This window comes from Pseudomonas sp. I2, assembly GCF_040984075.1.
GTDB lineage: Bacteria > Pseudomonadota > Gammaproteobacteria > Pseudomonadales > Pseudomonadaceae > Aquipseudomonas > Aquipseudomonas guariconensis_B.
Map to the genome: position 1 here is coordinate 1 of NZ_JBCGFQ010000010.1, position 57671 is coordinate 57671.

Consider the following 57671-nt stretch of genomic DNA (forward strand, 5'->3'; position numbering starts at 1 on the left):
CGGTTCTGCCAACGCTTTCAGCTAGCGCAACGGCCTGAGCCTTGAACTCATCGGTGTAGTTACGGCGAGTGCTCGGGTACATGGCAACCTCCAAGATAGCGATCTAAGTATCGCTTCTTGGCGTCCGCTGTCACGGGACAGGTCCAGCAAAAACCGCCTGCTCCATCATCCGGCCCCTGCCCCTTAACGAGACCTACACCGCTTCCTGCACCCCGACCTGCCGCTCGGCGGCTTCGCGCGCCTGGGCCTCGGCGAAGCGGTACAGCTCGATGCTGCCATCCCAGTGTTCGATCAGGGCGGTGCAGGATTCCACCCAGTCGCCGCAGTTGAGGTATTCCACCGCGCCAACCTGGCGGATCTCGGCATGGTGGATGTGCCCGCAGACCACGCCATGGAAGCCACGCCGGGTGCACTCGTGGGCGATGGCGTCCTCGAAATCGCTGATGAAGTTCACCGCGCCCTTGACCTTGTGCTTGAGGTACGCCGACAACGACCAGTAACCATAGCCATAACGGGCCCGCCAGTGGTTGAGCCAGCGGTTGAGCACCAGGGTGAACTCGTAGGCGCGGTCGCCGAGGAAGGCCAACCAGCGGTGGTAGCGGGTGATCACGTCGAACTGGTCGCCATGGATCACCAGCAGGCGCCGGCCATCGGCGGTCAGGTGTTCCGCCTCGTCCACCAGTTGGATGTTGCCCAGGACCAGCTTCGAGTAGCGGCGCAGGAATTCGTCATGGTTGCCAGTGACGTAGATCACCTCGGTACCGCGCTTGCTCATGGTCAACAGGCGGCGGATGACGTTGGTGTGTGCCTGGGGCCAGTAGATGCCGCCGCGCAGCTTCCAGCCATCGATGATATCGCCGACCAGGTAGAGGCGGTCGGCCTGGTAACGCTTGAGGAAATGCGACAGGTGCTCGGCCTGGCAATCCCGGGTGCCCAGGTGCACGTCGGAGATCCACAGGGTGCGCACGCGCTGCTTGCGTGACGGGCGGGCGAGTTCGACGTGGGTCATGGGGTGGCCTCCGGCGCTGTTTGCTGGAGACTGGCAGGTCCAGGTGACAGGCTGGTGGCAGTCGCGTGACGGCTGGTCGCTTGTGCGTTGGCAAAAGCGCTGTGGAAACCGGCTTGCCAATGATCAGGCCCCACCCGCTGTGTACAATGGTGCCCTGCCCAGGAGGCCCCCCATGCACACAGGCCCGCTCCTTTCCCTGCGCCATTACCGCGATGATCTGATCGCCCACAGCCACGAGCACCCACAACTGGTGTTCGGCCTGCGCGGGCGCCTGGACTTCGAGGTGCAAGGCCGCGGCGCACGGATCGACCGCCAGGACCTGATGGTGGTGCCGGCCGGCACCCACCATACCTGTGGCAGTACGGCCGGCAGCCATTGCCTGGTGCTGGACATCCCGGGCGAACACTGGTTACGCGAACAACTGGGCGAGCACGCCGACACCAGCCGCCGCCTGCTCGATCGCCCCGTCACCCTGGGCCTGGACAGCCGCCAACAGCAGTTGGTGGACTGGCTCGCCGCCAGCCCCGTGGACGACCCGCTGATCGCCCGCCAGGGCGCGGCCCTGCTGCTGGCCAGCCTCAACGCCCATGCCGCGCCCGGCGTGCCGCAACGGCGCCTGCCCTATGCGGCGTTCGATACCCATATCGAGCAGCATGCCGCCTACCCCCTGCAAGTGGCCGACCTGGCCCGCCTGGCCGGCCTCTCCACGGCACGCCTGCATGCGCGCTTCACCGCCGAATGCGGCCTGACACCCATGGACTACATCCGCCAGCGCCGCCTGCTCAAGGCTCGTCGCCTGCTCAAGGAAACCCAGCTGCCGGTCGGCGAGATCGCCGCCCAGGTCGGTTATAGCTCGCAGAGCGCCTTCAGTGCCGCCATGCTCCGAGACTTCGGTCACTCACCCATGGCCTTGCGCCGCGAGCCTGACGACAACTGACGCGAGGATGGCGACAGACACCCGCTGGCCATGCTCGTAGACTGACGCCCCACCGCGAGAGCCCCTCGAACCTGAAGATGGACACACAGGGTCAACGACCGTTGTCACAAAGGATGACCATGAACCACCGCACCGCCCTCGGCGCCCTGCACATCGGCGCGCTGTTCTTCGGCCTCACTGGCGTCTTCGGCAAACTGGCCGCCAGCGCCAGCCCCGCGATCATCGTCTTCGGCCGCGCCGCCTTCGCGGTGCTCGCCCTGGGCCTGTTCGCCAGCCTGGCGCGCCAGAGCTGGCAGCCACTCAAGCGTCACGACCTGCGCCGCCTGTCGCTTGGCGGCGTGCTGCTGGCCGGGCACTGGGTGAGCTTCTTCGTCGCCGTCAAGGTCGGCGGCGTGGCCATCGCCACCCTGGGCTTCGCCAGTTTCCCGGCCTTCACGGTGATCCTCGAGGGCCTGCTGTTCCGCGAGCGAATCCGCCGCAACGAGGCGCTGCTGGTGCTGCTGGTCAGCATCGGCCTGGTGCTGGTCACGCCCGAGTTCGACCTGGCCAGCGAGGCCACCGGCGGGCTGCTCTGGGCGCTGCTGTCCGGCCTGCTGTTCTCGCTGCTGTCGCTGGTCAACCGTGCAGGCTCCGGGCGCCTGCCGGCGGTACAGGCGGCGCTGTGGCAGAACCTCGTGGTGGCCCTGTGCCTGCTGCCGGTGGCCGCCCCCGGCCTGGGTGTCGTCACGCCGATGGACTGGCTGTGGATCGCCCTGCTCGGCATCTTCTGCACCGGCGTCGCCCACAGCCTGTTCGTCGCCAGCCTGGCGGTGATCAAGGCGCGTACCGCCGCGGTGGTGTTCGGCATGGAGCCGGTCTACGGTATCGCCATGGCCTGGGTGGTGTTCGCCGAAACGCCGACCCTGCGCATGCTCGCCGGCGGCGTGCTGATCATCGTCGCCATCGTGCTGTCCAGCCGCCTGGCCGCCGAGCAGCCGCCCCGGCAACGGCCCATGGCCGAAGGCGCCTGATCAACGATCGTTGTGGCCCAGGTCACGCTGCGGATCGATATGGTCGCGCAGCCGCTGCTTGAGCACCTTGGCTTCGGGGAAACCGCCATCGGCCTTGCGCTCCCAGAGCTGCACACCATCGCAGGTGATGCGGAACACCCCGCCGGTGCCCGGCTCCAGGGCCACCCGGCCGAGGTCGTCGGCGAACGTGCTCAACAACTCCTGGGCCAGCCAGGCAGCGCGCAGCAGCCACTGGCACTGGGTGCAATACGTGATAACGATTTCTGGCTTGGTATTGGCCATGGGTGGACCTCTCCTGGTGGGTGGCCGCTTATACTAGCGGTCTTTGCCCACCGCTTTGAGACCCACGATGCGCCGCCTGCTGTTCTGCCTCCTGCTGACGCTCACCTCCTTCACCGCCCTGGCTGCGGAACCCGCCCGGCCCAAGGTCGGCCTGGTGCTGTCCGGCGGCGCTGCCCGCGGCCTGGCGCATATCGGTGTGCTCAAGGCCCTGGAGGAACAGGGGGTGCGCATCGATGCCATCGCCGGCACCAGCATGGGCGCGGTGATCGGCGGGCTGTACGCCTCCGGCTATAGCGTCGAGGAGCTGGAGAAACTGGCCAGGACCCTCGACTGGCAACAGGCCCTGTCCGACGCACCGCCGCGCAAGGACGTACCGTTCCGGCGCAAGCAGGACGACCGTGACTTCCTGGTCAAGCAGAAGCTGAGCTTTCGCGACGATGGCAGCCTCGGCCTGCCCCTGGGCGTGATCCAGGGCCAGAACCTGTCCCTGCTGCTGGAGAGCAAGCTGGCCCACACCGCCGACACCCGCGACTTCGACAAGCTGCCGATCCCCTTCCGCGCCGTGGCCACCGACATCGCCAGCGGCGAGAAGGTGGTGTTCAGCCGCGGCCACCTGCCCCAGGTGATCCGCGCCAGCATGTCGATCCCGGCGGTGTTCGCCCCGGTGGAGCTGGACGGCCGCCTGCTGGTGGACGGCGGCATGGTCGACAACATCCCGCTGGACGTGGCCCGCGACATGGGTGTCGACCTGGCCATCGTGGTCGATATCGGCACACCCCTGCGCGACCGCAAGCAACTGGCCACGGTGGTCGATGTGCTCAACCAGTCGATCACCCTGATGACCCGGCGTAACTCCGAGGAGCAATTGGCCAGCCTGCGCAGCGAAGACATCCTCATCGAACCGCCCCTGGCGGCGTTCGGCGTGACCGATTTCGGCCGTGCCCAGGACATGATCGACGCCGGCTACCGCGCCACCCGCGCGCTCGATGCACGCCTGGCCGCGCTGCGCCAGGAGGGCGACAGCGGCTTGGCGATCGCCCGTTCGCCGCGCCAACGCACCCCCGTCATCACCGCGATCAAGGTGGAGAACGACTCCAAGGTCAGCGACGACGTGATCCGCTACTACATCCGCCAGCCCCTGGGCGAGCCGCTGGAGCTCGACCGCCTGCAGACCGACATGGGCACGCTCTACGGCCTGGATTACTTCGACCGGGTGCAGTACCGGGTGGTGCACAAGGGTGACGACAACACGCTGGTGATCAACGCCCGAGGCAAGCGTGGCGGCACCGACTACCTGCGCCTGGGGCTGAACCTGTCGGACGACATGCGCGGCGACAGCGCCTTCAACCTGGGCGCCAGCTACCGGGTCAACGGCATCAACCGGCTGGGCGCGGAATGGTTGACCCGCGCCCAGATCGGCGACCAGCAGGAGCTCTACAGCGAGTTCTACCAGCCCCTGGACGTGGGCTCGCGTTACTTCATCGCGCCCTACCTGGACCTGGGTTCGCAGAACATCGAGGCGACCCTGGACAACGACCCGATCGCCGAGTACCGCCTGGAGCGCTACGGCTTCGGCCTGAACCTCGGTCGGCAGATCGGCACCTACGGCGAGGTGCGCTTGGGCGTGGGCAAGGCCTGGGGCGAGGCCGAGGTGCGCATCGGCGACCAGGACCTGCCCAAGGTCAGTTTCAACGAGGGCTTCTACGAGCTGAAGTACTCGTTCGACACCCTCGACAACCTGTACTTCCCCCACAGCGGCGAAGAGATCGGCCTGAGCCTGCGCAAGTACGACACCTCCCTGGATTCGGACGAGAACTACCGGCAATGGATCTTCAACCTGGACAAGGCCTTGAGCATCGGCCCGAACACCTGGGTACTGGGCGGGCAATACGGCCGTACCCTGGACAAGACGGAGGTGGTGACCTCGAGCTTCGTGTTTGGCGGCGCCCGGCAGTTGTCGGGCTTTCGCCAGGACTCGGTATCCGGCCAGAACATGAGCCTGGTGCGCATGGTCTACTACCGCCGCCTCACCCCTCGGGCCTACCTGCCGCTGGACTTCCCGCTGTACCTGGGCGGATCACTGGAACGCGGACGGGCGTGGAACAACGACAACGAATTCGACAGTGGCTACATCAATGCGGCGAGCATCTTCCTCGGCCTGGAGACACCGCTGGGCCCGCTGAACCTCAGCTACGGCGCCAACAGCGAGCACGAAAAGGCGGTATACCTCAACCTCGGGCACACGTTCTGAGCGGCAAGCGGCAAGCCACAAGAAAAAACGGATCGCGTGGGCAACATCGATCCGCTTGTTCTTGTGGCTTGCCGCTTGAAGCTTGTAGCTCAGGACTTCTCGAGATTGGCGAGGATCTTGGCATGCACCCGCATGCAGACCTCCAGGTCGGCCTCGTCGACCCCGGTGAACAGCTCCACCCGCAAGGCATTGGCGATGGTCTCGATCTGCTCGATCAACGGCTTGGCCGGCGGGCACAGCAGGATCTTCTTGGCCCGCCGATCCTCCATCACCGCCTGGCGACGTACCAGCCCCTGGCTCTCCAGGCTGTCGAGCAGGCGTGCCAGTGTCGGGCCTTCGACGCCCACGCTCTGGGCCAACTCGCGTTGGGTCGGCGCCTCCTCGAAACGGGCCAGGTGCAGGAGCACCAGCCAGCGGGCCTGGGACAGATTGAGCCCAGCCAGGCGGCGGTCCAGCTCGGCGCGCCAGCCGCGAGACATCTGCGCCAGCTGCATGCCGAAGCGGTGTTGGTTGTCGGTCAGGGGCATAAGCAACTCTATGGATAGAACTAATTGTTAGTCAGCTAACCATGCCCCGGGCCAACAGGCAAGGCTCGCCAGCCCGGAAACGTCCGATAATCGTCAAAAAGGATGACAAAGGTCAGCGGATGGCCGAAATGCCGGCGATCAGAGTTCGAACTCCGCCGCCAGCGCCGCCCGTACGCAATGCAGTACCCCTTCCGGCACCCGCGACCCGAACTGCGGGATCACCGCAGACACCGGCGGCAACTCGCCTTCGCCATCGAGGAAGGTGTCCTGCACCTCCATCAACAGGTCCTCAGGCAGATCCAGGGCCTGCTCCAGGCTCAGTTCCTGGCGGCCGATGGCCTCGGCCAGCAAGTTGTAGACATTCTTCTCGGTGCAGTCGAGCTGGCCGGCGATCTGTGCCGGGGTCATGCCGGCGCGAGCCAGGCTGACCAGTTCGTGACGCAGGTCGAGCACCACCTTCGGCGCCGCTTCGCCGCTGCCGCCGTTGAGCACCTCGAGGAAGGCCTGGCCGTAGCGCTCCAGCTTGCGCGCACCGACCCCACTGACCTGGGCCATCTCGCTGAGGCTGGTCGGCTGGCTGCGCAGCATCTCCAGCAGCGTCGAGTCGGGGAAGATGACATACGGCGGCACGCTGTGTTCCTCGGCCAGCTTGCGCCGCAGGGCACGCAGGGCCTCCCACAGCTCGCGCTCCTCGCCACGCACCAATTGGCTGGCCGGGCTGCCGCCGGAGGCCTTGGCCACGGCCTGCGGCTTGAGATCGCGGCGCAGTTGCAGGTTCACTTCGCCACGCAGCAGCGGCCGGCAACTGTCGGACAGCCGCAGGCCGCCGTAGCCCTCCAGGTCGATGTCCACCAAGCCACGGGCCACCAGTTGACGGAACAGCGAACGCCATTCGACCTCCGCCATGGCCTTGCCGACACCGAACACCGAAAGCTTCTCATGGCCGAAGTTGCGCACCTTCTCGGTGTCCTTGCCCAGCAGCACGTCGACCAGGTGGCCGACGCCGTAGCGCTGGCCCGTGCGGTACACCGCCGACAATGCCTGGCGGGCCGGCTCGGTGGCGTCCCAGGTCTGGATCTGGTCGACGCAGTTGTCGCAATGGCCGCAAGGTTGCTCGAGGACCTCGTCGAAATACGCCAGCAGGGCCTGGCGGCGGCAGCGGGTTTCCTCGCAGAGGGCGAGCATGGCGTCGAGCTTGTGCTGCTCGATGCGCTTGTGGCGCTCGTCGCCGTCGGAGTTCTGCAGCATCTGCTTGAGCATCACCATGTCCTGCAGGCCGTAGGCCATCCAGGCGTCGGACGGCAGGCCATCACGGCCGGCACGGCCGGTTTCCTGGTAGTAGGCTTCCAGCGACTTGGGCAGGTCCAGGTGGGCGACGAAGCGCACGTTGGGCTTGTCGATGCCCATGCCGAAGGCGATGGTGGCGACCATGATCAGCCCTTCCTCGTTGAGGAAGCGGTGCTGGTTGGCCGAACGAGTCTCGGCGGCAAGGCCTGCATGGTAGGGCAAGGCCGGGAAGCCCTGCTCGCAGAGGAAGGCGGCGGTTTCGTCGACCTTCTTGCGTGACAGGCAGTAGACGATACCGGCGTTGCCCCGCCGCTCGCCGAGAAACGCCATCAACTGCTTGCGCGGCGACTCCTTGGGCACGATGCGGTAGAAGATGTTCGGCCGGTCGAAACTCGACAGGAAACGCTCGGCCCCCTGCAGGTGCAGGCGCTGGACGATCTCTTCGCGGGTGCGCATGTCGGCCGTGGCGGTCAGGGCGATGCGCGGCACATGGGGGAACAGCTCGGCCAATTGGCCCAACTGCAGGTACTCGGGACGGAAGTCGTGGCCCCATTGCGAGACACAGTGGGCCTCGTCGATGGCGAACAGGGCGATGTCCAGGGTGCGCAGGAACTCCAGCATGCGCGGCTGCACCAAGCGCTCCGGCGCCAGGTACAAAAGCTTCACCTCGCCGCGGCGCAGGCGCCCGGCCAGCTCGCGTTGCTGCTCGGGGCTCAGGGTCGAGTTCAGCGACGCAGCGGCTACGCCCAGCTCGTCGAGGGTAGCGACCTGGTCATCCATCAGCGCGATCAGCGGCGAGACCACGACCGCCAGGCCTGGGCGCAACAGCGCCGGCACCTGGAAGCACAGGGACTTGCCACCACCGGTGGGCATCAGCACCAGCGCATCGCCGCCACTGGCCACGCATTCGATGATCGCTGCCTGGCGCCCCCGGAAACTGTCGTAGCCGAAGATATCCTTGAGGACACGCTGAGCCTGTTCGAGCATTGCACACTCCAAAATCGCCATACCATCCTGGACACAGGCTGGACGAAAAACCCGCTGCCCACACTCGTGAATGCGTAAGCGGCTTTTGCCGGAGGACCGGGAAACGGCGCCCCTGGATGAAAAATCGCGGATTATACCCCACTGCCCGGCTGCACAGGGTGCCCCGGGATCTTCCCGCGACAGACGTTCCCTTTGCCCCGCATCCGCCGCAAGGTGCTAGAATTCACTATCGTTTATTCCCCCAAGGTAGCCCTGTAATGTCCTTCGCCGAGCAATTGACCCGCCTGCAAGCCTTCCTCGACGCCGACGATCTGCACGAGGAAGCGCTGGACTACGTCGCCGCCCATGGCTACCTGACCGCGCTGTCGATCTGCTCGGAAGACGTCCCCGAGCGCGAGTGGATCGACGCGCTGTTCGCCGAAGAGCCCCACTACGCCAGCGAAGCCCAGCGCACCGAGATCGAGGCCACGCTGGTGGCGCTCAAGGCGCATATCGGCCGCCAGCTGGCCAGCGACGACGAATTCGAGCTGCCTTGCGACCTGGACCTGACCGACGAGCCGGACGATTCCGACCTGCGCGGCTGGTGCATCGGCTTCATGGAAGGCGTTTTCCTGCGGGAGGAAGCCTGGTTCGAGAACGCCGAGGAGGAAGTCAGCGAGATGCTGCTGCCGATCATGGTCGGCTCGGGCCTGTTCGACGAACAACCCGAGTTCGCCGACATCGCCAGCAATGCCAGCCTGCAGGACGACATGATCGTGCAGATCCCCGAGGCACTGACCGCGCTGTTCCTGCTGCTGCACGCCCCTGACGAGAAACCGGCCCTGCTCAAGCCGCGCCATCACTGAGCCAGCTGTGCGCTACCTGCTGCTGGCCATTGGCTGGCTCAGCGTTGCGCTGGGGGTGCTGGGAATCTTCTTGCCGGTGTTGCCCACCACGCCCTTCCTGCTGCTCGCGGCGGCCTGTTTCGCCCGCAGCTCGCCGCGTTTCCACCATTGGCTGGTCCATCACCCCAAGCTGGGCCCGTGGATCCGCGACTACCTGAGCGGCGCCGGCATCCCGCTCAGGGGCAAGGTCTACGCCATCGGCCTGATGTGGGCCAGCATCAGCCTGTCGTGCTACCTGGTACCGCTGTTCTGGGCGCGCGCCTTCATGCTCGCCAGCGCGGTGCTGGTGAGCTTGTATATTCTCAAACAGAAGACCTTGCGCCGGCCTGGTTGAAACTCAGTTGCAGAGCCTCGAAGGCACCGACTCGATCACCAGTAGCAGGCAGCCCTGTGGCGAATACAGCCAGTGTTCGGAGTCGGGACCGTAGACCAGGCTGTCGCCGGCGTGGAACACCTGGCCGTCGGCATCCATTACCTCCCCTTCCAGTATCTGCAACAGCTCTGTGGCTGTATGCCGGTGCGGCAGCGAGCGGCTGCCGGGGCTCATTTTCATCCAATAGCCCTGCCAGGGGCCGGTATCAGCCAGGGTCGTCCAGGCGACGCCATCCAGCAAGCGATCGCCGAGGCGCATGGGTTGCCAACAGACTTCGGTGGGGCGATGTATATGGCGCTTGGGTTTGGCATTCGACGGGGTCATGGCGGTGCTCACGGAAGGTCCGCGTGGGAGTCTAGCCTGCAGGAGCGATGCAGGTACCATGGTTGCGACCATCGTTTGCACCGCAACGCCAGCCTGGCCTGGGGTAGATGGCAAGGGCAAACCCCGATGCCTGTTGGGGCTGCTTCGCAGCCTATAGCCGACAAGCCGGCTTCCACAGATATCCCTGCATGGCACATGATTCGCGAGCACCGCCGGACCCTGGGCGCCGGCTTGCCGGCGATGGGGCACGAAGCGGCCCCAAATTCCGCAGAATCTGGGGCGCCGCAAGTGAAGTGGCGTGCAGGATCATGTGAGCGGGCTTGCCCGCGAATATGCCCGAAATCTCACCCCACCACCCGTTGGAAAAACTGCGCCAGTGGGACCAACAGGAATACCGCCCCCCTCACACCGTATCCACCTTCAACGAATGATCGTTGAGCATGCCATTGATGATGGTCGCCGTATCCTGCCCCGCCGCGATCATCCCTCCCGCACCCGCCGCGACGCCATAGTGCTGGGCAAGGTCGACCCCGGCCAGGTCGATGGTCTGGGTCGGCGCGGCGCCTGCCACGCTGCTGACCTCGATGGTCGAGACCACCTCGGTACCGGTGCCGTTGACCTTGAAGTGCAGGTAGTCGTCCAGCGACGCGGCGCTGGCGCTCTCCCCCTGGAGCAACTGCGACAGATCGAGACTGTCGCTGCCCGGCGTGAAGTCGGTGACCGTGTCATGGCCGGTGTCGCCCTTCTGCCAGACGAAGGTGTCGTTGCCGCTGCCACCGCTCAGGGTATCGTTGCCCGGCCCACCGATGAGAATATCGTTGCCCGCACCGCCCTTGAGCACGTCGTTGCCCAGCCCTGCGATGAGCAGGTTATCGGCGCCATTGCCGATCAAGGTGTCGTCATGGTCCGAGCCGATCAGGTTTTCGATGCCCACCAGGGTGTCGATACCGGCACCACCGGTGTCCTGCGGCCCGCCCGCGCTGAGGTCGACGACCACCCCAGCGTCGGCCGAGGCATAGCTGGCCGTGTCGATGCCAGCCCCACCGATCAGCAGGTCGTCGCCATCACCGCCCTGGAGGGTGTCGTTGCCCTCGCCGCCCACCAGCACATCGTCGCCTGGCGTGCCGTCGAGGGTATGCTCGCCCGGGTAGACGATGCTCGCCGTGGCGGAGGCGCTGCCGCCTGGGTGGTCGTTGTGGGTATCGCTGCCGCTGAAGGCCCCGCGCTCGGCGTGGCTATAGTCGATCAGCATGTTGAGGTTGTATTTCTCTGCGGCCTTGTCGTTACCTGAAGCATCTGCCGCACGAGCCAGGTGGATGCTGTACACCCCGTCATGGCTGGCCGTGAAACTGTCGCCATTGGCAATGGCCTGGTAACCGCCGCTGGCCGCCTTCCATTCCATCATCAGGTTGCCCATGGGGTGGTCGTGGTCGAGCTTGAGGGTCTCGCCCTTGCGTAGGGTAACGTTGATCACATCCCCCTCGTTGGCGTTGCCATTGCTGATCGCCCCCAGGTAGCCCGCGATCACCAGGGCGGCGGTCATCGAGCCGAACGAGCCGGAGAAGGCGCTGCGGTGCAAGTCGAGAATCTTCTGGTAGGCGTTGGTGTCGCTGTCCCAGCAACTGACCATCTTGCTGTCGCGCACGTTGATGGTGATGGTCGTGGTGCTTTCATCGCCGTCTGCGTCGCGGATGGTGTAGACGAAGGTGTCGGTGGCGCCGGACGGCGGCACGCTGTTGGGTTTGGCGTGGTAGACCGCGTTGCCCTTCGCATCCAGCGTCAGGTAGCCGTACTGGCCCATCACCTGGGTATTGAGCTGGCCCGTCGCCGAGGATGAGGTGTCCGACCCGGCGCGCACGCCGACCACATACTTCCCGTCATTGACCACATCCGCGCCGACTATGTCGTTGTCCAGCACGTTGCCAGTCACCGTGCGGCCTTCGATCACCGAGGTTTCATCGCAATGTGCCCTGGGCACGTCGTCGACGATGGTGATGACGATGCTGTTGGTCGTCGTGTTGCCCAGGGAGTCCTTGACCTGGTAGGTGAAGGATTCGGTGACGGTATTGGGCCCATCGTTGCCAGGGGTCGGCGACTTTGGCGCCGAGGTCAGGGTATAAGTGTAGGTGCCGTTGCTGTTGAGGTGGATCTGCCCATACTGCCCCACGGCGTGGTCCATCAGGCTGTAGGTCAGCGCGCCCACGCCACCGATGACCGAGCCGGCCAGCGAGCCAGACGCCGTCTCGCCAGTCGAGTGCGGATCGCTGCCGGTCACGGTCCCGGCGGCCAGATCGTGGCCATCCTTGCACAGGTCCAGGGCCTTCTCGTAGACGGTGACGTCGCGGTCCTCGCAGGCGACCATCTTGCTGTCGCGCACGTTGATGGTGATGGTCGTGGTGCTTTCATCGCCGTCTGCGTCGCGGATGGTGTAGACGAAGGTGTCGGTGGCGCCGGACGGCGGCACGCTGTTGGGGTTGGCGTGGTAGATCGCGTTGCCCTTCGCATCCAGCGTCAGGTAGCCGTACTGGCCCATCACCTGGGTATTGAGCTGGCCCGTCGCCGAGGACGATGTGTCCGACCCGGCGCGTACACCGACCACGTACTTCCCATCACTGACCACGTCCGCGCCGACCACGTCGTTGTCGAGCACGTTGCCGGATACGGTCCCGCCCTCGATTACCGAGGTTTCATCGCAATGTGCCCTGGGCACGTCGTCGACGATGGTGATGACGATGCTGTTGGTCGTCGTGTTGCCCAGGGAGTCCTTGACCTGGTAGGTGAAGGATTCGGTGACGGTATTGGGCCCATCGTTGCCAGGGTTCGGCGACTGAGGCGCCGAGGTCAGCGTATAGGTGTAGGTGCCATCGCTGTTCAGTTGAATCTGGCCGTACTGGCCGGCAGCATTACCCACCAGGCTGTAGGTCAGTGCACCGACACCGCCGATGACCGAGCCGACCAGGGAGCCGGACGCCGTCTCGCCAGTCGAGTGCGGATCGCTGCCGATCACGGTCCCGGCGGCCAGGTCGTGGCCATCCTTGCACAGGTCCAGGGCCTTCTCGTAGACGGTGACGTCGCGGTCCTCGCAGGCGACCATCTTGCTGTCGCGCACGTTGATGGTGATGGTCGTGGTGCTTTCATCGCCGTCTGCGTCGCGGATGGTGTAGACGAAGGTGTCGGTGGCACCAGCCGGGGCCACGCTGTTGGGGTTGGCGTGGTAGACCGCATTGCCCTGGGCATCCAGGGTGAGGTAGCCGTACTGACCCATCACCTGGGTATTGAGCTGGCCCGTGGCGGAGGTCGAAGCATCGTTGCCAGCACGCACGCCGACCACGTATTTCCCGTCACTGACCACATCCGCACCGACTATGTCGTTGTCGAGCACGTTGCCGGATACGGTCCCGCCCTCGATCACCGAGGTTTCATCGCAATGTGCCCTGGGCACGTCATCGACGATGGTGATGACGATAGTGCTGGTAGTCGAATTGCCCTGTGAATCCTTGACCTGGTAAGTGAAGGATTCGGTGACGGTATTGGGCCCATCGTTGCCAGGGTTCGGCGACTGCGGCGCCGAGGTCAGCGTATAGGTGTAGGTGCCATCGCTGTTCAGCTGAATCTGGCCGTATTGACCGACGGCGTTACCCACCAAGCTGAATGTCAGTGTTCCCACACCACCGCTGACCGAACTCGCCAAAGACCCGGAAGCAGTCTCGCCCGTCGAATGCGGATCACTGCCCTCGACAGTACCCGCCGCCAGGTCGTTACCGTCCTTGAGCAAATCAAGCGATTTCTCGTAGACCGTCACACCAGTGTCGTCGCCCACTACCAACGAGCAATCATCAATCCTGATGGTGATGGTCGTAGTGCTCTCGTCACCGTCCGCATCGCGGATGGTATAGACGAAGGTGTCGGTGGCACCAGCCGGGGCCACGCTGTTGGGGTTGGCGTGGTAGACCGCGTTGCCCTGGGCATCCAGGGTCAGGTAACCATACTGGCCCATCACCTGGGTATTGAGCTGGCCCGTGGCGGAGGTCGAAGTGTCGTTGCCAGCACGCACGCCGACCACGTATTTCCCATCACTGACCACGTCCGCACCGACCACATCGTTGTCCAGCACGTTACCGGCCACCGTACCGCCTTCGGTGACACTGGCGAAGTCGCTGTGAGCCGTCGGTACGTCATCGACGATGGTGATGACGATGGTGTTGGTGGTCGTGTTGCCCAACGAATCCTTGACCTGGTAGGTGAAGGATTCGGTGACGGTATTCGGACCGTCGTTGCCAGGGTTCGGCGACTGCGGCGCCGAGGTCAGGGTATAGGTGTAGGTGCCGTCGCTGTTCAGCTGAATCTGGCCGTATTGGCCAACGGCATTACCCACCAGACTGAACGTCAGCGCACCCACGCCGCCACTGACCGAGCCAGCCAGGGACCCGGAAGCGGTTTCATCCGTCGAATTCGGATCGCTACCCTCGACAGTACCGGCCGCCAGGTCATTGCCGTCTTTGAGCAGATCAAGGGCTTTCTCATAAACGGTCACTTCGCTATCCGAAGCGGCGATCAGTGAACAGTCGTTCACGTTGATGGTGATGGTCGCGGTGCTCTCATCGCCATCCGTATCGCGAATGGTATAGACGAACACATCGCTGGCGCCGGGCGGGGCAACTGCGTTCGGGTTGGCCTGGTACACCGCGTTGCCCGCCGCATCGATGGTCAACGTGCCGTACTGGCCGACGATGGCAGTGTTCAGGTTGCCGATCGCCGACGTCGAGGTGTCGGCGCCGGCCCGTGCCCCCACCACCACATTGCCGGTGCCTGCCTGGTCGGCCCCCAACTGATCGTTGTGCAGGACATTGCCGCTGACGGTGCCGCCCTCGACCACGCTGGCGGTGTCGGCTTCGGCCGTAGGCACGTCATCGACGATGTTCACGTCCAGGCTGCCGGTGGCGGTACTGCCATCGGTATCCTTGGCTATGACGGTGAACTGCTCCTGCAGGCTGTTGTTGCCGCCGCCGTTGGGATGCCCCTCGTTGTCGAGCAGGGTATAGCTGTAGCTCACCACCCCGGTGGCGGGGTCGTAGCCGGTGATGGTCAGGGTATTGCCCAAGGGCGTGGTGATCGACTGCGGGAAGCCCGCCACGGTGCCGCCGCTGACCACGCTGATGCCGCCGACGTTCAGGCTCTGCAGGCCGTCCGGCGCACTCACGGTGAAGGTGCTGGCCTGGGTCAGGGCGCTCGGGTTCGGTGCGCTGCCATCGGCCAGGTGCTTCTCGTGCACGGTCAGTTCGCCACCTTTCACGTCCAGGCCGCCCAAGGTCACTGGGTCGTCCAGGTTGCTGACGTTCAGGGTCAGGGTCGCGGTGCTGGTATCGCCATCGGCATCGCGAAGGGTGTAGGTGAAGGTTTCCACCCCCTTGCCGCCACCGGGCAGGTTCTTGAAGTCCGGATCGTTGGTGTTGAGCGTGTAGGTGTAGGAACCATCGGCAGCCAGCACCAGGGTGCCGTAGGTACCGGTGAAGGTACCGGCCACCACCGGGCCGCTCGGCACACGGTCGGCGCCCTGCAGGTCGTTGGCCAGGACATTGCCGGTCAGTTCGGTGTGCTGCTCGGTGGCGGTGACGGCGTTGGTGTCATCCCGTGCCTTGGGCACGTCGTCGCGGATGATCACATCCAGCGAACCAGTGGCGACATCGCCATCGCTGTCGCTGACCAGCACCGGGAAGTGCTCGCCCAGCGTGTTGCTCCCCGCCCCGTTCGGGTGCTGCTCGGCACCGCTGAGGGTGTAGCTGTAGCTCACCACGCCAGTGGCCGAGTCGTAGCCGGTGATGGTGAGCACATTGCCCAAGGGCGTGGTGATGGATTGGCCGACACCCATCACCACCCCACCGGTGACCACACTGATACCACCGACACTGAGGTTGAACACACCATCGGGCGCCACCACCGTGAAACTGCCATGCTGGATCAGCGCCGACGGGGCGGCGGCCGAGCCGTCGGGCAGGTGGGCCTCGTCCAACAGCAACTCGCCAGGCTTGACGTCCAGCCCCTCCAGGCTCACCGGGTGATCCTCCGGCGGGTTCACCGGCGGTGGCTGCAGCGGTGCACCCCGGTTGCCGTCGCCGTCCACGCTACGCTCGCCCAGGTAGCGGTTGGCAAGCTCCGGAATGCCATTGAAGCCCGCCGTGGGGAAGCCGATCTGCGGATCGACCCGCCCGGCGACCTCGGTCAGCATCACGAATGTGTGACCGCCGCCCAGGGCGCCTGGGGCACCATTGGCATTGTTGCCCGCGGCGGGGGCCTCGGCTTCTTCGGTCGGGTCGGCGCCCGCGGCGATGGCCTGTTGCAAGCGCTCGACATCGCTGAGCTGGGCCTGGCTGGGCGGCGTGTCGTGGGTCTGTACAGGAGGGGCGCGGTTGGCCAGCAGGTCCGTGGTCATCTCCAGGCTACTGTCGCGGCCCAAGGTGAGCTCGGCGCCGTTGTGCAAACGCACCGCCACGGCACCGGCGGCGCCGGTTACCAGCTGTTCGCCGGCGAACAGGCGGTCGCCCTCCACCAGCAGGCGACGGCCACCGTCGCTACCTACCGCCAATACCTGGCCGACTACCTTGCTGACCACACCGACTGACTTAGCCATGCGCATGCCTCCCCTGCCGATAGGCTTTTCGCAGCGACGGATAGGCCTGCCCAAGCGGCCAGCGGCCCGTCTCGTACACCTCGGGCCACTGTGGTCACGAGGACGACGAACGCCCCCTGCCGGGACGGATCCGACGATAGACTGATGGAAAATGGCCACTATTTAATGACAATTTTTTGTCGCCAAATTCCATCTTTGCCGTTGTCGCCTGTGTCCTTAGCTGCAAAAGATCTGGAACTTTTTCTGACGCCCGAAAAACGCCGAATGCAGTGGGTTTTACCGGCCCATGACTAGAACAATGTCCGGTATTTCCTGGACCGCATAAGTTTTTTTTCGCATAGCGTTTATGAAAAATTCTTCTTAGCTGGCCCGATAAATGTTCTTAGCTCTGTTGTTACAAACCTGAAACGGTTTCACCCTGCTTTTTCGTCATTTTTTTGGCGATCGCAGGACCTCATTCGAGACCAGGGAGATGTACCCCATGCGCGTTCTGACCCCCATCACCAGTGCAATTCTGTTGGCCATGGCGTGTGCCAACGTTCAGGCGATGTCGATCACGGAGGCCGTCCAGAGCGCCGTGGACCAGCATCCGGAGATCAGTGCCAGCCGCAACAGCCGGCTTTCCGCCGACGAGGATGTGAAGTTCGCCCGCGGGGGTTACTACCCAAGCGTCGACCTGGTCGGCGGCTACGGCCGCCAGCGCTCGGACAACACCAATACCCGCGGCTTCAACCCAGACGGGACGCGCAACCACAACAAGGAAACCCTCAGCTACACCCAGTCGGAACTGCGCCTGCGGCAGATGCTGTTCGACGGCTTCAACACCGCCAACGAAGTGGGCCGCACCGAGGCGGTGGCCAACTCGCGTGCCTACTTCACCCAGGCCACGGCCGAGACCGTGGCCCTGCGCGCCGTCGAGGTCTACCTCGAAGTGCTCAAGCGCCGTGAACTGGTGACCCTGGCCAAGAACAACCTGCAGGCCCACCTGCGGGTCAACGACCAGATCGGCCTGCGCAGCGAACGTGGCGTGGGCAGCACCGCCGACCTCGACCAGTCCCGCGCCCGCCGGGCCCTGGCAGAGAACAACCTGGACACCGCCGAAGTCGACCTGGCCGACGCCGAAGCCAACTTCTACAGCGTGGTCGGGCGCCTGCCCGACGAGCTGGAAACGCCGGTGACCATCAAGGGCGAGGTGCCCTCCTCCCTGGAGCAGGCGCGCCAGGGCATGCTGGAGAACAACCCCTACCTGAAATCGGCCCAGGCCGACGTGAACGCTGCCGAGCAGCAGTACGAAGTGGCCAAGTCGCCGTTCTACCCACGCCTGGACGCCGTGCTGGCCACCGGTGCCAACAACAACATCGCCGGCCAGCGCGGCCACGACAACAACGACTGGCAGGCTGGCGTCGAGCTCAGCTACAACCTGTTCCGTGGCGGCAGCGACAAGGCGCGCCTGCAATCGGACGCGCACAAGATCAACCAGGCCATGGACATTCGCAACAATGCCCTGCGCGAGCTCAACGAGAACCTGAGCCTGGCCTGGAACGCCATGAACAACGCCCGCAAGCAGACCCCGACCGCCCGCGAGTACGCCGAGACCACCCAACGGGTACGCGCGGCCTACCAGGACCAGTTCGGCCTCGGCCAGCGCACCTTGCTCGACCTGCTCGACAGCGAGAACGAGCTGTACAACGCCAACCGTCGCTACACCGAGGTGCGCTACACCGAGGAGTTCTCCATGTACCGGGTCCTGGCGACCATGGGCCAGTTGCTGGGCAAGCAGCGTATCTCGCTGCCACCGGAAGCCATCGCCAAGAGCGAAGTACGCAACCAGGCCAGGTTGCCCGAGATGCGTTGAGCCGGCACGAAACAGGATCGTTCGGATCGGGCCCCCACCGCGGCAGGAGTAGGCCATCGTGACCAGTATGCAAAGCGCGCAGCCGCGCCTGGATGTTGATGATCCGCTGCTCGATGGCCTGCTGATCCTGTGCCGGCTGCACGGCTGCACGGCCAGCCGCGCCAGCCTGTGCAGCGGGCTGCCCCTGGCCGAGCAACGGCTGGCCCAGGACCTGCTGCCCCGCGCCGCCGCCCGTGCCGGCCTGCAGGCCCGGCTGTTGCGCCGGGAGCTGGCCGCCATCTCGCCGCTCAACCTGCCGGTGCTGCTACTGCTCGACGAGGGCCGCAGCGCCGTGCTGCAGCGCTGGGGCGATGACGGCCGGGCGCTGATCCTGCCGTGCGAGGCCGAAGGCGGCGAGCAGTGGGTCGAGCGCCAGGCACTGGAACAGGCCTACGCTGGCCAAGCCCTGTTCGCCCGCCCCCGGCATACCCTGGAGAACCTGCGCAGCCCCCTGCTGCCGAGGGTCGAGGCCTGGTTCCGCGACACCTTGAAGCACTCCCGCTGGCTGTATGGCGACGCCCTGCTGGCCAGCCTGCTGATCAACCTGCTGGGCTTGATGGTGCCGCTGTTCGTCATGCAGACCTACGATCGGGTGGTCCCCAACCAGGCTCTGTCGACCCTCTGGGTACTGGTCGCTGGCCTGTTCATCGGCACCGCCTTCGAGCTGGTGTTGCGCACGGTGCGCGCCCACTTGTTGGACCAGGCCGGCAAGAAGACCGACCTGATCCTCTCCGCCACCCTTTTCGAACGCATCACCGGCATGGCGATGAAAGCCCGGCCCGCCACCATCGGGGGGTTCGCCCAAAGCATCCACGACTTCCAGGGCCTGCGCGAATTCCTCACTGCGGTGACCCTGACCAGCATCATCGACCTGCCCTTCGTGGCCTTGATGCTGCTGGTGATCGGCCTGCTCGGCGGCTGGCTGGTGCTGATCCCGCTGGTGGCCTTCCCCGTGGCCGTGGGCTTTGCCTTGTTCATCCAGGTGCGCCTGCGCGACACGGTGCAAAAGAGCCTGAGCCTGGGCGCGGTCCGCCAGGCCCTGCTGATCGAGACCCTGGGCGGGCTGGAAACCCTCAAGGCCTGCGGCGCCGAGAGCGAGCGCCAGTACCAGTGGGAGCACACCAACGGCGCCATGGCCCGGCTCGATGCCCATGCCCGCAACCTGTCGTCCCTGGCCAGCAATGGCACGCTGTTCATCCAGCAGTTCTGCGGCATGGCGACCATCGTCGCCGGGGTCTACAGCATCATTGCCGGCAACCTCAGCGTCGGCGCCCTGGTCGCCACCTACATGCTCGGCAGTCGGGTGCTGGCGCCGCTGGGCCAGATCGCCGGGCTGATCACCCGCTACCAGCAGGCCCAATTGACCATGCGCAGCACCGATGCGCTGATGGCCCTGCCCCAGGAACGTCAGCCCGAACAGCAGGCCCTGGCCCATACCACGCTCAAGGGCGGCCTGGCCCTGAGCCATGTCACCTTCCGCTACCCGGGCCAGGCCGCCCCTGCCCTGCAGGACGTGAGGCTGAGCGTCCAACCTGGCGAGCGCATCGGCATCATCGGCCGCAGCGGCTCGGGCAAGAGCACCCTGGCCCGCCTGCTGATGGGCTTTCACCACCCGGACGAAGGCCAGGTCCTGCTGGACAACCTGGACCTGCGCCAGCTGGATGTCGCCGACCTGCGCGCCCAGTTGGGCTATGTCGCCCATGACCTGCCGCTGCTGGCTGGCAGCCTGCGCGACAACCTCACCCTCGGCGCCCGCCACGTCAGCGACGCACGCATGCTCGAGGTGGCCGAGCTGACCGGCGTCAGCGAACTGGCCCGCCAGCACCCGCAAGGTTTCGACCGACCAGTGGGTGAGCGCGGCCAGTTGCTTTCCGGCGGCCAGCGCCAGGCCGTGCTGCTGGCTCGGGCACTGCTGCTGGAGCCACCGATCCTGATCCTCGACGAACCCACCAGCCACATGGACAACAGCAGCGAGGAGCAACTGCGCCAGCGCCTGCAAGCCTGGGTACCGGGCAAGACGGTGTTGCTGGTCACCCACCGCACCTCGATGCTCAGCCTGGTGGACCGGCTGCTGGTGCTGGACAACGGCAAGATCGTCGCCGACGGGCCGAAGGACGCGGTCATCGACGCCCTGCGCAAGGGCCGCATCGGCACGGCCCTCTAGGAGGTATGTCCATGTCCCTCGGCCACAACGTACGCAGCGCCCTGCCGGGCTCGTCCAAGGCTGCCGAACGCGACTACATGCCGGAACTGGCCGGCGCCACCTTGCAGGATTCGCCGCGCCTGTCGCGCCTGACCGTGTGGCTGGCCGCCCTGCTGTTGCTGGTGGCCCTGGCCTGGGCCCACTTCGCCGTGCTCGACGAAGTGACCGTGGGCGAAGGCAAGGCCATCCCGTCGAGCAAGGTGCAGGTGGTGCAGAACCTCGAAGGCGGGATCGTCACCGAGATCTTCGCCCGCGAGGGGCAGATGGTCGACAAGGGCGCCACCCTGCTGCGCCTGGACGACACGCGCTTTTTGTCCAACAAGGGCGAGAGCGAGGCCGACCGCTATGCCCTGACCGCGCAGGTCGAGCGTCTGTCGGCCGAGTCCGAAGGGCGTCCACTCGAGCTCTCGGAAGAGGTTCGCAGCAAGGCCCCGCAGGTGGCCGAGGACGAGATGGCCCTGTACACGTCGCGCCAGCGCCGCCTGGCCAGCGAGAAGCAGACCCTCAACGAGCAACTGCGGCAGAAGACCCAGGAGCTGGCCGAGTTCCGCTCCAAGGTCGAGCAGTACCGCTCGGCACTGTCGTTGCTGCAGCAGGAGTTGAACATGTCGACGCCGCTGGTGGGGACCGGCGCCATCTCGCCGGTGGAGATCCTGCGCCTGAAGCAGCGCACGGTCGAGGCCCGCGGCCAGCTCAACGCCACCAACCTGGCGATCCCCCGGGCCGAAGCGGCGGTGGCGGAGATCAAGAGCAAGATCCAGGAGTCCGAGGCCACCTTCCGCTCCGAGGCGGCCAAGGAACTCAACGACAAACGCACGGAGCTGTCGAAGATCACCGCCTCCAGCATCGCCATCGACGACCGGGTCAAGCGCACCACCGTGGTGTCGCCGGTGCGCGGCATCGTCAAGCTGCTCAAGGTCAACACCATCGGCGGCGTGGTGCAGCCGGGCAGCGACCTGGTGGAGATCGTGCCGATCGAGGACAACCTGCTGATCGAGGCCAAGGTCCGGCCACAGGACGTGGCCTTCCTGCATCCGGGGCAGACGGCGATGGTCAAGTTCAGCGCCTACGACTACACCATCTACGGCGGGTTGAAGGCCACGCTGGAGTTGATCGGTGCCGATACCGTCACCGATGACAAGGGCAATGCGTTCTACCTGATCCAGGTGCGGACCGAGAAGAACCACCTCGGCGGGGATGACAAGCCACTGCTGATCATTCCGGGGATGGTGGCCACGGTGGATATCATCACCGGGCGCAAGAGCGTGCTCGACTACCTGTTGAAGCCGGTGCTCAAGGCCCGGACCGAGGCGTTGCGTGAGCGGTGATCGCGGTTTGGAGCAGTGCGCCTATTGGGGCTGCTTCGCAGCCCCATGATTGCGCCCGAACGTCTCGTCGCCCATGGCCCTGATCTGCCCCTCGATCAACGCATCGAACGGCCGCAGCAACGCATCGAAGCGCCCCTCCCCCTCCAGCACGTTCAACGCCTGCACCAGCGCCTCGATGGTCGACAACGCCCCCGGCCCAGGCGCCTTGCGCAGCCGGTAGCGTGAAGGCTCGGCCTGCTCCAAGGTCACGCGCGGCAGGGCCTCCAGCAGCGGGTTCAGGTACAGCAGCTTGCGTGCCTTGCGCCAGGTGCCATCGGGTACGACCAGCAGCAACGGCCTGTCGTCGGCGTCGGTGCAGGCCGTCAGCCCCTGCGCCGATTCTCCGGGGAACAGCAATACCGGCCGATACCCCGAAGCGGCCAGCAGCGCGTCCAGGTCGTCGAACACCTCACCCACGCGCAACTCGGCATTGACCAGGCCAAGGGCAGCCAATCGGGCGGTATTCAAGGCATGCGAACGTTCACTCGGGTGCTGCAACAAAAGCACACGGGTGCGGCTGTCGAGGCGGGGAATCAGCGGGCAAAGGCAGTGGTCGAGCGGACGCAGGCAGCGTTCGCAGCGGGGTCTGGACATCGGCTTCTCCTTACCGAGCGCAGTGTGCCACAGCCCAGCGCAAAAGCCCCACTTCCCTGTGGGGGAGACGAAACCTCAACGGTTGAAACGTTCGGCCAGGCTGTGCAGGTACTCGGCCATGCGCTCGAGGTCCTGGCTGATCTCGGCCCCCTGCTTGGCCTGCCCCGCGCTCTCGTCGCACAGATGAGCGATCCGCACGATCTGCTGGTTGATGTCCTCGGCGACATGGCTCTGCTGTTCCGAAGCCGTGGCCATCTGCTGGCTCATGCCGGTGATGCGGCTGACCGCCTGGACGATACCGGCCAATGCCTGCTGCACCGCCTCGACGCTGTGCACACTATCGCGGGAGATCTGCTCGCCACGGCTGGCCGTGGTCACCGCCCGCTCGGCACCGCTGCGCAGGGACGCGATGATCTGGTGGATTTCCTCGGTGGAGGCGCGGGTCCGCTGGGCCAGGGAACGCACCTCATCGGCCACCACGGCGAACCCCCGCCCCTGCTCGCCGGCACGCGCCGCCTCGATCGCGGCATTGAGCGCCAGCAGGTTGGTCTGCTCGGCGATGGAGGTGATCACGTCCACCACGCTGCCGATCGACTGGGTCTGCTCGGCCAGGGCATTGACCGCCTGGCCGATGTCGTTGACCGCATCGCTCATGCTGCCCATCGCCTGCAGGCTCTGCTGCGCCAGTTCGCTGCCCTGCTGGGCCAGCTGGTCGGCGTCGCTCGCGGCATGGGCGGTGTTCTGCACGTTGTGGGTGACCTCCTGGATCGTCGCCGCCATCTGTGCGATGGCGGTGGCCGACTGGTCGGTCTCGCTGCGCTGGCGATCGAGCATCTGCGCCTGCGCATCGGACAGATCGGCCGACTGCGCGGCCCGCGACTTGACCCCCACGCCCGCATCCACCAGACGGGTGAGCGCCGTCTGCAACCGGGCCTCCTCGCTGATGATGGCCAGGTCCAACTGCCCCTGCAGCCCCGGGTTATCGCTGTAGGTCAGGGCCACCAGCGGGCTGGTGAAGGCCTTGGGATGCTCGTCGAGGGTGCGCCGGATAGCCTGGTTCTGCCGATGCTCGACCCAGTACCAGGCGCCCAGCAGGCTGGCCATCAGCAGCGCCAGCGCCGCGTACTGCGGCAGCCAGAGGTAGCCGGCGGCCGACACCAGTCCCGCGCCGATCAGCGGCAGGCCATGCCTCAACCCGTGTCCCAGACGTGCGGCCCAGGGCACCGGCGAGCGCCCGGCCCGCAGGCGGGCATAGAGCGCCTCGGCCCGGCGAATCTGCTCGCGGGTCGGCACCGAGCGCACCGACTCGTAGCCACTGATGCGGCCATTCTCGTAGATCGCCGTGACATAGGCGCTGACCCAGTAGAAATCACCGTTCTTGGCGCGGTTCTTGATCACCCCCATCCACGGTTTGCCCTGCTTGATGGTCTCCCACATGTGGCCAAATACCGCGGGCGGCATGTCGGGATGGCGCACCAGGTTGTGCGTCTGGCCGACCAGCTCGTCGTAGGTAAAGCCGCTGATCGCCACGAATGCATCGTTGCAGTAGGTGATGCGGCTGTTCAGGTCGGTGGTGGAGATCAGCCGCTGGTCGGTGGGGAAGGTTCTTTCGTGCTCAGTGACGGGCAAGTTCATGCGCATCTGGGCGGTCCTTGCTTCATTGGAGGTGGGAAATTTTATCAGGACACCTAGATGTTTAGCAGAATGCCACTACCCCTGGGGCCGAGTTTGTAGGAAATTTTTACGGCATGACGAAGTGTCTTGAACACGACCTGCGTCAGTTGACGTTCAACTGCGACTTGAGCAGGTCGCGGAATGTCTGGATCAAGGGTTCCCGGCTGCGTCCACGGCGGATGATGAGGGAAAACGGTGCCTGGTAACCGAAGGTGGCCGGGGACAATACCCGCAAGTCGCCCTTGTCGACCCAGGCCTGGGCATAGTGCTCGGGCAGGTAGCCGATGTAGGCGCCGGACAGGATCAGGATCAACTGTGCCTCCATGCTCTCCACCGTCGCCGCGCTGTGCTTGAAGCCATGCCGGGCCAGCTCCGCCTGGCTCCAGTAGCCTCGGCCGACCATGCGCTGCTGGGTGATCACCTGCTCGGGGATGCGCCGCTCGCCGAACAACGGGTGGCGGCTGCTGCAATACAGCCAGTGCTGTTCACGGTAAAGGGGTTGGTAGACCAGCCCGCTCATGCGCGAAGAGAAGGCGCCGATGGCCAGGTCCAGGCGATTGTCCTGCACCCCCAGTTGCAGCTCGTAGGGGCTGGAGACCGACAGGTGCAAATGCACCGCCGGGTGCTCCTGGCTGTAGGCGCCGATGGCCTCGGCCAGGGGCAAGGCGCGGTCACCGACGGTGGAGTCGATGACCCCGAGATTGAGGGTGCCGCGCAGCTCGCCCTTGAGCGCTGCGGCGTACTGCTCGAAGCCGTCCAGCTCCGCCAGCAGGCGCAGGGTCTCCTGGTGGAACAGCTCGCCTTTGCTGGTCAGGCTGAAACCACCGCGGCCACGGTGACAGAGGACGATGCCCAGGGTGCTTTCCAGCTGGCTCATGTAGGTACTGATGGCCGAGGTGGACAGGTTCAGCTCGCGCTGGGCGTTGGCGAAGCCCTGATGGCGCACCACGCTGACGAAGATACGCAGCAGTTTCAGATCGGGCAGGGTCGAGGCCATGGTGCAACGGTTCCGCAGGGTGGAAATGGCCAGAGTCTAACCCGGCCCAGCGCCGTTAGTTCAGAAATTCCTGAAGTAAGTTTTTGCCTGTAGCGATTCTTCTCGCCCACTACCTTGCGCAGACTTGGCCGCAATGTCCCTGCCCGTCGGCCCCAAGCGCCAGCCAGGCGTGCCACGGCACAGGTTCGAACAAACAGAACAATCGACCGACTGATGAGGCCCATCGTGGAAAAGATTCTCCACCAACCACTGGGCGGCAACGAAATGCCGCGTTTCGGCGGCATCGCCACCATGCTCCGTCTTCCCCACCTGCAAAGCGCCGAAGGCCTGGACGCCGCGTTCATCGGCGTGCCTCTGGACATCGGCACCTCGCTGCGCTCGGGTACCCGTTTCGGCCCGCGGCAGATCCGCGCCGAGTCGGTGATGATCCGCCCGTACAACATGGCCACCGGTGCCGCACCGTTCGATTCGCTGTCGGTAGCCGACATCGGCGACGTGGCGATCAACACCTTCAACCTGCTCGATGCGGTGCGCATCATCGAGCAGGCCTACGATGAGATCCTCGAACACAACATCATCCCCCTCACCCTGGGTGGCGACCACACCATCACCCTGCCGATCCTGCGCGCCCTGCACAAGAAGCACGGCAAGATCGGCCTGGTGCACATCGACGCCCACGCCGACGTCAACGACCACATGTTCGGCGAGAAGATCGCCCACGGCACCACCTTCCGCCGCGCCGTGGAAGAAGGCCTGCTCGATTGCCAGCGCGTGGTGCAGATCGGCCTGCGTGCCCAGGGCTACACCGCCGACGACTTCAACTGGAGCCGCCGCCAGGGTTTCCGCGTGGTCCAGGCCGAAGAGTGCTGGCACAAATCGCTGGAGCCGCTGATGGCCGAGGTGCGCGAGAAAGTCGGCGGCGGCCCGGTGTACCTGTCGTTCGACATCGACGGTATCGACCCGGCCTGGGCGCCGGGCACCGGCACCCCGGAAATCGGCGGCTTGACCACCATCCAGGCGATGGAGATCATTCGCGGCTGCCACGGCCTGGACCTGATCGGCTGTGACCTGGTCGAAGTCTCCCCGCCCTACGACACCACCGGCAACACCTCGCTGCTGGGGGCCAACCTGCTGTTCGAGATGCTCTGCGTGCTGCCGGGCGTCGTACGTCGCTGATCCAGGCCGCCCCTGCACAAGGGCGCGGTGCTGGCTTGCTGGACCCCGGCAGGAGCCATCCGGGAGGGCCATAGAGGCCCGCCAACACAAGACGAGACCTCCGGGCGCCGTGAACCCGCCCGGTTGGTCGATCTCGCCATAATAAAGATAATCGGGAGACCCCCAATGGCCTTGGACATCATCGTTGTACTGATCTATGCCGCCGGCATGCTCGGGCTTGGCTGGTACGGCATGCGGCGGGCGAAGACCCACGAAGACTACCTGGTGGCCGGGCGCAACCTCGGCCCGACCCTGTACATGGGCACCATGGCCACCACCGTGCTGGGCGGCGCCTCCACCGTCGGCACCGTGCGCCTGGGCTACGTCCACGGCATCTCCGGCTTCTGGCTGTGCGCCGCGCTGGGCCTGGGGATCATCGCCCTCAACCTGTTCCTGGCCAAGCCCTTGCTGCGCCTGCGCATCTTCACCGTGACCCAGGTCCTGGAGCGGCGCTACAACCCCATGGCACGCCAGGCCAGCGCCGCGATCATGCTGGCCTACGCGCTGATGATCGCCGTGACCTCGACCCTGGCCATGGGCACCGTGCTGCAAGTGCTGCTCGACGTACCGTTCTGGATGGCGCTGCTGTTCGGCGGTGGCGTGGTGGTGGTCTACTCGACCATCGGCGGCATGTGGTCACTGACCTTGACCGACATCGTGCAATTCGTCATCAAGACCGTCGGCCTGATGTTCATCCTGCTGCCGGTGTGCCTGTACAAGGTCGGCGGCTGGGACCAACTGGTCGCGCAGTTGCCGGCGGCCAGCTTCAACTGGACCACCATCGGCTGGGACACCATCGTCACCTACTTCCTGATCTACTTCTTCGGCATTCTCATCGGCCAGGACATCTGGCAGCGGGTGTTCACCGCCCGTGACGAGAAGGTCTGCCAGCGCGCCGGCACCACCGCCGGCATCTATTGCGTGCTGTACGGCCTGGCCTGCGCCCTGATCGGCATGGCCGCCCACGTGTTGATGCCGGACCTGGCCAACCCCAACAACGCCTTCGCGGCGATGATCAAGACCACCCTGCCCGATGGTATCCGTGGCCTGCTGATGGCGGCGGCCCTGGCGGCCATGATGTCGACCGCCAGCGCCGGCCTGCTCGCCGCCTCGACCACGCTGACCGAGGACCTGCTGCCCCGCCTGCGCGGCGGCAAGCAGTCGAGCCTGGGCGTGAACCGCCTGTTCACCCTGATCACCGGCCTGGTGGTACTGGGTATCGCCCTGGCGGTGAACGACGTGATCAGCGCCCTGACCCTGGCCTACAACCTGCTGGTGGGCGGCATGCTGATCCCGCTGATCGGCGCGATCTTCTGGAAACGCGCGACCACCGCGGGGGCTATCGCCAGCATGTCGCTGGGTTTCACCACCGCGCTGTTCTTCATGTTCAAGGATGGGTTGGATGCCAACTCGCCGATCTACTACAGCCTGGCGATCGGCCTGGTGAGCTTCGTGCTGATCAGCCTGCTGTCGCGTCGCCCGGTGGCGACGGCGAACCTGGCGTAACCCCTCGCAGGAGCCGGTTCGCCGGCGATGGGCTGCAAAGCAGCCCCACTGCCGCTTGACCGACATGCGGGCTTGCCTCACACAGGCCCATGAAACCCAAAGGCCGCCGCATCGAAGGATGCGGCGGCCTTTTTATTTCAGCGGCGGCGCGGCTGGCGCTTGCGCTGTTCCTCATCAGTGGGGATCGGTACCGGCTGCAGCGGTGGTGGGAGCAAGCCCAGGGCGACTGCGAGGTCGTGGAGCCAGTTATACATTCGATTGTTCATAACGCCCCCTTCACGGGTCAGCCTCAGGTAAATCAATCCTGCGATGCTTCATACAGATCATAGCCCGATGTCCTGCATTACGCATGTCTCTAATCCCATAGATAGGGGTGAGTTTGACGCGGATCAAGCGGAAACGGCAGGCCTCGACGGCCGGTCAAGTGTTTCTCCTTATTGCAGGTGGATCCAGTCCTGCGCAATTGTGCTGACAGCACAGGCCCTTTAGCGGGCCAGCACTCCCCCTGCTACCCGACAAGCCTGCGCAACTGCTGCCGTACCCAGGGCTCCGCACTGACCAATATGACCCCAAGCAGCACCATCACCGCCCCCAGCACGAAGTTCACGCTCAACGGCTCGCCCAGCAACAGCACGCCAAAGGTCACCCCGAACAGCGGCGTGATGAACGAAAACACAGCCAGGTTCGAGGCCAGGTACTTGCGCAACAGCCAGAACCAGGTGAGGTAGCTGACGAACGACACCACCACCGCCTGGAACAGCACGCTACCCACGGCCACCGGAGTCAGCGCGACCATGCCGACCTGTCCGCTGACCAGGGCGATCAGCAGCAACCCGACGAACCCCACCAGCAACTGGTAGAACAGGGTCAGGTCGGCCGGTGCCTCCGACAACCGCGAGCCACGCACCACCACGGTGGTAGCGCCCCAGGCCAGGCCGGCCAGAACCCCCAGGGCATCGCCGAGCAAGACCCGGCCATCGAGCTCATCCAGCGAAAGCCCGCCGGCGAATGCCGTGGCGATCCCGGCGAAGGACAGCAGGATACCCAGCCACTGCAGCGACCGCAGGCGCTCGCTCGGCAACATGAAATGCAGGCCCAGGGCGGTGAATACCGGTGCGGTATAGAGGAACACCGACATGTGCGCCGCCGAGGTCAGCTTCAGCCCCTCGGCGATGAACAAAAACTCCAGGCCGAACAGCGCACCGGCCAGCAACCCGGCGCGCCAGGTGCTGCCCACCTGTCCCCAGCCGCCCCGCCAGCAGACCAGCAGGCCGACCAGCACCGCGGCGATCCCGGAACGAAAGGCCGCCTGCATCACCGGGGCGATGTCGCTGGCGGCCCACTTGATCATCACCTGCTGGCTGCCCCAGATCAGGCAAAGCCCCAGCATCACTTGCAGGGCGAAGGCGTCGGTGGTCTTGCGGGCCGCACTCATGGGCGGCCCCCGTGGCGGTTCGGTGACATGGCAAGGGCTCGGCAGTAGCGAAATGGATCCCGATTATCGGGTTTCCACCACGGCCCTTGCCAGTCTCAAAACGACCTCAAGCGATCTGCGCCTTCGCCGACACCTGCTCGAAGGTGATCTCGTCCAGCGGGTCGTCCTGCTCGTCGAGTACCTGGCGCGGGTGCTCGAAACCCGGGATGCTGCTGTCGATCAGGCTGAGCAGGCGCGATCCACGCTCGGTGAGCACGAAATTCTCGCCATTGCCCCCATCCTCCTCCGGCCGACTCTCGATGAAACCACGCTCGAAGAGGATCTTCTCGTACTCGCAGGCACGGGTCTTCAACTGATCCAGGTCGCCCACCGGCTGGCCTTTGGCAGCCAGCGCCGCGGCGTGCTGCTCGGCATAGGGGCGAGGAGTGAAACTGTGACCGGCGCCGTTTTGCACCTCGTGCAGCAAGCGTTCGATCAGGTCCCAGTCGTAGGTGCTCATGGAGGTGGCCTCCTGCTGTGGACGGTGGGTATACAGCATGGGACCGGAAAGGCGCCGGGGGCGTTCCGCGGGATGCTCAGCGCTGGCGCTGAGCCAGCACGTCGGAATCGAGAGCAGTGCTCATGGCTTGCTTGGCAGGCACGCGCGGTCCGGCCTGAGGGAGGAACTCGTCGCCCAGTCCGGATCATTGCCCGTATCAACCGGCTGATGGAAGGCCTGCCTGGCGACGTTTCCCGGTTGGCCATGGTGTAAGTGAACTCAGAGTTCATTATGGCCCCGGTTACCGGGTGTATTTTCACCAAACCGGCGATACCTTGGTGATCCTGCTCTGCGGTGGTGACAAGAACAGCCAACGTCGCGACATCAAGGCAGCCCATCAAATCCTGCGTTGGTGGAGGATGCAAAATGACTGAAACGTTCTTTGAATTCGATGCGGCCGATTACCTGACGACACCGGAAGCCATTGCGCAATTCATGAGCGACGCGTTGGAAACCGGGGATGCCAGCTATGTTGCCAAGGCCGTTGGCGTTGTGGCGCGGGCGAAGGGGATGAGCGAACTGGCTAAAGAGACCGGCTTGTCTCGCGAACAGCTCTACCGCTCCTTCAGCGAACACGGCAATCCAACGCTGAAGTCGTTCCTGGCCGTGATGAAGGCATTGGGAATAGACATGACCGCCAAACCTCACCTTGGTCACTGAACAGGTCAACTGTTCTTGACCAGATAGTTGATGAACAACCTGAACAGCTCCGCATTACCGGCGATCCCCAGACGCTGCCAGATGTGGCGCAGCTCATGTCGAAGTCGACCACGGCCCCGAGCGCCACATCGACGGCCGCGCCCGAAACAGCGCTCCGCTGGTCGCTGGGGCTGAACTTCCTCGTATCCACGCGCCTCCACCGGGCATAGCCAACGCCGGAGGTAAGAGGGATGAAACCACTGCTGCGCATCCTGTGTGCGACCACCCTGCTCTGCGCCCTGCCCGCCTGGGCCTGTACGCCGGAAGAGGCGACGGAAAAGCGCGAGGAGCTGGCCAAGCTCGTCACCCAACTGACCGAACAAGACCCGCAGAAAGCCAAGGACATCAACGACGAGTTGCAGGGCATGGACCTGGATACGCAGAGCAAGGACCTGCCAGGCAAGTGCCAACTGATCGACAGGCGGATCCAGGAACTGAAGGAAGCCGAGCAGAAGGCTGGCTGAAAGAACGTGGGAAGCCGGCTTGCCCGCGAATGGGCTGCCAGGCCCTAGACTACGAAGCGCCGCTTAACCGACTGGCATTGGGGCTGCTTCGCAGCCCCGGGACGCTCAAGTGAACGGCATTACCTGCAAAAGCCGAGGCTTTTATTCAGCCGCTGGCTTGCGCTTCTTCAGCGGCGCCATGCCATCGGCGCTGGCCAGCGGTGCCTTGGCCTTCGGCTTCGCCGCAGGCTTGCGCTTGGCCGCGCCCTTCTTCTCGGCGGCTTTCTTCTCGACCTTTTTCTTCTTGCTGCCCGCGGCCTTGCCCGAGGCCTTGACCTTCTTCGGCCCGCTGTAGGTGCCCTTGACCTCCTTGATGACCCGCCGCTCGAACTGCTGCTTGAGGTAGCGCTCGATGCTCGACATCAGGTTCCAGTCGTTATGGCAGATCAGCGAGATCGCCAGCCCCTCGCCCCCTGCCCGGCCGGTACGGCCGACGCGGTGCACGTACTCATCGCCACTGCGCGGCATGTCGAAGTTGATCACCAGGTCCAGGCCGTCGATGTCCAGGCCGCGGGCCGCCACGTCGGTGGCCACCAGCACCTTGGAGCCGCCCTGCTTGAAGCGTTCCATGGCCAGCTTGCGGTCCTTCTGGTCCTTCTCGCCATGCAGCACGAACGCCTTGACGTCCTTGGCCACCAGGTGCCCATACAGGCGGTCGGCCCAGGCCCGGGTATTGGTGAAGACGATCGCCTTCTGGTAGCTCTCGTTCTCCAGCAGCCACTGGACGATCTGTTCCTTGTGCTGGTCGTGGTCGGCCGTGATGATCTGCTGGCGGGTGCCCTCGGCCAGTTGCGAGACGCTGTTGAGCATCAGGTGCTCAGGGTCCTTGAGGACCTTGCCGATGATGTCGCGCAGGGCCGCACCGCCGGTGGTGGCGGAGAACAGCAGGGTCTGCTCGCGATTGGCGCATTCCTGGCACAGGCGCTCCATGTCTTCGGCGAAGCCCATGTCGAGCATGCGGTCGGCCTCGTCCAGCACCAGCACCTGGACGTGGGACAGGTCGAGGTTGCCGGCATTGAGGTGCTCGAGCAGGCGGCCGGGGGTGCCGATCAGCACGTCCGGCACCTTGCGCAGCAACGCGGCCTGCTCCTTGAAGTCCTCGCCCCCGGTGACCAGGCCCGACTTGACGTAGGTGAACTGGGAGAAGCGCTGCACTTGCTTGAGGGTCTGCTGGGCCAACTCGCGGGTCGGCAGTAGGATCAGCGCACGGATCTCCACACGGCGCTCGCGCAGGTCGACCAGGCGATCGAGCACCGGCAGGACGAAGGCTGCGGTCTTGCCGCTGCCGGTCTGCGCGGTCACCCGCAGGTCACGCCCTTGCAGGGCCAGGGGAATGGCCGCCGCCTGCACCGGGGTCGGCTCGACAAAGTTCAGCTCGGCCACGGCTTTGAGCAGGCGTTCGTGCAGGGCGAATTGGGAAAACACGGGTGTACCTCGGGCAGATGCGGACAATTCGGTTGCATAGGGTAACGTTTTCCGCGGTCGGAGCCGAATTTCTTTTGGCACCTTTGCATCGGTCCGCGTTCTAATAATGCTTCGTTTCGCAACTATGGACTGTCTAGATCCTCATGGATATCCAACGACTCTGGCACGACACCCTGGATCTCTGGGGCACCCTCGACCAACACCCCATGCTACATGCCGCCCTCGGCCTCGCGGTACTGCTGCTGATCTCCATACTGATCGGCCGCCTGGCACGTTTCCTGGTGTTGCACGCCAGCCGCCTACTGGCCCGCCAGCCGGCCCTCAAGTGGCTCGACGACCTGCGCCATAACAAGGTGCTCCATCGCCTGGCCCAGACCACGCCATCGCTGGTGGTGCAGTTCGGCCTGAAGCTGGTGCCGGAACTCAACGACACTGCCCAGCACTTCCTCGGCAACCTCGCCCTGGCCTTCACCCTGCTGTTCCTGAGCCTGGCCCTGTCGTGCCTGCTCGATGCCCTGCTGGACATCTACGCGCGCACCGAACACGCCCGTACCCGCTCGATCAAGGGCTACGTGCAACTGGCCAAGCTCATGCTGTGGGTGTTCGCCTCCATCGTCATCGTCGCCACCCTGATCGACCGCTCGCCGCTGTTGCTGCTGTCCGGCCTTGGCGCCATGTCGGCGGTGCTGCTGTTGGTGTACAAGGACACCCTGCTGTCGTTCGTCGCCAGCGTGCAGTTGACCAGCAACGACATGCTCCATGTCGGCGACTGGATCGAGATGCCCCAGGTCGGCGCCGACGGCGACGTGGTGGACATCACCCTGCACACGGTCAAGGTGCAGAACTTCGACAAGACCATCGTCTCGATCCCCACCTGGCGCCTGATGTCCGAGTCGTTCCGGAATTACCGCGGCATGCAGCAGTCCGGCGGGCGCCGCATCAAGCGCAGCCTGTTCATCGACGCCGCGGGCGTGCGCTTCCTGACCGGCGAGGAAGAACAGCGCCTGACCCAGGTACGCCTGCTGGGCGACTACCTGGCCGGCAAGCGCGAGGAACTGCAGAGCTGGAACGAGGCCCTGGGGCCGGTGGCCGAGCTCGCCGCCAACCGCCGCAAGCTGACCAACATCGGCACCTTCCGCGCCTTTGCCCTGGCCTACCTGAAGAACCACCCCGACGTGCACCCGAACATGACCTGCATGGTCCGCCAGATGCAGGCCACCGCCGAAGGCGTGCCGCTGGAGATCTACTGCTTTACCAGGACCACGGTGTGGGCCGAGTACGAGCGTATCCAGGGGGATATCTTCGACTACCTGCTGGCGGTGTTGCCGGAATTCGGCTTGAGCCTGTACCAGCAGCCGAGCGGCAACGACATGCGCGTCGGATTGGCCACCAGGCCGCAGGCGAGCGCGCAGGCGCAGCGGCTGGACGAGCTGGCCGAGGCCTAATGGCCTGTAGGGCTGATACTCATGCTCGTATTCGAGCGACCAGCCCCGCTCAACCGAAGGTCATCTCGAAGGGCTCCGCGCTCTTGCTGATGGCCTTGGCAATCAAAGGCGCCCGCTCCACCAGCTCCCGCTGGTGGAGCAACGTGCCCTCCAGCGCCTGCAAAATTTCGCGTATCCGCTCCCGCGGATCCTCGACACGGCAACGCCTGCCAAACTCGAGCAGGTACAGCCGCGATGCGAAAATCGACTTCTGGTTGCTCAAGGCAAGCGCCAACCCAATTCATCCAGCGTAGGCATTCGCCTTGGTACCACCTCGAGTTCACACCCCAAGGCACTCAGCGCTCGACAGTAGTAGGACATCGCCACGGTCAGCGACCCCCTTTCGATCTCGCTCAGTTTCTGCCGGGTGATACCAATACGCTGGGCAAGCTGGATTTTGGTCAGGCCGCGATGTTTTCGATCGGTACGTTGCCCCCGGCAAGGCCGCTCAAACCTTACCGCCCAACGGTAACGATACGCGGCTCCCCAACCGGCTCATCCACACCGACGCCAGGATCACCGCACCGCCAATGAACAACCGCCCCAGCGGTTCGTCCTGGTTCCAGATCAACAGGTTCAGCAGCAACCCCACCGGTACGTGCAGGTTGTTCATCACCGCCAGCGTCGCCCCGGAAACCAGGCAGGCGCCCTTGTTCCACCAGTACAGGCCCAGAGCGGTCGGGCACAGGCCGAGGAACAACAGCACCAGCCACTGCACGTCGGTACTCGGCAACTGCTGGGCGTTGCCGAACAGCAGGAAAGCCGGCAGCACGACGGCCAGCGCTCCCAGGTAGAAGTAACCGAAACGCTTGTAGTGCGGCAGGTCGCTGGGGTGACGGGCCACCAGATGCCGGTACAGCACCTGCCCGGCGGCATAGGTGAAGTTGGCCAGTTGCAGCAGCAGGAAGCCCATGAAGAAGTCGCCGCTGATGCTGTCCATGCGGATCACGCCCGCACCGGCCACGGCCACCAGGGCGGCGAGCAGTGCCCACGGGTTGAAACGGCGGTTCAGGGCGTCCTCGATCAGGGTCACGTGCAACGGTGTGAGGATGGTGAACAGCAACACCTCCGGCACCGTCAGCACACGGAAGCTCAGGTACAGGCAGACGTAGGTGATGCCGTACTGCAACGCGCCGATCAGCAGCATCCCGCGCATGAAACCTGGCTCCACCCGGCGCCAGCGGGTCAGCGGCAGGAACACCAGCCCAGCCAGCACCACCCGGGCCAGCACGGCGAAGTAGCTGTCCACATGCCCGGCCAGGTATTCGCCGATCAGGCTGAAGGAAAACGCTTGGATCAGCGCGACGATAATCAGGTAGCCCATGGTTGCCTCTTCCCCATCAAGGCGGCGACCTTAGCGGGTCGAGATACCTTACGGCAACACGGAGCCCTGGAATCGGCAGTATTCGCGCTGTCCCATTCGTGGACAAGCCCGCCAATGGGCCCGAACAGGCGACATGAGTTCCGCTCATAAAAAAGCCCGGCCATGTCATGGCCGGGCAGGCACACCCAAGGAGCAACGGGTGTCAGGGGGTTGGGAATTCGTCGCGGCTCAGGCCACCGCCGCCAGCCTGGCCTTGGCCTGGTTCAGGCCCTTCTCGTGGAAGTCGCCGCTCATGTTCAGGCCTTCGGCATGGATGAAGGTCACGTCGTGGATGCCGATGAAGGCCATGACCTGGCGCAGGTAGGGTTCCTGGTGATCGCTGGCGGCACCGGCATGCAGGCCGCCACGGGCGGTCAGGACGATGGCGCGCTTGCCGACCAGCAGCCCCTGCGGGCCGGTGGGGGTGTACTTGAAGGTGATGCCGGCGCGCAGCACATGGTCCAGCCAGGCCTTGAGGGTACTGGGGATGGTGAAGTTGTACATCGGCGCGGCCATCACCAGCACGTCGGCGGCCAGCAGCTCGTCGGTGAGCGCGTTGGAACGCGCCAGGGCCTCCAGTTCAGCAGCGCTGCGCTGCTCCTCGGGCTTCGTCCAGCCACCGAGCAGGTCGGCATCCAGGTGCGGCACCGGCGTCACCGCCAGGTCACGCACGGTGATCTCGTCGCCCGGGTGGGCCGCCTGCCACTGCTGGATGAAATCACGGGTCAGTTGACGGGAAACGGAATCCTGCTGGCGGGCGCTGCTTTCGATGATCAATACGCGGGACATGGAAGCCTCCATCGGCGAACAAAGGGTTGCGATTCGATGGAGGTGAGATTAAGGCTTGACCTATCGATAAAAAAGCGTAAAAAGTGGGTTCAATCTATCGACTAATCCGTTTATTCCGCTTTGCAGTTCACTGCGATCCGCAGCCTGATGATCTGCCGGTTGAACTTGGCGGTAACGTCCACGCTTTTGCCGGCGGGCACGTTCACCCGCCGCACCCGCGGCGCCTCTGGGCCGTTGCGCAAGATCACCCGGCATGCCGCAGGCACCTGACCATAGTTGTTCAGGGTGATCGCACCGATGTCGTAGGCGGTGTCGTAGGCCGTGTAGTCGAGCTTGACCCCGTCCAGTTGCTTCTCCACGTCGATGGGGTAAGCCATGGCCCCGAGGGGCAGGCACATCAGCAATGCCGCACAACATTTCTTCATGGGCGCTCTCCTTGAAAGAGCGCAGCTTAGGACAACAGGAGCCGAAGATGAAAGCGCCGCGCGTAACCCTGGATCAGTGGCGAACCCTGCAGGCAGTGGTCGATCACGGTGGGTTCGCCCAGGCCGCCGAGGCCCTGCACCGCTCGCAATCCTCGGTGAGCTACACCGTGGCGCGCATGCAGGAGCAACTGGGCGTGCCGTTGCTACGGATAGACGGGCGCAAGGCGGTACTGACCGAAGCCGGCAACGTGCTGCTGCGCCGCTCGCGCCATCTGGTCAAGCAAGCCAGCCAACTCGAGGACCTGGCCCACCACATGGAACAAGGCTGGGAGGCCGAAGTGCGCGTGGTGGTCGATGCCGCCTACCCCAGCACCCGCCTGGTGCGCGCCCTGAGCGCCTTCATGCCGCAGAGCCGCGGGTGCCGGGTACGCCTGCGCGAGGAGGTGTTGTCCGGGGTCGAGGAGGTGCTGCACGAAGGCATCGCCGACCTGGCCATCAGCAGCTACAACATCGGCGGCTACCTGGGCGCCGAGCTCAGTGCCGTGGAGTTCATCGCCGTCGCCCACCCCGAGCACAGCCTGCACCGCCTGGGCCGGGAAATCACCTTCCAGGACCTGGAAAGCCAGTTGCAGGTGGTGATCCGCGACTCCGGCCGTGCCCAGCCGCGCGACGTCGGCTGGCTCGGCGCCGAACAGCGCTGGACGGTCGGCAGCCTGGGCACCGCCGCCACCTTCGTCAGCAGCGGCCTGGGGTTCGCCTGGCTGCCTCGGCACATGATCGAGCGCGAGCTGCGCGACGGCGTGCTCAAGCCCTTGCCGCTGGACCAGGGTGGCAGCCGCCATCCGCTGTTCTACCTTTACTCGAACAAGGACAAGACCTTGGGTCCGGCCACGCAGATCCTCATCGAACTGCTGCGCAATTTCGACACCGCGCCACTGGACGTGCCCTTCGCAGCCCCCCCGCAAGCCTGAGAGGACCGCGCCCATGGCCTATTTCGAACACGAAGGATGCACGCTGCACTACGAGGAATATGGCCAGGGCGAACCCCTGGTACTGCTGCACGGCCTGGGTTCCAGCTGCCAGGACTGGGAACTGCAGGTCCCCGTGCTGAGCCAGCACTACCGCCTCATCCTCATGGACATCCGTGGCCACGGCCGCTCCGACAAGCCCCGCGACGGCTATGAGATCGCCACCTTCAGCGAAGACCTGCTGGCCCTGCTGGAACACCTGCAGACAGGCCCGGTGCATCTCGTCGGCCTGTCCATGGGGGGCATGGTGGGCTTCCAGTTCGCCGTCGACCACCCCGGCTGGCTACGCAGCCTGTGCATCGTCAACAGCGCCCCGGAGGTCAAGCGACGCACCCGCGCCGACTGGATCTGGTGGGCCAAGCGCTGGGGCCTGGCACGCCTGCTGAGCGTCGAGACCATCGGCAAGGGTCTGGCCGAACGCCTGTTCCCCAAGCCCGAGCAGGGCGAACTGCGGCAGAAGATGGCGCAGCGCTGGGCGCGCAACGACAAGCGGGCCTACCTCAAGAGCTTCGATGCCATCGTCGACTGGGGCGTGGTGGAACGCATCGGCCAGATCCACTGTCCCACCCTGGTGATCAGCGCCGACCACGATTACACGCCGATACAACTGAAGGAGCGCTACGTCGCCTTGATGCCCCTGGCAAGGCTGGCGGTCATCGACGATTCCCGGCACGCTACGCCCCTGGACCAACCCGAGGTCTTCAACCAGACCCTGCTGCAATTCCTTGCAGCCGCTTCCACCTCTCAAGGATCTTTGAGCCCATGCTGAAAAAACTCCTGCTCGCCGCCTGCTCGGTTGCCTTCGCCACCAGCGTCATGGCTTCCGACAAGACCCCGCACGTAGTGCTGGATACCAGTTTCGGCCAGGTCGAAATCGAGCTGAATGCCGAAAAGGCCCCGATCAGCACGAAGAACTTCCTCGAATACGTCGACAGCGGCTTCTACAACAACACCATCTTCCACCGCGTGATCCCAGGCTTCATGGCCCAGGGTGGCGGCTTCACCGACGCCATGGTGCAAAAGCCCACCCGCGATCCGATCCGCAACGAGGCCAGCAACGGTCTGGAGAACACCCGCGGCACCATCGCCATGGCCCGCACCTCCGACCCGAACTCGGCCACCAGCCAGTTCTTCATCAACGTCGCCGACAACGCCTTCCTCAATCCGGGGCGCGACCGTGGCTACGCGGTGTTCGGCAAGGTGACCAAGGGCATGGAAGTGGTCGACCAGATCGTCAATTCGCCGACCACCATCAAGAAGGGCATGCGCGATGTACCGGCCGACCCGGTGTACATCAAGTCCGCCAAACGCATCGACTGACCGAGCGGTTCACAGGGACGTGACACCGCCTGACGGCCGAGGGAACAGGAGCCATTTCATCCATGCTGTACCGCCGCTTCGAGCAACTGATCGATATCTTCCGCGAAGCGCCAAGCGAAGCGCCGCCGAGCAAGGTGCTGCCGTTCTACCTGTACTACCTGCGCCAGGTCTGGCCGAGCTTCGTCGCCCTGCTGGTGGTCGGCCTGGTCGCCGCGTTGATCGAGGTGGCCATGTTCGGCTACCTGAGCCGGATCATCGACCTGGCCCAGGTCACCCCGGGCGCCGAGTTCTTCAGCCGGCACGGCGGCGAGCTGATCTGGATGCTGGTGGTGATCCTCGTGCTGCGCCCGCTGTTCTTCGGCCTGCACGACCTGCTGGTACACCAGACCATCAGCCCGGGCATGACCAGCCTGATCCGCTGGCAGAACCACACCTACGTGCTCAAGCAGAGCCTGAACTTCTTCCAGAGCGACTTCGCCGGGCGCATCGCCCAGCGCATCATGCAGACCGGCAACTCCCTGCGCGATTCGGCAGTGCAGGCGGTGGATGCCCTGTGGCACGTGCTGATCTACGCGATCAGCTCGCTGGTGCTGTTCGCCGAGGCCGACTGGCGCCTGATGCTGCCGCTGCTGGCCTGGATCGCCTGCTACATCGGTGCGCTCTGCTACTTCGTGCCACGGGTCAAGGAGCGCTCGGTGATCAGCTCTGACGCCCGCTCCAAGCTGATGGGGCGGATCGTCGACGGCTATACCAACATCGCCACCCTCAAGCTGTTCGCCCATACCGACTTCGAACAACAGTACGCCCGCGAGGCGATCAGCGAACAGACCGAGAAGACCCAGCTGGCCTCACGGGTCATCACCAGCATGGATGTGGTCATCACCAGCCTCAACGGCCTGCTGGTGGCCGGCACCACGGCACTGGCCCTGTGGTTGTGGAGCCAGTCGCTGATCACCGTCGGTGCCATCGCCCTGGCCACCGGCCTGGTGATCCGCATCGTCAACATGTCCGGCTGGATCATGTGGGTGGTCAACGGCATCTTCGAGAACATCGGCATGGTCCAGGACGGCCTGCAGACCATCGCCCAGCCGGTCAGCGTCACCGACAGGCCCGATGCCCCCGCGCTCAAGGTCAGCCGCGGCGCCGTGCGCTTCGACGACGTGGGCTTCCACTACGGCAAGGGCGGCAAGGTCATCGACGGGTTGAACCTGGATATCCGCCCGGGCGAGAAGATCGGCCTGATAGGCCCCTCCGGGGCCGGCAAGTCGACCCTGGTCAACTTGCTGCTGCGCCTGTACGACGTGGAAAGCGGGCGTATCCTCATCGACGGCCAGGACATCGCCGAGGTCAACCAGGCCAGCCTGCGCGCGCAGATCGGCATGATCACCCAGGACACCTCGCTGCTGCACCGCTCGATCCGCGACAACCTGCTGTACGGCCGGCCGGACGCCAGCGAGGCAGAGGTCTGGGAAGCGGTACGCCGGGCCCGGGCCGACGAGTTCATTCCACAGTTGTCCGACGCCCAGGGGCGCACGGGCTTCGATGCCCACGTGGGCGAGCGCGGGGTCAAGCTCTCGGGTGGCCAGCGCCAACGCATCGCCATTGCCCGGGTGCTGCTGAAGAATGCGCCGATCCTGATCATGGACGAGGCCACTTCGGCACTGGACTCGGAAGTCGAGGCGGCGATCCAGGAGAGCCTGGAAACCCTGATGCAGGGCAAGACGGTGATCGCCATCGCTCACCGCCTGTCCACCATCGCCCGCATGGACCGCCTGGTGGTACTGGACAAGGGGCACATCGTCGAAAGCGGCAGCCATGCCGAGCTGCTGGCCCAGCAGGGGCTCTATGCACGCCTATGGCACCACCAGACCGGCGGGTTCGTTGGCGTGGACTGACGGTGGCTGCAAGCTTGCAGCTCGAATCCCGTCATCCCCCACGGCGATAGGGCAACAGCCGCCGGGCCTCCTCGGCGTAGGCCTTCACCCCCACCCGCTCCTGGGCGAGGAAGTCCTCCACCGCCCGGCGCAACCCCGGGTGGCGCAGGTAATGCCATGACCGCGTGAGCACCGGCTCGAAACCACGGATCAGCTTGTGCTCCCCCTGGGCGCCAGCGTCGAAACGCTGCAGCCCCTCGCCAATGGCGAAATCCATGCCCTGGTAGAAGCAGGTCTCGAAGTGCAGCCGGTCGAATTCGTCCAGGCAGCCCCAATAGCGCCCATACAGGCTGTCGCCACCGACCAGGCTCAAGGCCATGGCCACGTCACGCCCGCCCTGGCGGGCCATCACCACGCGGACCGCCTCGGGCATGCGCTCGGCCAGCAGGCTGAAGAAGCTCCGGGTCAGGTACGGCGTGCGACGGCGCACCGCATAGGTGTTGGCGTAGCACAGGTAGACGAAGTCCCACTGCACCTGCGTCAACTCATCGCCACGGTACCCGTGGAAGTCGATGCCCTGCCCGGCCACCTGCTCGCGCTCCTTGCGCAACTGCTTGCGCTTGCGCGAGCTGAGGGTGTCGAGGAAATCCTGAAAGTCCCGGTAACCGCGATTGCGCCAGTGAAACTGGCAACCCAGGCGCTCCAGCCAGCCCGGCAGGCCAGCGAGCTGATCGTCCACGGCCTTGTCGGTGAAATTGATATGCGCGCCACTCAACTCGCCCTTGCCCAGGTACTCGGGTATCGCCTGCAGCAGAAGCAGGCCATCGGCCGCGTCGGCGGCCAGCAGGCGCGGCCCGCTCACCGGGCTGAACGGCACCGCGCCGAGCAGCTTCGGGTAGTAGGCGATCCCGGCCCGCTCGCAGGCATCGGCCCAGCCATGGTCGAACACGTACTCCCCGAACGAATGCCACTTGCGATAGGCCGGCAGCAACGCCCGGACCTGCCCCTCGCGCTCCAGCACCAGGTGTTCGGCCGCCCAACCGGTCGACGGCGCGACACTGGCGCTGTCTTCCAGCGCACTGAGGAATGCATGGCGCAGGAACGGCTGGCCATCAGGCACCAGGGCATCCCAGGTCGCCGCCGGAAGATCGCGCAGATGGGCAAGGCTGTACAGGCTGGTCACGATTTCGACTCGCTGCGAAAGAGCCGCCAGTATCCCGGAAGAGTGCCATGACACTCAAATCATGACGTGCTCACTTAACCGCAGCGCCATCAAATAGACATCATTCTGTCACTCCCCCTCGCAATACTTGCGCCTGTTTTTCGAAGCCCCGGCAACCCGTCTAGCCAGGGCTTTTCCGAAGACATGCCAACTCGGGGCGGGCGCCAAGAGCCTCCCCACTTTTTTTCAACAGGGAGAACCTTATGCGTCTTGTTTCTACACTTACCGGAGCAAGCCTCACCGGCATGATGCTGGCCCTGAGCGCTCCGGCCAGTGCTGCAGTTGACGCCAAGCTGCTCGAGATGCTCCGCGCCAATGGCTCGATCAACGAGGCGCAGTACAACGAACTGCAGGCCGATCTGGCTCAGGAAACCAAGGAAAAGGCAGACCAGAAGGCACAGGCCGATCGCCTGAGCTCCTTTGAGCAGAAAGTGGCCTGGGCCGCCAAGACCCAGATCAAGGGTGACGTGCGCCTGCGCTACGAAGACGTCAACGTCGACAACCCCAACAGCCGCAGCAACAACCAGGACCGTGAACGGGTCCGCGCCCGGGTCGGCTTCTACAGCGAGATCAACCCGCAGGTGGACGCCGGTGTGCGCGTGGCCACCGGCAGCAGTTCCGATGCCCGATCCACCAACCAGAGCCTGGACAACTACTTCGACAAGAAATCGCTGTGGGTCGACCTGGCCTACCTCGACTGGCACCCGACCGCCCTGCCGGGCCTGCACCTGATCGGCGGCAAGATGAACCAGCCCTGGGTGAGCATGGGCGACATCATCTGGGACAGCGACATCAACCCGGAAGGTATCGCCGTCACCTACAAGACCGACCTGGGCGGTGCCGAGCTGTTCGCGAGCGCCGGCCACTACAACCTGAAGGATAACGTCGACGGCGACGGCGTGCAGTTCAAGCACGACGCGCAGCTCTACCACGGCCAGTTGGGCACGCGCTTCGGTCTTGCCGACACCGTCAAGGTCACCGTGGGCGGCAGCATCTACGGCTATGACAACGACAAGAGCTCGACCGCCCTGCAGAACTTCGGCAACACCACCAACGAGTTCAACCTGGTGGAAGGTTTCGGGCAACTGGACTTCACCGGCTTCGCCATCCCGTTGTCGGCCTATGGCCAGTTCGTCAAGAACACAGACAGCACCGATGGTGCGGACAAGGCCTGGCTGGCGGGCCTGAAGACCAAGGTCGGTTCCTGGAGCCTCGACTACAACTACCGCGACGTACAGCGCAATGCCGTGGTCAGCCTGTTCACCGACTCCGACTTCGGTGCCGGCTTCACCGGTTCGCGTGGGCACAAGTTCAAGGTCGGCTACGAGATCGACAAGAACTTCTCCTTGGGCGCGGCCTACCTGATGGCCAAGACCGACCTGTCGCAATTGCCCAACAGCAATGCTGATGTCGACACCCTGCAGGTCGACCTGGAAGCCAAGTTCTAAGCGCGGGCTACCTGCGTCACCCAAGCGGGAAGTACCGACCCCATCCGGTACTTCCCGCTTTTTTGTCTAATGCCGAGGCCGCTTCGCGCCCAAAGCGACTGAGCGTTTCAATTGACCGGCAAGCCGGTACCGATCAGCGCTTGCGCAGAATCACGCTGCCAATCGAATACCCCGCGCCAAACGAACTCAGCACCCCCAGCGAACCTTTCGCCAAGTCATCCTGGTACAGGTGGAAGGCAATCACCGACCCCGCCGAGCTGGTATTGGCATAACGGTCGAGGATCACCGGCGCATCTTCCTCAGCCACGTCGCGGCCAACCAGTTTCTTGACGATCAGGTGGTTCATGCTCAGGTTCGCCTGGTGCAGCCAGAATCGCTTGACATCGCCAGGTTGCAGGTCGTTCTCCGCCAGGTGCTGGCCAATCAACTCGGCGACCATCGGGCAGACCTCGCGGAACACCTTGCGGCCTTCCTGGACGAACAACTTGTCCGGCGCGCCGATGCCCTCCTCCGCCGCGCGGTTGAGGAAGCCGAAGTTGTTGCGGATGTTGTTGGAGAACTGGGTCAGCAACTTGCTGCTGACGATCTCGAACTGGTGGGCCGAAGTGGCCCGGTCGGCACGCTCGATCAGCACCGCGGTGGCGGCATCGCCGAAGATGAAGTGGCTGTCGCGGTCACGGAAGTTCAGGTGGCCGGTGCAGATCTCCGGGTTGACCATCAGCACCGCGCGGGCCTGCCCCAACTGCACGCTGTTGGCGGCGGTCTGGATGCCGAAGGTAGCCGAGGAACAGGCCACGTTCATGTCGAAGGCGAACCCCTGGATGCCCAGCGCCTGCTGCACCTCGATGGCGATGGCCGGGTACGGGCGCTGCAGGTTGGAGCAGGCGACGATCACCCCATCGACGTCGGCGGCGCTGCGGCCGGCGCGCTCCAGGGCCTGGCGGGCGGCAGCGACGGCCATCTCGCAGAGGATCGACGGCTCGTCGTTGGAGCGCTCCGGCAGGCGTGGCTTCATGCGTTGCGGATCGAGGATGCCGGCCTTGTCCATGACGAAGCGGCTCTTGATCCCCGAGGCTTTCTCGATGAAGGCGGCGCTGGACTCGGCCAGGGCTTCGAGCTCGCCACGCTCGATGGCGGCGGCGTTGTCGTGGTTGTACTGGTGCACCCAGGTATTGAAGGAATCCACCAGCTCTTCGTTGGAAATGCTCTGGGCCGGGGTATACAGGCCGGTGCCGCTGATCACGACGTTATGCACGGTCGTTCCTCTGGTCAAAGGCCATCGCCATGTGGCGCTGGCTGGAATAATGGCACCTTAGTGCCAACTTTAAGACAAGCGCTTCGCGTTCGTTCGTCGGCAAGCCCGCCTCCACAGCGCGAGAGCGCATGACCTGTGGCAGCGGGCTTGCCCGCCAAGGGCCGCACCGCGGCCCCAAATTGCACCAATAGTGCCACAAGTGTGGAAGTTTATCCCTCCACCTGGCTCCACTGCTTGCCCAAACGTTTGTCGGAAACCGGCACCTTGGTACCCAGTTGCTGGGCGAACAACGACACCCGGTATTCCTCCAGCAACCAGCGGTACAGGGTCAGTTGCTCGTCACGCTTGCCTTCCTGGGCATGCTTGTCGGCGCGGGCCTTGTACTGGGCCCACAGGTTGCTCAGCTCGCCACTCCAGACCCGGTCCTTCTGCACCTGGGCGCCGAGCTTCTCCAGGCGCAGTTCCACCGCCTTGAGGTAACGCGGCAGCTCCTTGAACCAGGCCGCCGGCGTCTCGCGGACGAAGCCCGGGTAGACCAGGTTGGCAAGTTGCTGCTTGATGTCGTTGAGCGCCACCGCCTGGCTCAGGTCGATCTTGCCCTTGAAGCGCTTCTGCAGGCCGTGCCACAGCTTGAGCACCTCCAGCGTCTGGCGGGCCAGGCGTTCGGCGTGCTCGGCCCAACTGCCACGCTTGCGCTCGGCAAGCCCGGCCAGCGCCGCACCGTCCCGTGGCAGTTGCGCCTCGCCTTCGAGGATGCAACTGTCGAGGCTGGCCAGCAGGATGTCCTCCACCAACGCCTCGACCCGCCCCAGTTCGCGGTACAGCAGGCCCAGCTCGGTCAGCCCCGGCAGCTTGCCGCGCAGGAACTTGGCAGGCTCGGCCAGTTGCTGCAGCAACAGGCGCTGCAGGGCACGACGGTGCTGGAACTCGGCCTCGGCCTGGGTCGAGAAGCGCCCCTCGCGCACCGTGCCGTTTTCTTCCACCAGCGCCGGGTAGACCGTCAGCGACAGGCCGGCGATCTTCTGCTGGGCGGTCTGCGCCACCTCGGCGAAGGCCTTGGCTTGCACCGGCTGCTCGGCCTTCTCGTTGCGCGGCAGGGCCAGCGCGGCCTGGCTGGCGGCGGCGAAGCGCGCGGTCAGCTCGGCCAGGTCGCGGCCTTCGCCGAGGAACTTGCCCTGGCCGTCGACCACCTCGATGTTCATGCGCAGGTGCCCTTCCACCAGGCTTGCCGCTTCCGCCCAGGCCTCATCGGACACCCGTGCGCCCGTCATGCGCAGCAACTCCTGGCCCAGCGATTGCGCCAGGGCGCCCTGGCCGAAGGCCATGCGCGACAACGCAGCCTTGACGAAGTCCGGCACCGGCACGAAGTTCTTGCGCAGGGCCTTGGGCAGGTTGCGCACCAGGGCCACGCACTTGGCTTCCAGCAGGCCCGGCACCAACCACTCCAGGCGCTCGCCCGGCAGGTTCGGCAACAATGGCGCCGGTACCCGCACGGTCACGCCGTCACGCGGGTGGCCCGGCTCGAAGTGATAGGTCAGCGGCAGGCGCAGTTCGCCGATCTGCAGATGGTCTGGATACTGCGCCGCGGTGACTTCGCTGGCCTCGCGGGCCAGCACGTCTTCCTCGCGCATGATCAGAAGGTTCGGGTCCTTCTGACTGTTGATCCGGTACCAGCTGTCGAAAGTCGCGGTCTGGTGGATCTCCGCCGGCAGGCGTGCCTCGTAGAAGGCGTAGAGGGTTTCTTCATCGGCAAGGATGTCGCGACGACGGGCCTTGGCCTCCAGCTCGTCAAGTTGCTCGAGCAGGCGCTTGTTGGCCGACAGGCACTTGGCCCGCGACTGGATCTGGCCGCCGACCAACCCCTCGCGGATGAACAGCTCACGCGACACCACCGGGTCGATCGGGCCGAAGTGCACCGGCCGGCGCCCGACCAGGATCAACCCGTACAAGGTGATCTGCTCGTAGGCCACCACCTGCCCCCGCTTCTTCTCCCAGTGCGGCTCGAAGTGGTTCTTCTTCACCAGGTGGGTCGCCAGCGGCTCGATCCAGTCCGGCTCGATCCTGGCCACCATGCGCGCGTACAGCTTGGTCGTCTCCACCAGTTCGGCGGCCATCACCCACTGTGGGCGCTTGCGGCCCAGGCCCGAGGACGGGTGAACCCAGAAGCGACGCTGGCGGGCCCCCTGGTAGTCGCCCTCCTCGGTCTTGTGGCCGACCTGGCTGAGCAGGCCGCTGAGGATCGCCTTGTGCACCTTCTGGTAGTCGGACGGCTCCTTGTTCACCGCCAACTGCAGGTCACGGCAGATCAGCGCCAACTGGCGATGGGCATCCCGCCACTCGCGAAGGCGAAGGTAGTTGAGGAACTGCTTGCGGCACCAGTTGCGCAGCGGGTTGGCGGTCAGCGCCTGACGCTGCTCCTCGAAGCCGCGCCACAGGTTGACCAGCGCGGCGAAGTCGGAGTCGACATCCTTCCACTGGGCATGCGCCTGGTCGGCGGCCTGCTGGCGCTCCGGCGGGCGTTCGCGTGGGTCCTGCACCGACAGGGCACTGGCGACGATCAGCACCTCCTGCAGGCTGCCCAGGCGCGCGCCTTCGAGCAGCATGCGGCCCAACCGAGGGTCGATCGGCAGGCGCGCCAGCTGGCGACCCAGTGGCGTCAGCTGATTCTCGCGGTTGACTGCCGACAGCTCCTGCAACAGGTTGAAGCCGTCGCTGATGGCCTTGCCATCCGGCGGTTCGATGAACGGGAAGGCATCGATCGCGCCGAGGCGCAGGTGCAGCATCTGCAGGATCACCGCCGCCAGGTTGGTGCGCAGGATCTCCGGGTCGGTGAAGGCCGGCCGGCTGTTGAAATCCTCTTCGCTGTACAGGCGCACGCAGATGCCCGGTTCGACCCGGCCGCAGCGGCCCTTGCGCTGGTTGGCGCTGGCCTGGGACACCGCCTCGATCGGCAGGCGCTGGACCTTGGCACGGTAGCTGTAGCGGCTGATGCGCGCGGTGCCGGTGTCGATCACGTAGCGAATGCCCGGCACGGTCAGCGAGGTCTCGGCGACGTTGGTGGCCAGCACCACGCGGCGCCCGGCATGGGGCTGGAAGATCCGCTGTTGCTCGGCCGGTGACAGGCGCGCATACAGCGGCAGGATCTCGGTGTGACGCAACTGGGCCTTGCGCAGGATCTCCGCGGCATCGCGGATCTCCCGCTCGCCCGGCAGGAACACCAGCACGTCGCCCGGCCCCTTGCCTTCGCTGCGCTCGTGCTGTGCCAGCTCATCCAGGGTGGCGAGGATCGCCTGGTCGACGGTGAGGTCGTCCTCGACCGGGTTGCCTTCTTCGTCCTGCTCGCTGGTCAGCGGGCGGTACCAGGTTTCGACCGGGTAGGTTCGCCCGGACACCTCGATGATCGGTGCACCATCGAAATGCTTGGAGAAACGCTCCAGGTCGATGGTCGCCGAGGTGATGATCAGCTTGAGCTCCGGACGGCGGTGCAGCAGGGTCTTGAGGTAGCCGAGCAGGAAGTCGATGTTCAGGCTGCGCTCGTGGGCCTCGTCGACGATGATCGTATCGTAGCGCTCGAGGAAGCGGTCGTGCTGGGTCTCGGCCAGCAGGATGCCGTCGGTCATCAGCTTGACCAAGGTATTGGCATCGCTCTGGTCCTCGAAACGCACCTGGTAGCCGACCAACCCACCCAACGGCGTGCCCAGCTCCTCGGCCACCCGCGCCGCCACGCTGCGCGCGGCGATCCGGCGCGGCTGGGTGTGGGCGATCAGGCCGTGGCGGCCACGGCCCATCTCCAGGCAGATCTTCGGCAACTGGGTGGTCTTGCCCGAGCCGGTCTCGCCGGCGATCACCAGCACCTGGTGCTCGGCCAGGGCCTTCTTGATCTCGTCGCGCTTGGCGGCGATCGGCAGGCTGTCGTCGTAGCGGATGTGTGGCACGCGCTGCTGGCGCGCGGTGACCTGGGCGCAGGACGCCTGGACCTTCTCCACCCACTGGGCCAGGCGCGCCTCGTCGGGACGCTTGCGCAGCTCGTGCAGTTGCCGCCGCAGGCGATGGCGGTCGGCGATCATGGCGTGGTCGAGGTTCTTCAGCAGTTGGTCGATGGCGTGGTGGTCTGTCATGGGGCTTTCTAATGAGGCAGGCGGCCCTGCTTTTTTCATGATCGGCTTTCGAAGAGGCGGGATTGTCGCAGATTTCCGGGCCGTCTGTACCGGCGCATTCCCGTTGCCATCGAGGCCGCTTCGCCGGCAAGCCGGCTCCCACGGGCTCCAATGGTGTTACCGAATCACGTGCCAGGCAGAGAAATCTACAGGCGCGAGCGTTGCCAGGGCGCCCACAATGTTTAGCCATCCCTGGACTGAAGGTTGCCATTCACTGCTTTAATCAACCTTACGCCTCGTGTGAGTATCGATCCATGACCCGCCTCCCGATCATCGCGCGCTCGCTGTCACGCCCTTCCCTGCCGAAGGCCCGGGCCCGCGCCGGCGAAAACCCGCTGGTACATGTCATCCTCGCCTTCTGGGCCCTCTGGCACTGCCGCCACGCTCGCCCACCGGATACGTCGCCCCGGCTTGCCTGACCCACCCCGGCCGCCCTTGGCCGGCGTCTTCAGCCCGACCGACCGTATGCATACGGTGGTCCCGTGCGCCTGCGGGCGCGAGCGACAGCATCATGCACTTTGACAACCCGGAACACGCCAGGCGCTTTCTGGCCGACAACCCCGATATCGACCTGTTCGAACTGTTCATCCTCGACGCCAACGGCGTACCGCGCGGCAAGCTGCTGCACCGCGAGGAACTGCTGGCGGTCTACGAGACCGGCCGGCCACTGCCCAGCACCATCCTCGGCCTGACCCTCAACGGCGACGACGTGGAGGACTCCGGCCTGGTCTGGGATGTAGGCGATATCGATTGTCGCGCCTACCCCGTGGACGGCAGCCTGGTGCGCCTGCCCTGGCGCCGTGTACCGACCGCCGCGCTGCAGGTCAGCATGCACCCCAGCGAAGGGCTGCCAGCCAGCGTGGCCGACCCACGCCATGTGCTGCTGCGCACCATCGAGGCACTCGAGGCCGACGGCTATCACCCGGTGATGGCCTGCGAGCTGGAGTTCTACCTGCTCGACCAGCAGCGCGACGCCCAGGGGCGTCCGCAGCCGGCACTGGACCAGGACGGCGGCCGGCCGCGCACCACCCAGGTCTATGGCCTGCGCGAGTTGGAGCAGATCGAGCCGTTCCTCGCCGACCTCTATGCCGCGTGCAAGGCCCAAGGCATCCCGGCGCGCACGGCGATCTCCGAATACGCCCCCGGCCAGGTGGAAATCACCCTGGAGCATGGCGATGCGCTGGCCGCCATGGACCAGGCCGTGCGCTACAAGCGCCTGGTCAAGGGCGTGGCCAACGCCCATGGCATGCAGGCCTGCTTCATGGCCAAGCCGTTCGACCACCTGGCCGGCACCGGCATGCACATGCACCTGAGCCTGGCCGATGCCGAGGGTCGCAACCTGTTCGCCAGCGACGACCCGGCCGGCACCCCGCTGCTGCGCCAGGCGGTCGGCGGCATGCTGCGCCACCTGCATGAATCGCTGTTGCTGTTCTGCCCCAATGCCAACTCCTACCGGCGTTTCCAAGCCAACAGCTATGCACCGCTGGCGCCGACCTGGGGTGTCGACAACCGTACCGTCAGCCTGCGCGTGCCAGGCGGGCCGGCCAACAGCCGGCATGTGGAGCACCGTATCTGCGGTGCCGACGCCAATCCCTATCTGGCAGCGGCGGCAATCCTCGCCGCTGCCCACCAAGGCATCCGCGAGCAACTGGACCCTGGCGCCCCGGTACAGGGCAATGGCTACGCCCAGGCCACCGAATACCTGCCGACCGACTGGCTGACCGCCCTCGACGCCCTGGAGCGCTCGGGCTGGGCCAGGCAAGCCCTGGGCGAGGGCTTCCTCGGCGTCTACCTCAAGGTCAAGCGCGCCGAATACCGCCAGTTCATGGCCGAAGTCGGCGAACAGGACTGGCGCTGGTACCTGCACCAGGCCTGAGCCCCTACTCCATTCCCGTGAAGGAACGATCATGAATGCAGCAGTGAAGAACGGGACGGCCCAGCGCGCGCCGTCCTACTACAGCGCCACCCTCAACGACCTGACCCAGTACCCGACCCTGCAAGGTACCGAGCAGGTGGACGTGGCGATCATCGGCGGCGGTTTCACCGGCGTGGCCACGGCGGTGGAACTGGCCGAGCGCGGCCTGAAGGTGGCCATCGTCGAGACCAACCGCATCGGCTGGGGCGCCAGCGGCCGCAATGGCGGCCAGGTCACCGGCAGCCTGTCGGGCGACGAGGCCATGCGCACGCAGATGCGCCAGCGCCTGGGCAGCGAGGTCGACGACTTCATCTGGCACCTGCGCTGGCGTGGCCACCAGATCATCGAGCAAAGGGTTGAGCGCTATGGCATCGCCTGCGACCTCAAGCGCGGCCACCTGCACGCGGCGATGAAACCCTCGCACATGGACGAGCTGCGCGCCTTCGAGGCCGAAGCCCAGCGCCGGGGCATGGGCGAGCAGGTGCAGTTGCTCGACCGCACCGCCGTGGCCGAACACCTGCAGAGCCCGCTGTACCTGGGCGCGTTGAAGAACCGCCGCAACCTGCACCTGCACCCGCTGAACCTGTGCATGGGCGAAGCCCGTGCCGCCCACGCGCTGGGCGCGCAGGTGTTCGAAAACTCCGAGGTGCTGGAGATCGTCCATGGCCCGCGCCCGGCGGTGGTCACCGCCCAGGGCCGCATCGAGGCGCGCCAGGTGCTGCTGGCTGGCGATGTCTACCACCGCCTGGAAAAACGCCAGCTCAAGGGCAAGATCTTCCCCGCCATGGGTGGCATCGTCACCACCGCGCCACTGGGCGAGCTGGCCGAGCAGATCAATCCCCAGGACCTGGCGGTCTACGACTGCCGCTTCGTCCTCGACTACTACCGCCTGACCGCCGACAAGCGCCTGCTGTTCGGCGGTGGCGCCAACTACTCGGGCAAGGATTCGCGGGACATCGAAGGCGAGCTGCGCCCGTGCATCGAACGCACCTTCCCGGCGCTCAAGGGCGTGCCGATCGAGTTCCAGTGGAGCTGCGCCATGGGCATCGTGGTCAACCGCATCCCGCAGTTGGGCAAGCTCTCGGACAACGTCTGGTACTGCCAGGGCTACTCCGGGCACGGCATCGCCACCAGCCACATCATGGGCGAAATCATGGCCGAGGCCCTGACCGGTACGCTGGAAAAGTTCGACACCTTCGCGGGGTGCAAGCACATCAAGGTGCCGATGGGGGATCTGTTGGGCAACCCGCTGCTGGCGGCGGGGATGTGGTACTACCAGATGCTGGAGAAGCTGCGCTGACCTGGAGCTTGGGGCCGCCTCACGGCCCCGATAGCCAATCAGGCGATCTTCTTCAGGCCCTGTTTCTTCAGCTCTTCGTCGCGCAGTTCGCGGCGCAGGATCTTGCCGACGTTGGTGGTCGGCAAGACATCGCGGAACTCGATATAGCGTGGCACCTTGTAGCCGGTGACGTTGGCACGCATGTGCTCCATCACCTGCTCCTTGGTCAGGGTCATGCCCGGCTTGACCACGATGAACACCTTGATCACCTCGCCGGACTTCTCGTCCGGCACGCCGATCGCCGCGCATTGCAGCACGCCCGGCAGGCCGGCGAGCACGTCTTCCAGCTCGTTCGGGTAGACGTTGAAACCCGACACCAGGATCATGTCCTTCTTGCGGTCGACGATGCGCATGTAGCCGTCCGGCTGGATCACGGCGATGTCGCCGGTCTTCAGCCAGCCGTCCTGGTCGAGGATCTCGGCGGTGGCTTCTTCGCGCTGCCAGTAGCCCTTCATCACCTGCGGGCCCTTGACGCACAGCTCGCCCACCTCGCCCAAGGCCAGCTCGCGGCCGCTGTCGTCGATGACCTTGCACAGCGTCGAAGGCACCGGGATGCCGATGGTACCGATCTGGTTGGCCTCTGCCGGGTTGACCGCCGCTACCGGGCTGGTCTCGGTCATGCCGTAGCCTTCGCAGATGGCGCAGCCAGTCACGGCCTTCCAGCGCTCGGCCACGCTCAGTTGCAGGGCCATGCCACCCGACAAGGTGATCTTCAGCGCCGAGAAGTCCAGGGCGCGGAAGGCGTCGTTGTTGCACAGGGCGACGAACAGGGTATTGAGCCCGACGAAGCCGCTGAACCGCCACTTGCCCAGCTCCTTGACCATGGCCGGCAAGTCGCGCGGGTTGCTGATGAGCACGTTGTGGTTGCCGATCAGCATCATGGCCATGCAATGGAAGGTGAAGGCATAGATGTGGTACAGCGGCAGCGGGGTGATGAGGATCTCGCACCCTTCCTGCAGGTTCGACCCCATCAGCGCCCGGCACTGCAGCATGTTGGCCACCAGGTTGCGGTGGGTCAGCATGGCGCCCTTGGCAACGCCGGTGGTGCCACCGGTATACTGCAGCACGGCAACGTCGTTGGGCTGCGGATTGGCCTCGGTCACCGGCCCGCCCTTGCCCAGGGCCAGGGCATCGTTGAAGCGTATGGCGCCAGGCAGGCTGTAGGCCGGCACCATCTTCTTCACGTACTTGATCACACTGTTGATCAGCACGCGCTTGAGCGGGGGCAGCAGGTCGGCCACCTCGGTGACGATGACATGCTTGACCTGGGTCTTGGGCACGACCTTCTCGGCCAGGTGCGCCATGTTGGCCAGGCAGACCAGGGCCTTGGCACCCGAGTCGTTGAACTGGTGCTCCATCTCCCGCGCGGTGTACAGCGGGTTGGTGTTGACCACGATCAGGCCGGCGCGCATGGCGCCGAACACGGCCACTGGGTATTGCAGGACATTGGGCAGTTGCACGGCGATCCGGTCGCCGGGCTTGAGGTCGGTATGCTGTTGCAGCCAGGCGGCGAAGGCCCCCGACAGGGCATACAGCTCGCCGTAGGTGATGGTCTTGCCCAGGTTGCTAAAGGCCGGCTTGTCGGCAAAGCGTTGGCAGGACTGCCGAAGCACCGCCTGGATGTTGGGGAATTCGTCAGGATTGATTTGTGCCGTAATCCCGGCGGGGTACTTATCCTTCCAAAAATTTTCGATCATGGAAGCCCACTCCTTCAGCAACAGCGAATTCGTCACGTGTTGTGCGTTTATTATTGATATGGGATGACGGCTCATTGCAACCGGATCCTCTGGAAGCGCGCCGAGAGTAACAGCTTTGCCGGGGGTCGCCTAGAGGCCAAAACGGCCCAACTGGTCACAAAAATGACTCAAAGAATGATGCAGGTCATTTTTAGAGTATTAACTTGAAAGCTGCAAGCTATCAGCCTCAAGCTGCAAGAAAGAGCGACGCCGAACGCTCTATCTCGCGGCTCGAAGCTTGGAGTGTCGGGCGATGCGGAACGCTTTTTCTTGCAGCTCGAAGAAAACTCAGGCGATATCGCGCAGCTCGCGGCGCAGGATCTTGCCCACCGGGGTCATGGGCAGGGATTCACGCAGGACGATATGCTTGGGCACCTTGTAGCCGGTGAAGTTGGCCTTGCAGAAGGCCTTGAGTTCCTCGATGCTCAGCCCCGCCTCGCGCGGCACCACGAACAGCTTGACCGCCTCGCCGGAGCGCTCGTCCGGCACGCCGATGGCCGCACAGTTGGCCACCTGCGGGTGGGCCATGACCACATCCTCGATCTCGTTGGGGTACACGTTGAAGCCCGAGACGATGATCATGTCCTTCTTGCGGTCGACGATGCGGGTGAAGCCGTCCGGATCGATCACCGCGATGTCGCCGGTCTTCAGCCAGCCCTCGGCATCGAGGGTCTGTGCGGTGGCCTCGGGTTGGCCCCAGTAGCCCTTCATCACCTGCGGCCCCTTGATGCACAGCTCGCCGCGCTCGCCCAGGGGCAGTTCGTTGCCGTCGTCGTCGATGACCTTGAACGCCGTGCCCGGCACCGGGATGCCCACGGTGCCCAGGCGCGCCAGTTCACCATAGGGGTTGGTGCTGGCCACCGGCGAGGTCTCGGTCAGGCCGTAGCCTTCGACGATACGGCAGCCCGTCAGTTGCTCCCAGCGCTCGGCGGTGGCCTTGACCAGCGCAGTGCCGCCGGAGTTGGTGACCTTGAGCGCGGAAAAGTCCAGGGACTTGAAGCCGGGATGGTCCATCAGCGCGACGAACAACGTGTTCAGGCCCAGCAACGCCGAGAAACGCCACTTGCCCAGTTCCTTGATGAACCCAGGGATGTCGCGGGGATTGGTGATCAGCACGTTGTGGTTGCCGGTGACCATCATGCACATGCAGTTCCCCGTGAACGCATAGATGTGGTACAGCGGCAGCGGCGCGATCATGACCTCCTGGCCCTCCTTGATCAGCGGCTGCCCGTCCGGGCCGTGCTGGGAGAAACAAGCCAGCACCTGCAGCATGTTGGCCACCAGGTTGCCGTGGGTGAGCATGGCGCCCTTGGCCAAGCCCGTGGTGCCACCGGTGTACTGCAGCACGGCGATGTCGTCGAGGGTCAGCGCCACCGGCTTGTGGACTTGCGCCCGGCCCTGGCGTAGCACCTGCTTGAACGACACGGCCTGGGGCAAGTGGTAGGCCGGGACCATCTTCTTCAGCTTGTCGACCACGGTATTGACCAGCCATCCCTTGGCGGTCGGCAGCAGGTCGCCCATCTTCGCCTCGATCAGGTACTCGATGCCGGTATCGCCCAGCACTTCCTGCACACGCTTGCCGAACATGTTCAGGTAGACCAGGGCGCGGGCGCCGGAGTCCTTGAACTGGTGGCGCATCTCGCGCTCGGTGTAGAGCGGGTTGGTGTTGACCACGACCAGGCCGGCACGCATCGCGCCGAACACGGCGATGGGGTACTGCAGGACGTTGGGCATCTGCACCGCGATGCGATCGCCCGGGGCCAGGTCGGTGTGCTGTTGGAGCCAGGCGGCGAAGGCCGCGGAATGGCGCTCCAGTTCGGCGTAGGTGAGGGTCACGCCGAGGTTGCTGAACGCCGGACGGTCGGCGAAGCGCTTGCAGGAGCGTTCGAAGACCTCGACGACGGATGTGTAGGCGTTGATGTCAATGGTGGAAGGCACGCCCGCCGGGCGTTTGTCATTCCAGAAGTCGGCTTGCATTTATTGTTGTTCCTCTGCCTGGACCGTCCCTGACCTGATTGCCTGATGCAAAAAGGCGTTGAGCCGACGTTAGCAGGTAACCCGGAGGTGGCAAATACGCCAAGTGCTGCCATTAACATTGTGAATCTTATTTGTGCCCTTCCTGCAATCCTGCCCGTTGCGCATACACTGTCTCGAACCCAGGAGCAAAGGATCCGCCATGCCCCATGACGCCTTCTGGCTGCCGGCCAGCGAGCATTGCAGCCTGTATGTCCACCAGTGGCTGCCGAGCTCGCCGGTCAAGGCCGTGGTGCTGCTGGCCCATGGCATGGCCGAGCACGCCGGGCGCTACCAGCGCCTGGGCCATGCCCTGAGCGACGCCGGCTTCGCCCTGCTCGCCCCGGACCTGCGCGGCCACGGCCGCACCGCCGAGCTGGGCAGCCTGGGCCTGTTCGCCCGCCGGCACGGTTGGGAGGCCGTGGTCAACGACCTGGGCCTGCTCGCCCAGCACATCGGCCAGCAGTTTCCCGGCACCCCGCTGTTCCTGTTCGGCCACAGCATGGGCAGCTACATCGCCCAGGCCTACCTGTTGCACCACAGCGCCAGCCTGCAGGGGGCGATCCTCAGCGGCTCCAACTACCAACCGGCGGCGCTGTACCGTGCTGCTGGCCTGATCGCCCGGCTCGAAGCCTGGCGCCAGGGGCCGCAGGGCAAGAGCGCGCTGATCGAGTGGCTGTCGTTCGGCGCGTTCAACAAGGCCTTCAAGCCCAATCGCACCGCCTTCGACTGGCTCAGCCGCGACGCCGCCGAGGTCGACCGCTACCTCGCCGACCCGCTGTGCGGCTTTCGCTGCTGCAACCAGCTGTGGCTCGACCTGCTCCATGGCCTGGCGCAGATCAGCCAGCCGAAGAACCTGGCGCAGATCGACCCGAACCTGCCGATCCTGGTGCTCGGTGGCGACTGTGACCCGGTCAGCGCCGGCAAGCGCCTGAAGGGCCTGGCCGGCGCCCTGCGTGCCACCGGCAACCGGCATGTACAGCTGCGTCTCTACCCCCAGGCACGGCACGAACTGCTCAACGAGACCAATCGCGACGAGGTCACCGCCGATATCCTCGGCTGGCTGGAGCAGGCGCTGGCCCTGGGCCGACCTGCCCGCAGCGAATGATGTACACTCCCCCGTCCGCCCTCTCAAGGAAACCCCGCCCCGATGACCCAGGTCACCAATACGCCCTACGAAGCCCTCGAAATCGGTCAGAAAGCCAGCTACGAGAAGTCCGTCGAAGAACGCGATATCCAGCTGTTCGCCGCGATGTCCGGTGACCACAACCCGGTGCACCTGGATGCCGAGTTCGCCGCCAAGAGCATGTTCCGCGAGCGGATCGCCCACGGCATGTTCAGCGGTGCGCTGATCAGCGCCGCGGTCGCCTGCACCCTGCCCGGCCCCGGCACCATCTACCTGGGCCAGCAGATGAGTTTCCAGAAGCCGGTGAAGATCGGCGATACCCTCACCGTGCGCCTGGAAATCCTCGAGAAACTGCCCAAGTTCAAGGTGCGTATCGCCACCAACGTGTACAACCAGCACGACGAGCTGGTGGTCGAAGGCGTGGCCGAGATCCTCGCCCCGCGCAAGCAGCAGACCGTCGAGCTGGTCAGCCCGCCGAACTTCGTCGCCAGCTGATCCTGGGCACGGCCTCGCTCAAGAGGTACCCAACGTTTTCAGGCGGCGTTCGATATGCCGCCGCTCCGGCCCCTGGCGGGTAAGCGCCAGGGCTTGGCGCCAGGCATCCCGCGCCTGCTCGGCCTGGCCCAAC

At 65.2% G+C, this 57671-nt stretch carries 45 protein-coding genes and 2 pseudogenes (1 of these 47 running past the window's edge); 23 read left to right on the plus strand and 24 right to left on the minus strand.

Features of this window, described 5'->3' with window-relative positions; all coding sequences use genetic code 11:
• Nucleotides 1-193: 193 nt before the first annotated feature.
• Nucleotides 194-1009 (minus strand): UDP-2,3-diacylglucosamine diphosphatase, encoded by an 816-nt coding sequence (locus tag WCE05_RS06960; RefSeq protein WP_225789751.1) that lies wholly within the window; start codon nucleotides 1007-1009, stop codon nucleotides 194-196.
• A gap of 172 nt (nucleotides 1010-1181) precedes the next feature.
• Between WCE05_RS06960 and WCE05_RS06965 the strand changes: the two genes are divergently transcribed.
• Entirely contained in the window at nucleotides 1182-1946 is a 765-nt protein-coding gene (locus WCE05_RS06965) for a helix-turn-helix domain-containing protein (RefSeq protein ID WP_368815653.1), read from the plus strand.
• 119 nt (nucleotides 1947-2065) lie between these two features.
• Nucleotides 2066-2956 carry a DMT family transporter gene (locus WCE05_RS06970; RefSeq protein ID WP_253104646.1) on the plus strand — a complete coding sequence of 297 codons (891 nt, stop codon included), beginning with the start codon at nucleotides 2066-2068 and terminating at the stop codon, nucleotides 2954-2956.
• On the opposite strand, the gene WCE05_RS06975 is transcribed toward WCE05_RS06970, so the two are convergent.
• Nucleotides 2957-3238: a SelT/SelW/SelH family protein gene (locus WCE05_RS06975; RefSeq protein ID WP_225789754.1), complete on the minus strand. Its 282-nt coding sequence runs from the start codon at nucleotides 3236-3238 to the stop codon at nucleotides 2957-2959.
• 67 nt (nucleotides 3239-3305) lie between these two features.
• Between WCE05_RS06975 and WCE05_RS06980 the strand changes: the two genes are divergently transcribed.
• Complete coding sequence (locus tag WCE05_RS06980) at nucleotides 3306-5489, plus strand: patatin-like phospholipase family protein (protein ID WP_225789755.1); 2184 nt, start codon at nucleotides 3306-3308, stop codon at nucleotides 5487-5489.
• A gap of 89 nt (nucleotides 5490-5578) precedes the next feature.
• Here the strand turns inward: WCE05_RS06980 and WCE05_RS06985 are convergent, their stop codons facing one another.
• Both WCE05_RS06985 and recQ read right to left on the minus strand, forming a co-directional pair.
• Complete coding sequence (locus WCE05_RS06985) at nucleotides 5579-6016, minus strand: MarR family transcriptional regulator (protein WP_225789756.1); 438 nt, start codon at nucleotides 6014-6016, stop codon at nucleotides 5579-5581.
• Between the two features lie 138 nt (nucleotides 6017-6154).
• Nucleotides 6155-8290, minus strand: a complete 2136-nt coding sequence (gene recQ, locus WCE05_RS06990) for a DNA helicase RecQ (RefSeq protein WP_225789757.1) — start codon at nucleotides 8288-8290, stop codon at nucleotides 6155-6157.
• A 257-nt stretch (nucleotides 8291-8547) separates the two neighbouring features.
• Here recQ and WCE05_RS06995 point away from each other — a divergent pair, with 257 nt between their 5' ends.
• Together WCE05_RS06995 and WCE05_RS07000 are read left to right on the plus strand one after the other, a co-directional pair.
• Nucleotides 8548-9135 carry a YecA family protein gene (locus WCE05_RS06995; protein ID WP_225789758.1) on the plus strand — a complete coding sequence of 196 codons (588 nt, stop codon included), beginning with the start codon at nucleotides 8548-8550 and terminating at the stop codon, nucleotides 9133-9135.
• 7 nt (nucleotides 9136-9142) lie between these two features.
• Nucleotides 9143-9508 (plus strand): YbaN family protein, encoded by a 366-nt coding sequence (locus WCE05_RS07000; protein ID WP_225789759.1) that lies wholly within the window; start codon nucleotides 9143-9145, stop codon nucleotides 9506-9508.
• A gap of 3 nt (nucleotides 9509-9511) precedes the next feature.
• Here the strand turns inward: WCE05_RS07000 and WCE05_RS07005 are convergent, their stop codons facing one another.
• Both WCE05_RS07005 and WCE05_RS07010 read right to left on the minus strand, forming a co-directional pair.
• Nucleotides 9512-9871: a cupin domain-containing protein gene (locus WCE05_RS07005; protein WP_225789760.1), complete on the minus strand. Its 360-nt coding sequence runs from the start codon at nucleotides 9869-9871 to the stop codon at nucleotides 9512-9514.
• Nucleotides 9872-10274: 403 nt separating this feature from the next.
• Nucleotides 10275-16499 carry a retention module-containing protein gene (locus WCE05_RS07010; RefSeq protein ID WP_368815654.1) on the minus strand — a complete coding sequence of 2075 codons (6225 nt, stop codon included), beginning with the start codon at nucleotides 16497-16499 and terminating at the stop codon, nucleotides 10275-10277.
• A 481-nt stretch (nucleotides 16500-16980) separates the two neighbouring features.
• Here WCE05_RS07010 and WCE05_RS07015 point away from each other — a divergent pair, with 481 nt between their 5' ends.
• From WCE05_RS07015 to WCE05_RS07025, 3 genes are all read left to right on the plus strand, one after another.
• A complete protein-coding gene (locus WCE05_RS07015; RefSeq protein ID WP_253080915.1) occupies nucleotides 16981-18354 on the plus strand; it encodes a TolC family outer membrane protein in 1374 nt (457 codons plus the stop codon).
• A 67-nt stretch (nucleotides 18355-18421) separates the two neighbouring features.
• Nucleotides 18422-20557, plus strand: coding sequence for a type I secretion system permease/ATPase (locus tag WCE05_RS07020; RefSeq protein ID WP_225789850.1), 2136 nt, complete (start codon nucleotides 18422-18424; stop codon nucleotides 20555-20557).
• Nucleotides 20558-20568: 11 nt separating this feature from the next.
• Nucleotides 20569-21924 (plus strand): HlyD family type I secretion periplasmic adaptor subunit, encoded by a 1356-nt coding sequence (locus tag WCE05_RS07025; RefSeq protein ID WP_253168049.1) that lies wholly within the window; start codon nucleotides 20569-20571, stop codon nucleotides 21922-21924.
• 21 nt (nucleotides 21925-21945) lie between these two features.
• Here the strand turns inward: WCE05_RS07025 and WCE05_RS07030 are convergent, their stop codons facing one another.
• The 3 genes from WCE05_RS07030 to WCE05_RS07040 form a co-directional block, all read right to left on the minus strand.
• A complete protein-coding gene (locus WCE05_RS07030) occupies nucleotides 21946-22557 on the minus strand; it encodes a tRNA-uridine aminocarboxypropyltransferase (RefSeq protein ID WP_225789764.1) in 612 nt (203 codons plus the stop codon).
• 75 nt (nucleotides 22558-22632) lie between these two features.
• On the minus strand, nucleotides 22633-24198 hold the full coding sequence (locus WCE05_RS07035) for a PAS domain-containing methyl-accepting chemotaxis protein (RefSeq protein ID WP_225789765.1): 1566 nt from the start codon (nucleotides 24196-24198) through the stop codon (nucleotides 22633-22635).
• Nucleotides 24199-24334: 136 nt separating this feature from the next.
• Nucleotides 24335-25228 (minus strand): LysR family transcriptional regulator, encoded by an 894-nt coding sequence (locus tag WCE05_RS07040; protein ID WP_225789766.1) that lies wholly within the window; start codon nucleotides 25226-25228, stop codon nucleotides 24335-24337.
• Nucleotides 25229-25453: 225 nt separating this feature from the next.
• On the opposite strand from WCE05_RS07040, the gene speB reads away from it, so the two are divergent.
• Both speB and WCE05_RS07050 read left to right on the plus strand, forming a co-directional pair.
• Nucleotides 25454-26404 (plus strand): agmatinase, encoded by a 951-nt coding sequence (gene speB / locus WCE05_RS07045; protein ID WP_225789767.1) that lies wholly within the window; start codon nucleotides 25454-25456, stop codon nucleotides 26402-26404.
• A gap of 165 nt (nucleotides 26405-26569) precedes the next feature.
• Nucleotides 26570-27949, plus strand: coding sequence for a sodium:solute symporter (locus WCE05_RS07050; RefSeq protein WP_225789768.1), 1380 nt, complete (start codon nucleotides 26570-26572; stop codon nucleotides 27947-27949).
• Between the two features lie 137 nt (nucleotides 27950-28086).
• Here the strand turns inward: WCE05_RS07050 and WCE05_RS07055 are convergent, their stop codons facing one another.
• The 3 genes from WCE05_RS07055 to WCE05_RS07065 form a co-directional block, all read right to left on the minus strand.
• A complete protein-coding gene (locus tag WCE05_RS07055) occupies nucleotides 28087-28215 on the minus strand; it encodes a PA1414 family protein (protein ID WP_256543834.1) in 129 nt (42 codons plus the stop codon).
• A gap of 242 nt (nucleotides 28216-28457) precedes the next feature.
• A complete protein-coding gene (locus WCE05_RS07060) occupies nucleotides 28458-29384 on the minus strand; it encodes a DMT family transporter (RefSeq protein WP_253091232.1) in 927 nt (308 codons plus the stop codon).
• 106 nt (nucleotides 29385-29490) lie between these two features.
• On the minus strand, nucleotides 29491-29883 hold the full coding sequence (locus WCE05_RS07065) for a transcriptional regulator (protein WP_225789770.1): 393 nt from the start codon (nucleotides 29881-29883) through the stop codon (nucleotides 29491-29493).
• Nucleotides 29884-30066: 183 nt separating this feature from the next.
• On the opposite strand from WCE05_RS07065, the pseudogene WCE05_RS07070 reads away from it, so the two are divergent.
• The 3 genes and pseudogenes from WCE05_RS07070 to WCE05_RS07080 all read left to right on the plus strand — a co-directional run.
• Nucleotides 30067-30296: pseudogene (locus WCE05_RS07070) on the plus strand (type II toxin-antitoxin system RelE/ParE family toxin); the annotation flags it as partial.
• Entirely contained in the window at nucleotides 30289-30582 is a 294-nt protein-coding gene (locus WCE05_RS07075; protein WP_225789771.1) for an addiction module antidote protein, read from the plus strand. The pseudogene WCE05_RS07070 and the gene WCE05_RS07075, both read left to right, overlap by 8 nt.
• A gap of 230 nt (nucleotides 30583-30812) precedes the next feature.
• Nucleotides 30813-31085: a hypothetical protein gene (locus WCE05_RS07080; RefSeq protein WP_225789772.1), complete on the plus strand. Its 273-nt coding sequence runs from the start codon at nucleotides 30813-30815 to the stop codon at nucleotides 31083-31085.
• A 141-nt stretch (nucleotides 31086-31226) separates the two neighbouring features.
• Here WCE05_RS07080 and WCE05_RS07085 read toward each other — a convergent pair whose 3' ends face one another.
• Nucleotides 31227-32549, minus strand: a complete 1323-nt coding sequence (locus WCE05_RS07085) for a DEAD/DEAH box helicase (protein ID WP_225789773.1) — start codon at nucleotides 32547-32549, stop codon at nucleotides 31227-31229.
• Between the two features lie 143 nt (nucleotides 32550-32692).
• On the opposite strand from WCE05_RS07085, the gene WCE05_RS07090 reads away from it, so the two are divergent.
• Entirely contained in the window at nucleotides 32693-33994 is a 1302-nt protein-coding gene (locus WCE05_RS07090; RefSeq protein ID WP_368815655.1) for a mechanosensitive ion channel family protein, read from the plus strand.
• 49 nt (nucleotides 33995-34043) lie between these two features.
• Here the strand turns inward: WCE05_RS07090 and WCE05_RS07095 are convergent, their stop codons facing one another.
• The 5 genes and pseudogenes from WCE05_RS07095 to WCE05_RS07115 form a co-directional block, all read right to left on the minus strand.
• A complete protein-coding gene (locus WCE05_RS07095) occupies nucleotides 34044-34256 on the minus strand; it encodes a hypothetical protein (RefSeq protein WP_253080912.1) in 213 nt (70 codons plus the stop codon).
• Nucleotides 34253-34444: pseudogene (locus WCE05_RS07100) on the minus strand (helix-turn-helix domain-containing protein); the annotation flags it as partial. The gene WCE05_RS07095 and the pseudogene WCE05_RS07100, both read right to left, overlap by 4 nt.
• A 37-nt stretch (nucleotides 34445-34481) precedes the next feature.
• Complete coding sequence (locus tag WCE05_RS07105; RefSeq protein ID WP_225789776.1) at nucleotides 34482-35357, minus strand: carboxylate/amino acid/amine transporter; 876 nt, start codon at nucleotides 35355-35357, stop codon at nucleotides 34482-34484.
• A gap of 228 nt (nucleotides 35358-35585) precedes the next feature.
• The gene (locus WCE05_RS07110; protein ID WP_225789777.1) at nucleotides 35586-36185 is read right to left on the minus strand and encodes an FMN-dependent NADH-azoreductase; all 600 of its coding nucleotides are present in this window, start codon (nucleotides 36183-36185) and stop codon (nucleotides 35586-35588) included.
• Between the two features lie 110 nt (nucleotides 36186-36295).
• Nucleotides 36296-36610 carry a 3-phosphoglycerate kinase gene (locus WCE05_RS07115; protein WP_225789778.1) on the minus strand — a complete coding sequence of 105 codons (315 nt, stop codon included), beginning with the start codon at nucleotides 36608-36610 and terminating at the stop codon, nucleotides 36296-36298.
• Nucleotides 36611-36657: 47 nt separating this feature from the next.
• Here WCE05_RS07115 and WCE05_RS07120 point away from each other — a divergent pair, with 47 nt between their 5' ends.
• From WCE05_RS07120 to WCE05_RS07135, 4 genes are all read left to right on the plus strand, one after another.
• Nucleotides 36658-37581 carry a LysR family transcriptional regulator gene (locus WCE05_RS07120; protein ID WP_225789779.1) on the plus strand — a complete coding sequence of 308 codons (924 nt, stop codon included), beginning with the start codon at nucleotides 36658-36660 and terminating at the stop codon, nucleotides 37579-37581.
• Between the two features lie 13 nt (nucleotides 37582-37594).
• Nucleotides 37595-38407 (plus strand): alpha/beta fold hydrolase, encoded by an 813-nt coding sequence (locus WCE05_RS07125; RefSeq protein ID WP_368815656.1) that lies wholly within the window; start codon nucleotides 37595-37597, stop codon nucleotides 38405-38407.
• Entirely contained in the window at nucleotides 38401-38958 is a 558-nt protein-coding gene (locus WCE05_RS07130; protein WP_225789781.1) for a peptidylprolyl isomerase, read from the plus strand. The genes WCE05_RS07125 and WCE05_RS07130 overlap by 7 nt, the downstream gene beginning before the upstream one ends.
• Before the next feature lie 62 nt (nucleotides 38959-39020).
• Entirely contained in the window at nucleotides 39021-40853 is a 1833-nt protein-coding gene (locus WCE05_RS07135) for an ABC transporter ATP-binding protein (RefSeq protein WP_253080911.1), read from the plus strand.
• A 31-nt stretch (nucleotides 40854-40884) separates the two neighbouring features.
• On the opposite strand, the gene WCE05_RS07140 is transcribed toward WCE05_RS07135, so the two are convergent.
• Nucleotides 40885-42015 (minus strand): GNAT family N-acetyltransferase, encoded by a 1131-nt coding sequence (locus tag WCE05_RS07140; RefSeq protein WP_368815657.1) that lies wholly within the window; start codon nucleotides 42013-42015, stop codon nucleotides 40885-40887.
• Between the two features lie 242 nt (nucleotides 42016-42257).
• Between WCE05_RS07140 and WCE05_RS07145 the strand changes: the two genes are divergently transcribed.
• Nucleotides 42258-43502, plus strand: a complete 1245-nt coding sequence (locus tag WCE05_RS07145; protein WP_225789784.1) for a putative porin — start codon at nucleotides 42258-42260, stop codon at nucleotides 43500-43502.
• A gap of 133 nt (nucleotides 43503-43635) precedes the next feature.
• Here WCE05_RS07145 and WCE05_RS07150 read toward each other — a convergent pair whose 3' ends face one another.
• Nucleotides 43636-44757, minus strand: a complete 1122-nt coding sequence (locus WCE05_RS07150) for a beta-ketoacyl-ACP synthase III (RefSeq protein ID WP_225789785.1) — start codon at nucleotides 44755-44757, stop codon at nucleotides 43636-43638.
• A 209-nt stretch (nucleotides 44758-44966) separates the two neighbouring features.
• Nucleotides 44967-48875, minus strand: a complete 3909-nt coding sequence (gene hrpA, locus WCE05_RS07155; RefSeq protein WP_225789786.1) for an ATP-dependent RNA helicase HrpA — start codon at nucleotides 48873-48875, stop codon at nucleotides 44967-44969.
• A 550-nt stretch (nucleotides 48876-49425) separates the two neighbouring features.
• Between hrpA and WCE05_RS07160 the strand changes: the two genes are divergently transcribed.
• Together WCE05_RS07160 and WCE05_RS07165 are read left to right on the plus strand one after the other, a co-directional pair.
• Nucleotides 49426-50790, plus strand: coding sequence for a glutamine synthetase family protein (locus WCE05_RS07160; RefSeq protein ID WP_225789787.1), 1365 nt, complete (start codon nucleotides 49426-49428; stop codon nucleotides 50788-50790).
• Nucleotides 50791-50821: 31 nt separating this feature from the next.
• Nucleotides 50822-52129, plus strand: a complete 1308-nt coding sequence (locus WCE05_RS07165; RefSeq protein WP_225789788.1) for an FAD-binding oxidoreductase — start codon at nucleotides 50822-50824, stop codon at nucleotides 52127-52129.
• A gap of 38 nt (nucleotides 52130-52167) precedes the next feature.
• Here WCE05_RS07165 and fadD1 read toward each other — a convergent pair whose 3' ends face one another.
• Nucleotides 52168-53865 carry a long-chain-fatty-acid--CoA ligase FadD1 gene (gene fadD1 / locus WCE05_RS07170; RefSeq protein WP_253101266.1) on the minus strand — a complete coding sequence of 566 codons (1698 nt, stop codon included), beginning with the start codon at nucleotides 53863-53865 and terminating at the stop codon, nucleotides 52168-52170.
• A 327-nt stretch (nucleotides 53866-54192) separates the two neighbouring features.
• Nucleotides 54193-55881, minus strand: a complete 1689-nt coding sequence (gene fadD2 / locus WCE05_RS07175; protein WP_225789790.1) for a long-chain-fatty-acid--CoA ligase FadD2 — start codon at nucleotides 55879-55881, stop codon at nucleotides 54193-54195.
• A 199-nt stretch (nucleotides 55882-56080) separates the two neighbouring features.
• Between fadD2 and WCE05_RS07180 the strand changes: the two genes are divergently transcribed.
• Nucleotides 56081-57025 (plus strand): alpha/beta hydrolase, encoded by a 945-nt coding sequence (locus WCE05_RS07180; RefSeq protein ID WP_225789791.1) that lies wholly within the window; start codon nucleotides 56081-56083, stop codon nucleotides 57023-57025.
• A 42-nt stretch (nucleotides 57026-57067) separates the two neighbouring features.
• Nucleotides 57068-57538 carry a MaoC family dehydratase gene (locus WCE05_RS07185; protein WP_225789792.1) on the plus strand — a complete coding sequence of 157 codons (471 nt, stop codon included), beginning with the start codon at nucleotides 57068-57070 and terminating at the stop codon, nucleotides 57536-57538.
• 18 nt (nucleotides 57539-57556) lie between these two features.
• Here the strand turns inward: WCE05_RS07185 and WCE05_RS07190 are convergent, their stop codons facing one another.
• Nucleotides 57557-57671: the final stretch of an RNA polymerase sigma factor gene (locus tag WCE05_RS07190; protein ID WP_368815658.1), read on the minus strand. 1130 nt of this gene lie beyond the right edge of the window; the window shows 115 of its 1245 coding nt (coding positions 1131-1245); the start codon falls outside the window, past its right edge; it ends in the stop codon at nucleotides 57557-57559.

Coding starts and splice junctions, on each gene's coding strand:
- WCE05_RS06960 (WP_225789751.1), bottom strand. CDS start 1,009: ATGACCCACGTCGAACTCGCCCGCCCGTCACGCAAGCAGCGCGTGCGC.
- WCE05_RS06965 (WP_368815653.1), top strand. CDS start 1,182: ATGCACACAGGCCCGCTCCTTTCCCTGCGCCATTACCGCGATGATCTG.
- WCE05_RS06970 (WP_253104646.1), top strand. CDS start 2,066: ATGAACCACCGCACCGCCCTCGGCGCCCTGCACATCGGCGCGCTGTTC.
- WCE05_RS06975 (WP_225789754.1), bottom strand. CDS start 3,238: ATGGCCAATACCAAGCCAGAAATCGTTATCACGTATTGCACCCAGTGC.
- WCE05_RS06980 (WP_225789755.1), top strand. CDS start 3,306: ATGCGCCGCCTGCTGTTCTGCCTCCTGCTGACGCTCACCTCCTTCACC.
- WCE05_RS06985 (WP_225789756.1), bottom strand. CDS start 6,016: ATGCCCCTGACCGACAACCAACACCGCTTCGGCATGCAGCTGGCGCAG.
- recQ (WP_225789757.1), bottom strand. CDS start 8,290: ATGCTCGAACAGGCTCAGCGTGTCCTCAAGGATATCTTCGGCTACGAC.
- WCE05_RS06995 (WP_225789758.1), top strand. CDS start 8,548: ATGTCCTTCGCCGAGCAATTGACCCGCCTGCAAGCCTTCCTCGACGCC.
- WCE05_RS07005 (WP_225789760.1), bottom strand. CDS start 9,871: ATGACCCCGTCGAATGCCAAACCCAAGCGCCATATACATCGCCCCACC.
- WCE05_RS07010 (WP_368815654.1), bottom strand. CDS start 16,499: ATGGCTAAGTCAGTCGGTGTGGTCAGCAAGGTAGTCGGCCAGGTATTG.
- WCE05_RS07015 (WP_253080915.1), top strand. CDS start 16,981: ATGCGCGTTCTGACCCCCATCACCAGTGCAATTCTGTTGGCCATGGCG.
- WCE05_RS07020 (WP_225789850.1), top strand. CDS start 18,422: ATGCAAAGCGCGCAGCCGCGCCTGGATGTTGATGATCCGCTGCTCGAT.
- WCE05_RS07025 (WP_253168049.1), top strand. CDS start 20,569: ATGTCCCTCGGCCACAACGTACGCAGCGCCCTGCCGGGCTCGTCCAAG.
- WCE05_RS07030 (WP_225789764.1), bottom strand. CDS start 22,557: ATGTCCAGACCCCGCTGCGAACGCTGCCTGCGTCCGCTCGACCACTGC.
- WCE05_RS07035 (WP_225789765.1), bottom strand. CDS start 24,198: ATGCGCATGAACTTGCCCGTCACTGAGCACGAAAGAACCTTCCCCACC.
- WCE05_RS07040 (WP_225789766.1), bottom strand. CDS start 25,228: ATGGCCTCGACCCTGCCCGATCTGAAACTGCTGCGTATCTTCGTCAGC.
- WCE05_RS07050 (WP_225789768.1), top strand. CDS start 26,570: ATGGCCTTGGACATCATCGTTGTACTGATCTATGCCGCCGGCATGCTC.
- WCE05_RS07055 (WP_256543834.1), bottom strand. CDS start 28,215: ATGAACAATCGAATGTATAACTGGCTCCACGACCTCGCAGTCGCCCTG.
- WCE05_RS07060 (WP_253091232.1), bottom strand. CDS start 29,384: ATGAGTGCGGCCCGCAAGACCACCGACGCCTTCGCCCTGCAAGTGATG.
- WCE05_RS07065 (WP_225789770.1), bottom strand. CDS start 29,883: ATGAGCACCTACGACTGGGACCTGATCGAACGCTTGCTGCACGAGGTG.
- WCE05_RS07075 (WP_225789771.1), top strand. CDS start 30,289: ATGACTGAAACGTTCTTTGAATTCGATGCGGCCGATTACCTGACGACA.
- WCE05_RS07080 (WP_225789772.1), top strand. CDS start 30,813: ATGAAACCACTGCTGCGCATCCTGTGTGCGACCACCCTGCTCTGCGCC.
- WCE05_RS07090 (WP_368815655.1), top strand. CDS start 32,693: ATGGATATCCAACGACTCTGGCACGACACCCTGGATCTCTGGGGCACC.
- WCE05_RS07105 (WP_225789776.1), bottom strand. CDS start 35,357: ATGGGCTACCTGATTATCGTCGCGCTGATCCAAGCGTTTTCCTTCAGC.
- WCE05_RS07110 (WP_225789777.1), bottom strand. CDS start 36,185: ATGTCCCGCGTATTGATCATCGAAAGCAGCGCCCGCCAGCAGGATTCC.
- WCE05_RS07115 (WP_225789778.1), bottom strand. CDS start 36,610: ATGAAGAAATGTTGTGCGGCATTGCTGATGTGCCTGCCCCTCGGGGCC.
- WCE05_RS07120 (WP_225789779.1), top strand. CDS start 36,658: ATGAAAGCGCCGCGCGTAACCCTGGATCAGTGGCGAACCCTGCAGGCA.
- WCE05_RS07125 (WP_368815656.1), top strand. CDS start 37,595: ATGGCCTATTTCGAACACGAAGGATGCACGCTGCACTACGAGGAATAT.
- WCE05_RS07130 (WP_225789781.1), top strand. CDS start 38,401: ATGCTGAAAAAACTCCTGCTCGCCGCCTGCTCGGTTGCCTTCGCCACC.
- WCE05_RS07135 (WP_253080911.1), top strand. CDS start 39,021: ATGCTGTACCGCCGCTTCGAGCAACTGATCGATATCTTCCGCGAAGCG.
- WCE05_RS07145 (WP_225789784.1), top strand. CDS start 42,258: ATGCGTCTTGTTTCTACACTTACCGGAGCAAGCCTCACCGGCATGATG.
- hrpA (WP_225789786.1), bottom strand. CDS start 48,875: ATGACAGACCACCACGCCATCGACCAACTGCTGAAGAACCTCGACCAC.
- WCE05_RS07160 (WP_225789787.1), top strand. CDS start 49,426: ATGCACTTTGACAACCCGGAACACGCCAGGCGCTTTCTGGCCGACAAC.
- WCE05_RS07165 (WP_225789788.1), top strand. CDS start 50,822: ATGAATGCAGCAGTGAAGAACGGGACGGCCCAGCGCGCGCCGTCCTAC.
- fadD1 (WP_253101266.1), bottom strand. CDS start 53,865: ATGATCGAAAATTTTTGGAAGGATAAGTACCCCGCCGGGATTACGGCA.
- fadD2 (WP_225789790.1), bottom strand. CDS start 55,881: ATGCAAGCCGACTTCTGGAATGACAAACGCCCGGCGGGCGTGCCTTCC.
- WCE05_RS07180 (WP_225789791.1), top strand. CDS start 56,081: ATGCCCCATGACGCCTTCTGGCTGCCGGCCAGCGAGCATTGCAGCCTG.
- WCE05_RS07185 (WP_225789792.1), top strand. CDS start 57,068: ATGACCCAGGTCACCAATACGCCCTACGAAGCCCTCGAAATCGGTCAG.